We start from the raw sequence: 55,723 nt of genomic DNA, 5'->3' as shown, positions 1-55,723 counted from the left end.
GCCATCCCATTCCTGAAGCGAAAGCAGGACGTTCGTCTTGTTCATCGCCTGAAGGGAGAGGGCCGTCGCAATGGTGCGGTTGACGTAGAACGCCGGCTTCCCAAACGAAAGCGGAGCACCGCCATTCGCCATGGTCGCGGTCTGAATGTTCGTGGCTGTGCGCGGCATTGTCGGCATCTTGTATGTCAGAGCCGTCATCAGCGCGATCAGGTTCGGCGCACTGGTCCCGGTCAGGGTCGACACATCGATGTTTGCGATGCGTCCGAAGTATCGCCAGTCACGAACTGTCAGGCCACAATCCCATTTGTAATGGGTCTGAAGCGCCTGGAACGGATTGCCATTCTCGTCGAGAACCGGAGCATCCGTGGTCACGTCGTTGACCTGAAGTCCGGCAGCCGATCCTTTCGGGAAAATGCCGAAGCCGTTGGTCGGACCCCAGCAGCACAGCCAGATCGATGTGTTCGTGCTGCCCGTTCCGCCGCCATTCATAACGTTGACGGCCGATGCCGCCTTTGCGGTCTGGAGCGTGTTATAGCGCGGCGCAAGGCCGGTGAAGGCACCGAGATCGGCCTGCTCATTGCCGTAGAACAGCGTCCGGGCCATCTGCTGATTCATGCCCTCAATGAAGGCCATGTCCTCGGACAGACGGTATGCGGCACTGTCGCCTTCAAGGCGGGCCAGATCCTTATCGACCAGGGCATATGCTTCCAGCATGCCGCATGTGTCGGTGATCTGCGCGGTCGTGCTCTTGGAGCGCGGCACGCCACCGTAGAGCATGCGCCACGTGGCGGCAGGCAGGCCGCGCCGCACCGTGGTTTTATTGCCAGTTGGCAGATTGCCTTCCTTCCAGAGCATATCCAGAAGGATTTCGTTCGTCTGCGAAAGCAGATTGACGATATCGTCAATGCCCCCGTCAGGACCGCGCCGGCTGGCCCAATCCGCCAGCGTGAGACAGGTGGATGAGAGTAGAGCCACGCTTTACGATCCTTTGCCGTAGAGACGGTTGGCCACATCCTCGAAACTGTTCCCGCGAGACTGCGCTGCGGGTTTTCCGAAGTCAGGCGCGTCAGCGGCGCCCATGGCTTTACCGATGAGGTTGAGTGCGCGGATCACGGCGGGATGATTGCCCGCTCCTGTATCCACCAGCGCTTTTCGGAGATCGTCGCCGCCGAAATTGTCGAGAACGCGCGATGTGTTCTGCATCACGTCCGGCAGGAGCTTCTTGCCATCGGAGAGATCGCGGTCGGCCAGAGATTCGTTCTGCCATCCGACAACGCGGGCGCTCTGTGCCTCAGCCTGCTTTCCGAGCTGATCCTGAAAATACTTCAGGCCGAAGTCGGTGACTTTCTCGAACTGCTTCTGAGTCAGGCCTGCTTCTTTCGCGAGACCTTCATAGCTGCCGAGCGTTTCGGGGTCGGCTGTGAAACCGTCCGGAGCCTTGAACTCATATTTTTCAGGAACGACGGGTTTTTCAGGCGGCGCTTCGGACTGCTCTGTCGAAGTCGTGCCTTCAGCGTTTGCGGCCTGACCGCCCTCTCCAGCGCCCTGACCAGCAGGCTGCGTTACAGCTTCACCGCCAGCAGGCGCGTCTGTCGCGAGCGTTGTTCCGGCATCTGTGGCTTCAGTCGTCGTCACCCGTAAGGCGCTCCGCAAGTATCGAACCTGCGAGGCCTTCGCCTGCGTTTGTTAGTACCGAGTGCAATTCAATACCGACACTTCGCTGACCTTCACGATATGCCGTGCCGAGTGCATCGCCGGGAATGAATGACGCTGCCAGAGGCCCTGTGCCCTGAAGGATGCGAGCCAGCACGCGGCGTCCGCGAGGATCGGAGCACACCCACAGAAGATCGCGTTGCGGACCGGTGGCTTTAGCTTTGCGCCGGCTGCGTTTTTCTTCGACCTGAGCAACGTCGTTCGGATCGTATGTCACTGGCCGAGACCGCTCACGATGGCGCTCAGTGCGTTCTCGCCACCCCCAACATCGGTCTGCGACAGATTTCGGGCTCCCTGAGCGAGATTCATTGCGTTCTCCGCCGCCTGCTGCTGCTGCTGCTGATACGCACGGTCCTGCCGCTTACGGGCGACTTCCTGCGGATCGCGCATGATACGCTGGTCAATGTTCAGAAGATCCCCGTAAATATCGGTCGCCGCATCGAGATCGATATTGTCCATGACGTCAGGTTGCTCGCCGGCAATGCTGCCGACAAACCGGGTGAACTGCTCAATGCCCGTTGTCATCGTTGCACGCTGCGCCTGGGCGAGGACGGAGACGTAGCTGATCTTCACATTCGACAGGCCAAGGCTGGCCGGTCGTTTCGGGAGCAGACCACCGCGCTCCATAATATCCATTGTCGTCTGAATGATCGGATCAAGCGCCTCATTGTGGAAACGCTCCAGAACCGGCCCGAGCGCAAGGAGCTTCTCCTGCTGCCGGACATTAATTTCCGCCGCAGTCCGGGGTTGCACGCCTTCCATGTCCTGCGAGACCATCAGGATCAGATCGTTCTTCAGCGTTTTCTGAATCTGCTGCTGAAAAGCCGCGACACGCTCCTGCAACGGCTGAAGCTGCGGCGTCGTCTGATAGACCGGCCGCAATCCACCGCCGTTGCCAATCTGGTTCAGTCCGGGGATGAAATTCAGGCCGGACGGGACAAGGCTGACCAGACCGCTCTGCATCGAGGCATCGGCCATCATCGGCGGCCGCACGAACTTGTCGACCGCTTCAGCGAGACGGAGCTGCGCGACCTGCAACGATTTCACATCCGGCAGCGCATCTTCGGCCGGTCCGTGTCCGTAAACATCGTTGCTGATGGCGCCCCAGCGAGGCGCGATGAAAGGCTTGCTGCTGTAGCCTTCGACCTTCAGCGCCTTCACGGTCTCGTTGCCGTATTCGTAATAAACGCCGGTGTATGGCATCCCGCGCCATCCGAACGCGCCATGCACCCGCGACGAATTCGGCATGATCGCGTGAACGACCGGCACTTCCATCGTCAGATTGCGGCTGTCCCACAGCGACTGGATGGTGGGCGAGCAGTTGTCATATCCGAACCGTCGCACGAGCTGGTCAACGGTCTGCACATATTCACGGAACAGTGTGTCGACTTCACCGCGCGCATTCTGCGCCAGATAATATTCGCCGGCCGTCAGCGGATAGAACCGGACCACATCTTCGTAATCCTGAAGGATGATCGTCGCACCAGTCCCGAAGCCGGCGATTTCCTCGTAAAGCTGCGCCATGGCGTTGTAGAAATTGCCGGTCGCGAAAACGCGCATCAGCCTGGACTGACACTCAGCCAGCCACAGCTTGATCTGCGGATCGTCATTCAGCCTGTCGTTCGATGTCGCCAGCCTGAACCAGTCGCGCGCCGGACTGGTGATGCCGGCCATCAGAAACGCAGCGAGATTACCGACCGCGATGGTGCCGGTCCGGTCCACGATCTGCGGGCCTTTGACGCGGCCACGGCTGCTCTGGTTCGGGACGTTAAAATACCTGCCTCGCGTCGGCATAATGAAATGCGTGATGTCACGCCATGTCTCCCGCCACGTGTTGCGGGTATTGCGCATCAGGACAAGCCGACGGTCGGCCTCATCGCGCAGTGCGTCTATCGCGTCCTGTGACGGCTTTTTCTGGTCTGGAGTCTGTGATTGCTTTGGCGCTTTCGCCACGTCAGGCGCCAAGCAATGTCTTGGGTGCGTTCGTCGCCGTCTGCGTCAGACCCTGCGAACTGGTCAGCAAGGTGCTGCCGAAGCCGCCAGCGAGCTTTGCCGCATTGACAGTCGAAGCCGCCTGCTGCGCGCCGCTTTCGTTCACGGACTGGCCGGGAGCGGGCGTCGGCGTGGGTGCGGTCAGTTTAGGTGAGGAAAAGAGGCCCATACGCCAGCGGGTGGCGCGGGTTTGTTAGTACCGGGCTATGCCTGCCACGGATCATATGTCGTCTGAACGGATGGCTTCAGGCCCATGCGCTCAAGATAATTCGGCATGACACTCTCAACCTGCGGCAACATTACGCACATGTAACGTGTTGCATCCATAAGATGATCGTTCTTCTTCACGATCTTGCCCTTCTCGTCGCGGCGATACAGCCGATACTCACCGAGCCATGACTGGAGCGTTTTGAACACCTTCAGGCGCCCGGACGACATACGATCCAGCACATCCATGATCCCGGCTTCGACGCCGTTCTGTGCGGGGACGAGGGTCAGCCCGAGGTCGATATAGTTCTGGAAAAGCTGCTGGCCGTCTCGCTGACCACGTCCGCGCGATGCCGGATCGATTGTGCCACGCATCCACGAACCACGCGCACGGATTGCTTCGGCGTGCACGGCCGGCTCAGCCTGCCCGCGGTAGTGCTCGGAGTAGAGATACAGAATGTCGCTGTCCCGGTCGTGCGCTCCGAATATCGCCGCCGTCCGGTTCCAGCCAACATCGAGCGCATAGCCACGCGGCCAGTATGCGGGGAGATCGAACGGCTCACACACGATGTCTGATTCTGCCACGGGATAGATCGCACCGGAGCCAAGCTGCGGAACTCCCTTGGAGCGGGCGTCGCGCTGGTATGGAGGCAGATCACGCAACAGATCCGCCTTCTGCTGCGCGGACAGATGGGGCACATCGTCCCACGTGCATGTCCCGACCCAGCGGCTCACTCATCGCTCTCCGGCATTTTTCCATCCTCAAGAAACGACATTACCACGTCGGACATTCCTTCGAGTGGCGTAAAGGTCAGGATCACCATGCCGTTCGTCGTCATCGTCCGGATCAGAGCTTCGGTGTAAACGTCCAGCGGCGGTTCCTCATCGAGCCATACGAGATCCTGCTCCGTCCCCTCAAACGATCCACGCCCCTGCTGATAGGCCTTCATTCCGAGCACAGACCATCCGCCGGACTGATGACGAACCTGTATGGTATCGGCCAGATCGGCCACGCCCTGCTTCCATGTGATGGCTCCGATATCGTCTCCCGGAACGAGCCCGGTTCCGTCAAGCGTCTTGCTCTGTCCGATACGTTTTACCCTGCCGAACAGCTTGCTCTGAATGATATCGCGTGATGTCTCGTTCGTCTTGCCGGCCGCCCACGCACGTATCGGCTTGTCGAAGCGCCTGCCATCCCACCAGCGCGGATACCGGCCAGTCAGATGGAGCGCCGTTTCATAGCCTCCCATCCCCTCGGTCTTGCCGACGCGGTTTGCCGCCAGCATCAGCCTCTCGCGGTGATCCCGGCCGGCCCTGAAAAATGCGAGGTGCTTTGGATAGAGTTCACGCCGGAGCGGCCCCGAGTCCGGATAATACGTAAACAGCTTGCGACGGCTGCGGCGGTATTCTTTCTCTTCAAGCAGCGCAATGAGTTCGCGCTTCTCTGCTGGCGAGAGGAGGTCAAGATTCAGAGCCACCAGCCTGCCCGATCAGAGCCTTCACGCGGGAATCCAGCTTGTCATCCGGGATTTCAGCCATGGCGATCTCGCCGCTGTGATCAAGCGCAACGCGGTCTCCGTATTGCTTGGGCATCAGTTTGGAGAGAATCCATTTTCGTGCATCGATCCGAACGCGTGCTGCAGATGCGCTATCCGTATCTCTCGCCGTGTCAGCGATGGCTATAATCTCATCCGAATGCTTTTCGAGGCCTCGCGCGCGCGCCTGCGCGTATCTCGCCGCAAAGCCATCATGATCAGTCTGAGCCCAATACCTTACAGCGCCTTCAGACGGCATTCCTTCCAGCCTGCAAATCGTCGCAAGACCTTCTCCATCTTCCAGACGCTCAAGTATTTCTTCGGCGATCTCTGGCGTGTAAAGGCGATGCTTAGGCGCCATCACATACCCCCATCATCATCAACGGCACGCCCACCAGACCGCACCTCGATAAAAAATCCAACACCGCGCTCGCGGCTGATCGAAACCTTATTGCGCCCGGCACATCCGAGAACGCAGATCGTTCCGCGCAGCACGGACGCCTTGTGCCTGAGCGTATTGTCCGGATCGTCCGGCTCATCGTCAGGCTCAGGCCACAACGCCGAGACCATTGCCGTATCCTCCACGATCACGCCCGGTCGCCGCATCAGGCGCTCCATCATGGCAAAGTTCAGAGGATCAAGCCTGATTGCTCCACGTGGCCCTGACAGCTCACGCGTTTCGACATCGAGCGAAAGAGAGCCACATCGCAAAAGGATTATCTCAGACGCCGCGCTCACCCCACCCTCCCACTCCCATACAAATCACTCTCCGCACCGGCCTTTTCACGCCTCGTCGCGTCCAGCGTGTGCCGCCGATATGCCAGCCCCCACATTCCGCGCACCGGTATGGCGCGACGATTTTATCCTTGTCGCGCATGCGGCTGGCTCTGAACTGCGCGTCCTGCTTTCTCGTGAAGCGGATTTTTCCACCGCATGGCGCTGTCTGATCGCTCGTCATGATACCATGCTCCGGTCTGGATTGGTACGGGCAATGTCACCAGGGCTTTGCATTTTCAGCCTCCGAAATTCCCCGGAACCACGTTCTCGGCCCGTCGAACCTCATTTTGACTTCGCCAGTCTCACCGTGCCTGTTTTTCCGAATGAGAACCTCGGCCAGATTTTTTACCTGCTGAAGGCGGTCCTCGTGAGCCTGCTCACGGTCGAGAAAATCACCGTCTGACTCGTGTGGCTTGCGAACAGGCTTTTCATTTTCGAGATAGTATGCCTCGCGGTACACGAACATGATGCTGTCCGCGTCCTGCTCAATCTGCCCCGAGTTCCTCAGATCAGCCATGACAGGCCGCTTATCGTCGCGCTTTTCCACTTCACGACTGAGCTGCTGCAAAACGATCATCGGGACATTCAGGCTTTTGGCTGTGTAGAGAAGCCCCTGACTGATTTCTGTCGTGATTTCGAACTGCCGCGTCGTGTTTTTTACTGACCGCATCAGGTCCAGATAATCCACCACAATAAGACCGAGGCCAGACTTTTGGCGCGCAATACGTCGTGCGGTCGATTGCAGATAGGGAATATTAATTCCGGCCTTCTGTTCGATCTGGACGGCAAGCCTTTTTACGGCACGCTGAGCCTCTATGATTCTGTCCCATTCAGCCTGAGACAGCTTCACGCGCTCCTTCCCATCCCCGTATCTGGCGGCACGGACATACCCACCGCGCCTGATGGCTGATGCGGGGACGCCCGAATAAGCAGAGATCAGCCGCCGCGTCAGGTCCTTCGCCGACATCTCTCCGGAATAGTAGAGAGTCGTTTTCCCGGAAGTGATCGCCGACCGCACGGCCATCCCGAGCGCGAGCCCCGTCTTTCCCATGCCCGGCCTTCCGGCAAGCACATTGAACGTGCCCGGTTCCAAGCCTCCCAGAACGTCGTCAAGGTCATCGTAACCAACGCTCGCGCCCATGATACCGAAATCGGACTGGAACGCCCTCTCCGCGTCTCTGACTGCTGCGTCTGACGCATCTGCCGCCGACCACAGTGTTTTTCCTGCGCTGCCGGCATTGAGGGCGATCAGTCCGCTCTCGAGCGTATGGAGGATCTCGCCCGTCTCTTCGCCGGCGGGATTAAACGCTGCGGCGCTGGCCTCCGCTGTGAGGGAGATAATCTTCCGCTTCGTCCACGCATCTCGTATGGCCAGAGCATAGTCCTGCACATTGAGAACACCGACTGTCGCATTGAGCAGAGCGGCAAAGCACTGCACGCCGCCCACCGGATCGAGTTCGCTCGCCCCGACCAGATCGCCGCGCAGTGTAACCGGATCCGCGAGTTGCCCGGAAATGATCCGCTTTCCGCAAAGATCGAAAATCCAGCCATACGCCGGGACACTGAACATATCCCCGGAAACGATGCCGGAAACCATGTCGTAGGCCCGGTTCTGCGTCAGAATTGCGCCGAGGAGCGCCTGCTCGGCCTCCGTCGCCGACGGCATCTGGCGAAGAGCCGTCTGATCGGCGAAATCAGGCTGCAACATTGGATTTCTCAATCGTAAGCGCCCACTCGTCGAGGCTCAGCCTCTCACCCGGAGGCACGCCCGCCTCGCGCAGATCATTGCAATATCGGCGATAGGCGTTTTTCGTTTCTTCGGAATACGATCGTGGACTGCCCTCCTCGCGAATAGCGTCAATCTCCACATTTTCGCAGTGCCACGCAAAAGCCTCTGAAACAGGGTTTTCGAAATATTTCAGAGGCTTTCCGGTTCCTGATCTGCTCGTGATGCGCTCGACGGTTTCGATGATGAGCCGCTCAGCGGTGTTGAGGTCGATGCCCTGGTTCACCGCGTCTGCAAGCCATTGTCGGGCAAAGCCGAGAACCGACCGACCAGGCATCCGGGACGGTTTGTCCGATCCGGCTATGCGCTCGCATCTGACACCGAGCCTCATCCATCGGCTGTCGATTTCGGCTTTGAGGCGCTCGGAGGGTCGCTGTCCGGTTCTGGCTTCCGAAGACCCCGGCGTCGGTTGCGCCGGCGCGTGCGCGTGCTGCTGCTTAGCTGATGGTTCTTTGGGGGTTATTGAGGGATTGTCGGCATCTCGTGCCGGTCCCCCTGCATTTAATGCCGGTTCACCGGCATCTGGTGCCGGTCTGTCGGCATCTCGTGCCGCCTTGTCCTGGCATTTAATGCCGCCTGACCGGCATCTGGTGCCGGTATCATGACCGTCTTGAAATCCATTTTCCAGGTTAAGACGATAGCATTTTGACTTATGATTTGTTTCAACTGGCGATATCAGATCAGCCTCGATGAGGCTTTGAATTGAGGATCTGATAGAACGGTCTTTCAGTCCCGTCTTGTCTGATATCGTCGAAACCGACGGCCACGCTTTCATCGACTCATTGGCGCAGTCAGCCAAGGCGAGAAGAACAAGACGCTGGGTCGCAGGAGCATTTTGCCGGAAGGCCCACCGGATCGCTTCTATGCTCATCGCACGGGCTCCATAATAGAACTCCACAAACGCCAGATACGGTCCATCATGTGATCTGTATCTCCGTGCTCGCCGGCTATTTCATTGACATCATTGGACAGATAGACCCACCGCGAGAACGCGACTGCCATTCTCTGGCGTGCGATCCAGAACTCGGCTCTCGCAGCCTGCTCGCCTCCCTTCTCCAGCATGCCTTCAATAATCGGATCGATGCTGGCTGGCGCATGAGGATTGTTATGATCAGGCCCGGGGAACTGAACGACTGTCATGCCTCGATCTCCTCAATCAGGAATTCTGTGCGCTGCTCTGACCTGCGACACTTCACGGGCTCGACGATCAGATTGATATGCTTCGGACTGTCATCCACGATCAGACCGATCCCATATTTATTCCGGACCTTCCCATTTGCCTGAGCGGCCGGCGTCGTCAGAACGTCAAGCGCGTCCTTCACACCGCCATACAGGTTGTCATAATCTGGAAGCCCGCATGAAAACCGCGTCACAGTGACACGGGCTTTCTGCATCGGCTCTGCTGGCCGATCAGGACCGAGTATGGCTATGATCTGCCGTGCAAGCGCGATCTTCGCTTTGCTGCGCTGGCGGAAGTGCTTGCGAAGCTGGGTGTTGAGCAGCGGCGTAGGCTCTGGAAGGGTGAAATGGATCACGCGCATGATACGCACTCCACCCTGCGACCGGCCTGACGAGCGCCCCGCATCATCCGTCCGACACAGGACGGACACCTGTCGGCGGTGCCTTTCCTAAGGTGTGAGGCGATGACCGGAGCAGTAAATCCGCAGCCACACTCTGTCATGACGTAAGCGTGCCCCCGGCTCTTCATCCCGGCCGGGGCATCGATGACAGACAGAACACGCCGGTCTCCGTATGTCCGCCCGACCATTTCTTCTGTTTCACGCCGGTAGCGATCTCTTCTCGAGCACGACTGGCACGACAGCGCCTTCCCGCTGATGAGAAATTTCTCGTAAACGATCCCAACATCTCCGCACTCGCATCTTACGAAGTAGCGCATCATGTAATTTACCGGGGGCGCCACGCCGATGACCTTCCGCTTTCCGAAAGTCTGTCCGCGAAGATCGGGGTTTCTACGTTTCCCGCTCATCGGTCACATTCCGATCGCGTGCATACCTTCGCCCCTTCTTTGACCGGGAAGCACATCGGGCGAACGACATACCCGAGCGCATTGATGACGGCTTCTGTCGGTTCGCGTTTATTGTTCAGGATTTCGCATACGGTCGAAACACAGATGCCATGTTTCTGAGCCCACGCGGACTGACCGCCGGAGCCTGCGACATCGTAGCGCAGAACCTTTCGCATAGAGTCGAAAGAAATCGGGCTGTTCATTTCCCCACCTCATTCCGCTTTACGATGAGCGCAGCACGATAACTGCGAAGAACGAACTCGATACCGTTCGGGAAAACAGCAATCAGAACCCAACCGAACCGATAGATTTTCGGTGGTCCTGCATGGGTGCCAAAACCGCACCATCCGAAGTCAATCCCGTATCCTTTTGGCATTTTCCCTCCTCAACGAGCCGGAAAATCTCGTCTCTCAGCTCGTCACATTCCTGCATGAGCCGGATCAGCTCCGCGCCGCGCGGGGCATTCGTGCCGTCCAGCCAGTTCTGAACCGTGCGCGGTGTCGTTCCGACCGCTCGCGCCAGCAGCTTCGAGGCGTATTTCAGCGGTCCGTATTTCCGCTTGAGCACGCCTGTTACGGTTTCGGCATAGATCGAGGCGTCAACGGCGCTCATTCGACCACTCCGAAAATCTCGGTAAATCTGTGACCTGTTTTTCCACATTGATGCGCTCCATTCTCGGTTTTGCGAGAACACGAGACGGAGAAACAAAACATGGAGGTGCAGCGCCCTGACGACGCAAAGGCAGACGGATCCTCTGCAAAGGACCGTCTGCCGGTTTTATCAAGACAGATCGTCACGCTCGCCCAGGCATGGGCGGCCATGTATCCAACGGCCTGCGCTGACACGCGGCGGATGCTGGTTTTCATGGTCGAAGCGGAGATCATGGGGAATTCCGGATGACGTCAGTCAGAAACGACTGCGATGTCCGGGCGGTATTTCGCAAGCGAACCGCCCCAGATAGCGCCGTATGTGACGGGATGGCCGGCAGGCTTTCCGACCATATGAACTCGCTTCCCGCCAAGGCTGGAGCCGCGAGCCTGCTTTTCCTTCGTCAGCTTCCAGTAGGCAGGCTGGTCATGCGCCGAATTCTTCTTCTTCGTCACTCACTTCTTCCTTTTGAAACAATACAGCGCCCGCGCACCGTCCTGCACGATCCTCAGATCAATCGTTCTGAGCGCGCGCTGCGTGTCGATGTCGGTTTTCGTAACCGGGCTGCCGTCTTTTCTGCGGTGCAGCGAAACCCATTCACCGCCAGTAAGTGCACCGGCGACCGTGTAACCGGCGGGCACTTTCACCGTGCCATCCCCTGCAGCGTAAGGGACCATGCCGCGCAGACCGCGATGGCAATCGAGCACCACACGGTCATCCCGCCGGCGCAGATAAACGCAGCCTTCATCATGGCCGCTCTCCTGTGATGTGGTTTATTGTGTGGATCGTCGCCGCGTTTCCGCTCGGCGTGCTCGCCGGCAGGATCATCGGACGAATGGGGGAGTGACGGGTCATCGCGCGTCCTCCGTTGTGGGTGTGGCGCGCGCGAACAGGTCAGGTCGAAGTTCTTCGCGCGGGATGCCCGTTGCGGCCTCGACAGCAGAAACCCTCTGCGGAGGAATCTTTTTCCACGAGTAAATTGAGGGGGACTTTATGCCTAAAGCCCTTGCGAGGGCATTGACGCCACCCACTGCCTCCGCCGCCCGCTTGATAATATCGTGTTTCATGCAGCGGATGATAGGCATTGCCTAGCGTAAAAGCAATAGGCAAATGCTAGGCGACGATAGGAACTACCTAACGCATTATCGCCTTATGGAATCATGGCCAGTACGCCTGAAACGGCTTCGAACAGCAACCCGGATGTCACAAGCAAAGGTGGCGCAGGAATTGGGTATATCTGCGCCTTCCGTTGCTCAGTGGGAGATTGGCCGCTCCAAACCTTCCTTAGACCGGCTTCCAGTTCTGGCTGATCTATACGGCGTTAGCCTCGAAGAAATTTGCGGCACTGATTTAGGGACTCCCGATGCTGTGATGCGCGTCGTCATCGATGACGCGGAAAGAAGCCCTCGACCGATCAGCTCTGATTTTTCTGGTGATGGCCCGTATTCTGAGAGCGAGGTCGCAATCATTGAATTGTGGAGAACTCTGTCTCCTGACATGCGTGACCGGCTCCTCAGCCTCATTGAGGCAATTTCTCGTGACGCTGCATAAATCCCCCATATCGCTCCCCGTCTCACTATTTGGAGACTGTATCCTAAATGAGAACTTAACGGGAACAGAAAATATCCGGATGGGGGTTATGCGGGGATTTTTGTTGCGGTGATGTGGGGACGAATGCGCTTACGGAAGGGCGCTTCCTGCGTATATGTAATACAAATTTGACAGAGATTCTGATATTATGGACGACATGGCTACCACATTCCTGAGCATTAATTACGATGGTCCTGCCCTTAGTGGTGGCGAGATGGCCGTTGAGGATCTTGCGCCCGCGTTGCTGGCTATGGGAAAGCTTTTTGAGGAAGCTAACCGAGTCATCAATGGAGACAAGTCGAACCTTTCAGTTCGTGTGAAGGCTGGCTTTATTAAAGGCTCCTTTGAGGCAGAGCTCCATCTTATACAAGGCTGGATTGAATATGCCCGAGATATTCTTGTTGGGCCAAATGCAACAGCCCTGGCCGCCCTATGTGCGTTTCTTGGGATAAGTGGCAAAGATGTAATTGGTCTTTTTAAATTACTAAAGCTTTCAAAAGGACGTCAGGCAAGAAAAGCTCGGGTTTTAGAGGACGGGAATGTAGAGCTTGAATTTCCGAATGATTCAGGCGAGCCTATAAAAATAGTGGCTCCAAGAGAAACGGTGCAATTGTTTCGAGACGTTAAAGTTCGTAAGGCTGCGGCTTTAGCTGTTAAGCCACTAGAAAAGGATGGCATTGATACGATTTCTGTTAGAGATTCTTCTTGTGACAAGGCTAGCGCTATTGCGGTTGTTAATAAAGACGACCTCGCTTCCTTTCGGCCACCTGAAAACTCAGACAGCCTAATTATAAGTACGCCTTCAACAATCGCATTTTCTATAGTCAACCTATCATTCAATGAAGACGGCAAGTGGAAACTCAGTGATGGGCAAAATTTAGTATGGGCATCTATTGAAGATGAGGATTTTATTCAGGCAGTAGATAGAAATGAAGTGGCATTCACTAAAGGTGATATCTTACTGTGTGATGTTATCGTTCAGCAGTGGCAAACAGACAGTGGCCTTAAAACCGAAACGCGGATTGTGAAGGTTAAAGAGCATCGTCATCCGACGTCCCGCCAGATCGATCTGCCGTTCGGATAAGTCCTCACAAAATACTGGCTCACCTCATCCCGCCCACCCGGCGGGATTTTTTTTGTCTATCGCGATAGGCATTGCCTATTGACATGCTTAGTAGGCAATGCCTAGTATCACCCCATCAACAGCGCCCCGGCGCAGGAGGATGGGATGAGCAACGCATTAAAACTGAACCAGGCATATACGGAACTGCGCGCGCTACGCGTGGTCGGTGAGGGCATTGAGGGCCTGATAGAGAGCATCAACCGCGCACAGACGTCGTGTTCTCGCCAGATGGTCGATGTCCTTCCGGAAGTGGACGAACTGCCGGTCCAGCTCGATACGACGCTTGGAGTGGTGAAGGCGCGCATCTCCACCATCGAAGACACGATCGACAGCATCCACGCGGACGATCAGCGCGAGCACAACCGCGCTCACCGGGAGATCGCAGCATGATCGGGCGACGGGTTATACTGCTCCCGACCGGTATTTACCCGAAAGCTGATGCAATGTCGGCAGGGCGTTTGGGACTGATCACAGGGAGATGCCTGAACGGAGAACCGGAAATCCTCCTGGACAACGGGAATGTCGTTTCGTGGCCGTCTGATCGGCTGGAGTTTGAGGCGATCGATAACGTCATCCACGTGCAGTTCAGGAGGGCGGTATGAGAATGGCCCTCACATGCCTGGGCGCACTGATTGCGATTGAGGCAGGTATCTGCGCGGTTTTTCTAGAAGCCGTGTCGCAACTCTGATTCCACCGCGCTTCCGGGGCTTCGGTCCCGGTTACGTGGCCGAATTGGCCGAGTATTTCTCTGAGGAGAACCAAAATGGACAGTGATGACTTCGACAATCTTCTTTCCGATGCCGGACGGTTTGATTCGGTTTCTGTTGAGAGGCCGCGCATTGCATACGATTTTCTGCGCGATATCAGACGGGAAAATGCTGATATCGGCGAATGGACAGTAAATCAGCTTATTGAGCAGTTTGAAGACGCTGGCTTCTAAGTAATTCTCCAAGGAGAACAATAATGCCCCATTCAAACGGAATGGCGTTCAATCCTGCGCTCGCGGGTGATCCGGGATACGTGCGCGCGTTCTTTCCGCCGTCCAAGCAGCGTGACCAGAAGATTGTAGCGGGTGTGGTGGCTCGTCTTGAATCAGCGGCACGGTTCGCACGCGAGCAACTGGCGACGCTGGACGACACGTCAGCGCGGCTGAAGGTTCATGACGTGATCGAGAACATTGAAGCGTGCGCCGAGGAAATGCGCGAGGATGCCGAGACGATTGGCGCTCGCCGGCCGGAGGATCAGTGATGCTCAACAACATGGAAATCCTCACCCGCGCCATCCGCACCCGCGACGATAAGAAGTGTGAAGAAGTGCTGGAGAACATGCGCGAGGAGTATCTGTTCATGCACGGATCGCTGCGCGCGGCGAACATGCGGATCAGCGATCTTGGCCGGGAAATCCGGCGTGTGACAGAGCGCGAGAACCGGTCCGTGTTCGTTATCGCATACGAGCGGACGGGCGATGCTCTCGTGCATGGCGTGAAGGCAGCGCGCGTGCTGCTGGCGGCGGCGTTCTCGGCTGCGAGCGCCTGGCTGGAGGTTGAAGCGGTGCCGCGTAATCCGGCGATTGGGGGCGAGTGATGCCAACGCTGCTGGAAACAATAAACGAGATACACAGGGACTATGTGAAGCAGACTGTGGATCAGTGGATGTCTGTCGTCGCTCTGGCCCGGTCTGATGAGAACAGGGCGGATCAGGAGGCTATCGAGGCCGTCCCGGCTCTGGAGGCTATCGAAAAAGCGGCGAAGGCAGCGCGAGAACTACTCCGTGGCAGGATTGCTGCGGACATGCTGCAGAACGGCGTCACAGGTTACCAGTCGCGGCACTACGAAGCCGATCTGGCGCGGTCGGCGATCAAGGCAATCGTTACTGATGAGGCGAAACTTAGAAAACAGTGTCCTGAGTTCTTTGAGCGTCAGCTGCCAAAACTAAAGCGCGCTGAACTGACTGACGCCCTGAAGCAGGGTCAGACGATACCAGGCGCGACACTGAGCAATGGCGGCGAGCCGCACATTGTGGTGCGCGCGAGAAAGGATTTGGCACGATGAGCAATGCTCTTACAGCAGCAGGCGGCTTCTCAATTGATGGGATGCAGGGCGCCATGCAGCTCGCAAAGGCAATGTCAGCTGCAAAGATGGTCCCTCAGCATCTTCAGGGAAGCCCAGGTGACTGCCTGATGGTAATTGAACAGGCGATGCGGTGGCAGATGTCCCCGTTCGCGGTGGCGCAGGCGACGGCCGTTGTCCGCGGCAAGATGACGTTCGAGGGAAAACTTATAGCGGCCGCTGTGCAGACGAGTGGTGTCCTTGAAGGTCGGCTGAACTATGAGTTCGCCGGATCTGGCGATAATCGAAAGATTACGGTTATCGGGCATATCCGAGGCGAGAAAAGCCCTCGCACTGTCGATGTGGTTTTGAAGGATGCCAAAACAGACAATCAGTGGTGGACGAAAACGCCAGATCAGATGTTGTCGTACCACGGCGCCAGAGTTTGGGCACGCAGGCACGTTCCGGAGGTAATGCTCGGAGTGTATGCGCCAGAAGAATTTGATTCAGCCCCTCCGCATCATGAGACAGTTGACGTCACTCCAGCGCAGACGCGCACAATACAGCAGGACAGGCCAGTAGATCACCTCGCCGTCTGGACTACGCGGCTCGAGAGCTGCCGTGATGCTGAGTGCTGTGACCGGCAATATGCGCTTTGGGACGAGACGATCCAGAAAGCCGAGGCTGCAGGCAGGCCAATCGCTTCCGATGTCGCGCAAGCCGTATTCGATATGATTGCTGATAAGCGCGGATCATTTCCGCAGACAGTTGTTCATGACGATCTTGCGGAGATCCCGGCATGACCAACCCCATTAAAACCCCCGCCGGATATTTCGTGCAGTTGCCGCTTACAGAGGAGAGGCGGCAGGCACATTATAACGGTGGTGAGATTCTTCCTATAGAAGATGCTATCCGCGCAATCGGCACCCCGGTCGCGGATGATGTGCCAGTTGTCACGACCCTTGGGACAGTTCGAGACCCCGTGCCATGCGTCCGCCAGTCCGACCATCTTGCGGCTCTCGTGAAAGCCCGCGCTGAGAACGAACGGTTGCGGGGCGCGCTTGTAAACCTCGTGAAGAGCGCTGAAAGAGTGAATTCACGTGGTGCTGTCACAGGAAATCAGTGGGTTTCTTTTCCTTTCAATATCTCTCGTGCCAAATATGTCCTGAACGCGGAGCCGACGCCATGACACCGGGAAGTATTCAATATTTCGAGTATTGGACACAGGACGTGAGAAAAGACGGCGTCCCGTTTCCAAAATTTGCGGAGTGGTTCGGTGACGACGAAAAAAGCATGCGCGAATGCACCGAAATCTGCCGCCGCTATACCATAGAACTCCGTTACTGGTCGGACGATATGCCCGCATCAATGATGGAAGAAAGCGAAGCACTCGAAGCAAAACATCTCAACCAGATTGGACGCCCGTCATATCACGGCAAAGACGGGTGGAGGATGGTGGGCGCATTCGACACAGAAGACGGTGAAATATGCCTCCTGTATTCGCGGCCCATTCAGCAAGAGGGGCTAGCACCATGACCCCGACACCAGAAATGAACACGGAGCCGCCCCCATGACCCACGCAAACGGCTGGCCGGATAAAGAGCGGCCGGGGTATCCCAAAGATCCCGGTATGTCAGGGTGGCATTGGTTAAAGCAGAAGGAAGGAAATCAACACTCGTTCCCTGTTCTTTGGATGCAGATCAGGCTTAGCGAAAATTTTCCATACGAATGGCTATGGGTGTTTGGATCCGATGATTACTGGCAAGGAAAGGAAGTCGCGAAGTATCACACATATCTTGGCTCGTGCCCCACACCCGACGAACTCACCGCCCTCCTGCGCGCCGAACGCGAGCGTTGCGCGAAGGTGTGTGAAGCTGAGAAACTTCCTGATTTTTCTATGCCGGAGCAATGGCACAATAACGGGTGCAAGCACAGCGCAAGCGCCATCCGCAGCCTCCCGGACGAACCGCCGTGCACGCGTTCCTAACGTTCGCGCTCACCTTCGTTTCGGCATATGGGATCGCGATGCTGAACGACTGGCAAAAGAGAAATCCGATTACTGATGAAGACAGGGAGGCGATGTATGTCTGGTAAGAGGACGCGGGAAGAGCAGGTTCGGGAACTTCGAGGTGAGTTAATCTGGGGGCACGGTGGAATATCATCACTTCCCGTAGCAGAGGCACATATCACTGAAGCCGAACAGCGCGGCCGCGAACTGGAGCGGGCGGAGAGAGCGAAGGATACGGAGCGGCTGGACTGGCTTGCCCGACAGTTCAAAACCGGAATGGTCTACATGAACGGGGATTGCATATTCGCGCCAAACCATCGTGTTAACGCCCTCAAGGGACGCAATTTCAACGATGCAATCGACGCAGCGATGAAGGAGATCGGCGATGCGTGAACCGACGCCGGAGATGATCGAGGCCGGAGCAGCCGCTGCCCATGGTGAAAGCGACTGGCATCGGGCAGCGGATTTCACGAAAGTCAGACACAGGGACTACGTTGCGCCGGTAATAAAAGCCGCCCTGGCCGCAGCCCCGTCACCGTGGCGGCCGATTGCTGAGGCGAAAGACAGAGATGTCCCAAATGCTCTTCTGTGCATTGCAGGAGAACCTGACGTGTTCCTCGGAAGTAGCCGAAACGGCGTCTGGTGCGACGAGCTTGATATGGTCGAGCCCACGCACTTCATGGAAATCCCCGCGCCGCCGGAGAGCGCCGATGAGTGATGACGCAGAAGAAATGCCGAACAATGTCGTCAGTATCGGCGAATATCTGTTTGAGAAGCGAAACACCTCTTACGGAAGAATTGCCGGTATCGGCGGGGAGGAAAACTGCACTCATCCCGCTCTTCTTCTTGATTCAAACGGTGATGTGGTCACATGCAAGGATTGCGGAAAACAGGTGTCCGCTTTCTGGGCTCTCCATAGGTGTCTGGATGAATACAGAAAGCGGTGGAACGATGTCGTTCATGCCAAACGCCAGCAGCGTGAGCGCGAGATAAAGACGCTTCGCCTGAAGTCCGCACAAACTATAGAGAAAGCATGGCGCAGGCGCGGAACAGTGCCGACGTGCCCACATTGCGACCGGGGGATTTTTCCGACTGATAGGTTTGGGGCGGTTGGGAAGGCTCTTGAAATCGAAGCACGCGAGAAAGATCCGCAGGATAAGTGGAGTCAGGTTGCCTCATGTGAGGTTGTGCGTGCCTTTGAAAAGGCGGCAGCCGATGAGTGACGCCATCACGCCACGAGGCCTGCCAGCCAGAGAGGCGGCGAGATACATTGGCATATCTGAAAGCCTGTTCCGGGACAGGGTCGCGAGTGAAATAGCGCCGTTCCGGATTGGCTCACGCTGTCTGTGGGATCGAAAGCAGCTTGATCTGTGGCTGGATCGGCGGTCGGGGATCATATCAGTCACGGCGGACACACATAAAAGCCGGTCAGGACTGGACGAGCTTCTGGGCACCTGATGAATGGTTTCCGTCAGAGTAAAATACCTCCAGCGGCATCGTGGCCGTGATGGGAAGGTGCGATTTTATTTCAGGCACCCAAAACTGCCCAGGCAGGCACTTCCCGACATAAACGATAAGGATTTCTGGCCGGCATATCAGAACGCCATGGCGCAGATCGTGGAAGATGCACCGAAGCCAATACGTGGGTCAGGAACATTCGGTCGTCTTTGCGAGGAATGGCTGAAGACGAATGCGTTTCTATCCCTGAAACCTTCGACCCGAAAAGGATACCGCAACAATCTTCTCAGGATGATGTGCGCCGAATTCTCAACTTTCCCTGTCGCAGAATTCGAGCCGAAACACATCAGAGCAATTCTGGCGCAGTTTGCAGACCGACCGGCATCAGGAAACCGATGGCTTCGTATGTTTGGCATATTGTTCAGGTTCGCAATCGAGCGGGACATGAGGCAGACCGACCCGACGAGAGATGTGCGGCGTCTGAAAGAAAAAGCGGACGGAGCGCGGCCGTGGACAGAAGAAGAAATAGCGCAGTTTCAGTCGCGCTGGCCTGTCGGGTCACGACCCCGGACAGCGATTGCGCTTCTCCTTCACACGGGGCAGCGGCGTTCAGACGTTGTGAAAATGGGTCCGGGCAGCATTCACGACGGTATGATTGCAATCACGCAGGAGAAAACCGGTGTCAGCCTTCTGGTGCCGATTCTTCCGGATCTCGCGGAAGCTCTGGCAGCGGTCATGCACGTGAAAGCATATTTTCTCGAAACGCAGCCGGGACGGAAACCGTCATCCGATTCGCTCGGCAATCTCATGCGGGACTGGACTGCGCAGGCGGGATTGCCCGAGGGGTTATCCGCGCATGGCCTGAGAAAGACATCCGCGCGAAGGCTGGCCGAAGCCGGATGTACACCACATCAAATCGCTGCGATCACAGGTCATAAAACCCTGTCGGAGGTTGTGAGGTACACACGGTCTGTCGATCAGAAGAGACTCGCGAGGCAGGCAATGGCTCTGCTGTCGGCTGTAAAACCGGGTTCAGGAGATTGTAAAACCACCGCTAAAAATGGCTGATTTTCGCCATTTTTCAGTCCTTGTGGAGGTCCGGGCGGGAATCGAACCCACATACGCGGATTTGCAGTCCGCTGCATCACCATTCTGCCACCGGACCCCGAACGGGGTTGCGCTATATCCACCAGCAAGGCATCGCTGGTCAAGCCGCTGATCGCGCATCCCTTACCGGGATGCCGCTTGACGGCCACGATCAGGGTGAGATTTCTGATCACGGACAGGAAAGCGGGCCGCCACCCGCACAGATAAAGACAGAGAGGTTCCGGAGCGCGCTGATGAGCCAGACACAACAGCAGACAGCAGAATCCAGCCGCATCCCCACCCCCGGGATCACCGCTCCGGCCAGCAGCGCCTCCGACAGCGCATTCGATGAAATCCGCCAGCACATGGTCGACGACCAGGTGCGCCCCGTCGAAGTCAGCGACCCGCGCATCATCCTCGCCATGCGCACCCTGCCGCGCGAACGCGCCATCCCCGCCGCCGAACGCGACTTCGCATACGCCGACCGCACCCTGCCGCTCGGCGACGGCCGCTGGCTGATGCAGCCCATGACCACCGCCCGCCTCGTCCAGAGCGCCCGGATCGCAGCCGGCGAGCGCGTCCTCGTCGTCGCCGCCGGAACAGGCTACCTCGCCTCGATCGTCGCCTCCCTCGAAGCCCACGTCATCGCGCTCGAATCGGACGCGGAGCTCGTCCGCCAGGGCCACGCCTACACAGATCAGGTCACGCCCGGCGTCATCTGGCGCCAGGGCCCTCTGGCGGACGGCGCCCCGGAAAACGCACCCTTCGACGTCATCCTCTTCGACGGCGCCATCCGGAACATTCCCGCCTTCTGCATCGCCCAGCTCGCCGCCGGCGGACGCGTCGCCGGCATGCTCAACAAAGCCGGAATCTGCTCCGCCTTCATCGCCGAACCCGACCGGACCGGTCAGGCCGACAGCACCACCAACACCTTCGAAGGCTGGGCCACGCGCCTCAGCTTCGACGCCCCCGCCCCCCTGATCGGCGAACTCCTCCCGGCCCCGGCCTTCGCATTCTGACCTGATCCGGAACGAATCCTCCGCCTGCAAATCCGGCGTTTACAGGTTTTGCAGCGACAGGCGCATTTTCAGGGCTCTGCCCCGAACCCCGCAAAGGGACGCAGTCCCTTTGATCCCGGTTTACTGAGCATAAAAAGATGAAGGGCGCGGCGCGGCTGCGGATGACGACCCGTTCCGGCGCAAAGGGGAGAGCCCGGCTCTGTCTTCCGTTCACAAAATACACGGCCGCCGGATTTTTTGCATGCTGGCAATGCGCTGTTAAGGTCGGCGGTGGAAAATCACTCCCGAGCATGGCATAAGCCCGGACCGGGACGCCTGCGTGACGCGGATCGGGTAGCGGAGAGAATTTAGATGAGATATTCCTGTGGCTTAGGGTTGGGACTTGCAGCCTTGCTGTACAGCTCAACGGCTCTGGCCCAGAAATATGACGGCAGCGGCGAGCCCAGCTTCATTCCGCATACGTTGCAGGAAGCGCTCTCCTCAGCCTATCTGACCAACCCGACCCTGCAGCAGGAACGCGCCACCCTCCGCTCGACGGATGAAAGCGTCCCGACCGCCCTCGCCGGCTGGCGCCCGCAGATCCAGGGCACCTTCGCCCCCAGCTATTACAAGGGCACCAACAACTACCGCGGCAATGATGACGTCCCCGGCACCGGCTATTACCGCCGTTACAGCACACTCGGTTACCAGGCCCAGGTCCAGATCACCCAGCCGATATACAGCGGCGGCAAAACGACCGCCGCAACCCACCAGGCCGTCAATCAGGTCATGGCCGAGCGCGCCAAGCTGATCTCGACCGAGCAGCAGGTCTTCACCGACGTCGTGAACGCCTACGTCCAGGTCATCGAGGACGAGCAGCTCCTCCAGCTCAACATCAACAACGAACACGTGCTCGAAGAGCAGCTCCGCGCCACCAACGAACGCTTCCACGTCGGTGAAATCACCCGGACGGACGTCGCCCAGGCCCAGTCGGCCTACGCCAGCGCCAAAGCGACACGACAGCAGTCGGAAGGAACCCTGCAGACCGCGCAGGCCACCTATATGCAGGTCGTCGGCATGGCGCCCCCGCCCAATCTCGTGCCGCCGCAGCCGCTTCTCCTGCCGGTGAAATCGGAAGCCCAGGCCGTCGCCATGGCGGTCAAAAACAATCCGGACGTCATCAGCGCGCTCTTCACCGAAGCCGCGCAGAAAGACGCCGTCGGCGTGGCCATGGCCGCCCTCATGCCGACACTCAGCGTCACCGGCGCCTACCTGAAATCAGTCAACCAGGAACTGAACAATCAGGTCAACGAAGACAAATACGCCACACTGAACCTCTCCGTGCCGATCTATCAGGGCGGCTCCGAATACTCGGCCATCCGGCAGGCAAAGCAGCAGGCTCTCGCCTCACGCCACGCCGTCGACATCCAGCGCCGCACCGCCGCGCAGGCCGCCGCGTCCAACTGGCAGAAACTGGTCTCGTACAAAGCCGCCATCGAAAGCAACCGCGCCGCGATCCAGGCCGGCACCATCGCCCTCGACGGCGTGGAACGGCAGGCCATCGTCGGCACAAGCACCACACTCGAAGTCCTGCAGCAGCAGAGCACCCTGCTCCAGGCTCAGGTGGCGCTGGTCCAGAGCCTCAGCAACATGGTCACCGCCTCCTACGCCGTCGCCTCGGCCATCGGACGCCTGACCGCCGTCGATCTGCACCTCAGCGTGCCTCTGTATAACGAGCAGGCCTACTACAACGCTGTCAAAGACAGGTTGTGGGGTATCAGCGATTACGCGGTCGATCAGCCAGGCCGCTGAACCGACGGTGCAGAAAGGTCACGAGATGACAGAAAACAGCGATATAAAACCCGAAGACGGTTCAATAGAAACGGTCCTGTCCTCGATCCGGCGCATCCTGAAGGAAGGCAAGGAGGCAAAGCCCGCCGCCGCTCCGGCCGCTCCTCCCGTCACCCCGCCAACCGCACAGCCGGCAGCCGCACAGCCCACAGCCACACAGGCAGCCGTCCCGGCCCCCGTCCAGGACAGGCTCGTCGAAGAGAACATGGACGATCCCGAAGACGACGAGGACAGCGTCCTCGTGCTGGACTCGTCCATGATGGCCACCGACGACGAAGACGAACATCCTGAAGAACCGCACGCGGAAGAGCCGCATCCGGAAGCTGGCCACGGGAACGCTGCCCATGCGGCAGAGAGCCACATGGAGAACGCGCGCCCTGAGCACGACCATGCCGGGGACGCTCACGCAGCAGCTCATCACGCGGAAGAGGAAGAAGACGAACCCTTCCTCGATGAGCACGAGTTCCATGAGGCGGAAGCCGCCCGTCAGAAGCACGAAGCCGAACACGGCACGACAGCAGCCGGAGACGCCCCTCCGCTGGTGCTCGACGCAGCCGCTCCGGCCCCGCACCATGACGCCACACCGGCGCTTCCCGCTGCCGCTGCCGCTGCCGCTGCCGCCCCAGCCGTCACGGCCCCCCCGGCGATTTCAGCGCCGGCGCCGGTGATCACCGCGCCGGAAACCGCCTCCGCCAGCCATGCGGGGGCTGTTGAAACCGTTCAGACTCCGTTACAAGAGACTGCACACACACCCGGAACGCCCGCCCGTAAAAAGTGGAGCGTCCCGACAACACTTTCAGGGGTAACGATGAGCGAAGACAGGGACGCGTCGGAAACGCAGAACTATCCCGCCGGATATACTGCCGGGGGAGCAGCGTCCGACACCGACGCACCGGCCCCCGTTCAGATTCCGCTGGACAAGCAGACCATTGGCGCTACGGAACATTCCTTTGGTGCCCTGCAGCAGATGCTGCGCCGTAAACAGTCCGTCGAACACAGGGAGAGAAGAGTGGCTATCACGCGTGGTGGAAACCTGACCATCGAAGACATCGTCCGCGACGAAGTGCGCGCATTCCTCAAGGAATGGCTGGATCAGCATCTGTCCGGCATCGTCCAGCAGGCCGTTCAGAAAGAGATCGAGCGTCTCAGCGACCGGTAATCCCCGGCAGGAACCGGCTCTCCCCGCAACGGCTGATCCGCCAGGATTGCCTGTTCCGAATTCCCGGCTCCTGTGCGAAAAAGCGATACTGAAAAACGCGGCGCTGCGTTCAGCGCCGCGTTTTCCGTTTATGATCCCATTCCGATCAGAACAGGGCGGTTAAGACAGGCGATGCTCAGCAAGACGTTTCAGGCAACCGAAACAGAACCCCGGCTCTACAGCCTCTGGGAAACCGAAGGCAGCTTTGCAGCCAGCCCGCAGAGCCCGGGCGCGCCCTACACCATCATGATCCCGCCGCCCAACGTCACCGGCACGCTCCATATGGGCCACGCCCTGACCATGACGCTGCAGGATACCCTCATCCGCTGGCGCCGTATGCAGGGCCGCGACACCCTCTGGCAGCCCGGAACCGACCATGCCGGCATCGCCACCCAGCTCGTCGTCGAACGCAGGCTGGCCACCGAAGGCACCACCCGCCAGCAGCTCGGACGCTCCACCTTCCTCGAGCGCGTCTGGGAATGGAAAGCCGAGTCCGGAAACGGCATCACAAAGCAGCTCCGCCGCCTCGGCTCCTCGCTCGACTGGTCGCGCGAGCGTTTCACCATGGATGAAGGCCTCTCCCGCGCCGTCCGCGAAGTCTTCGTCACCCTATTCCGCGAAAACCTGATCTATCGCGACCGCCGACTGGTCAACTGGGACCCGCATTTCCGCACCGCCATCTCCGACCTCGAAGTCGAGAATAAGGAAACCCGCGGCCACCTCTGGCACATCCGCTACCCCGTCGCGGACACCGAAGACCAGTTCATCACCGTCGCCACCACCCGCCCGGAAACCATGCTCGGCGACACCGCCGTCGCCGTGCATCCGGATGACGAGCGCTACACCGCCCTCATCGGCAGATCCGTCATCCTGCCCCTGACCGGCCGCCGCATCCCCGTCATCGCCGACACCTATTCCGACCCGGAAAAAGGCACCGGCGCCGTCAAAATCACCCCGGCCCACGACTTCAACGATTTCGAGGTCGGCAAACGTCACAACCTGCCGATGATCTCCGTGCTGGATGAGGCCGCCGCCATCACCCTCACCGAGATCGCAGACGACCTGCACAGCATTGAGACCGTCGCCGATCCCGCCTTCACCCGCACGCTCGAAGGCCAGTCCCGCGAAGACGCCCGCAAAGCCATCGTCGCCGAACTCGACCGCCTCGGCTTCCTCGTCGAAGTCGAAGCCCACACCAATCAGGTCCCCCACGCCGAACGCGGCGGCGCCGTCGTCGAGCCGCGCCTGACCACCCAGTGGTACTGCGACGCCGCTACCCTCGCCGGCCCGGCCATCGAAGCCGTGGAAAAAGGCGACGTCACCTTCGTCCCGAAGCAGTGGGAAAACACCTTCTTCGCCTGGATGCGCGACATCCAGCCCTGGTGCATCTCCCGCCAGCTCTGGTGGGGCCACCAGATCCCCGCCTGGTACGCCCCGGACGGCACCGTCTTCGTCGCCTTCGACGAGGACGACGCCCAGGCCCAGGCCACCGCGCATTTCGGCGAAAAAACAGAACTCACCCGGGACGAGGACGTTCTCGACACCTGGTTCTCCTCCGCCCTCTGGCCGTTCTCCACCCTCGGCTGGCCCGACAAAACGCCGGAGCTGGACCGCTACTACCCCACCGACGTCCTCGTCACCGGCTTCGACATCATCTTCTTCTGGGTCGCCCGCATGATGATGATGGGCCTGCATTTCATGAAAGACGTGCCCTTCCGCACCGTCTTCATCCACGGCCTCGTCCGCGACGAACGCGGCCAGAAAATGTCGAAGAGCAAAGGCAACGGCATCGATCCGCTCGACCTGCTCGACACATACGGCGCCGACGCCACGCGCTTCACCATCTGTGCCCTCACCGGCGTCGGCCGCGATCTGAAATTCGGACCGAAACGCGTCGAGGACCACCGCGCCTTCGTCACCAAACTCTGGAACGCCGCCCGCTTCGCGGAAATGAACGGCGTGAAACCGGCCCCGGATTTCGCTCCGGCAAAAGCGGAAAACCCGCTCAGCCGCTGGATCATTCACGAAACGAACCTCGCCGTCACCGAAGCCACGAAAGCCCTTGAAGCCTTCCGTTTCGACGAATACGCCGGCGCCTGCTACCGCTTCGTCTGGAACCGCTTCTGCGACTGGTATCTGGAACTCTCCAAACCCGTCTTCTCCGGCGAGGACGCAAAGGCCGCCGAAGAACTCCGTGCCGTCACCGCCTGGGTGCTCGACACCATCCTGCGCCTGCTCCAGCCCGTCATGCCTTTCGTGACCGACACACTCTGGCAGGAATTCGGTTTCGGACCGGAAGGCAAACTCATGACCGCCGCCTGGCCGCAGCCCGTCACGGTTGCCGGCGCGGAAGACGCCGTCGCGGAAATCGACTGGCTGACACGCTTCATTTCCGAAATCCGTACCGTCCGCTCGGAAATGAACGTGCCCCCGTCCCGCCTCGCCCCCGTCCTTCTGAAAGATGCCTTGCCCGTCACCCTCGACCGCGCGAAACGCTGGGCCGAAACCATCGGCCGCATGGCCCGCGTTTCGGAAGTCGAAGCCCTCACCGGCGATGTTCCCCACGGCTCCGCCCAGACCGTCGTGGACGAAGCCACCCTCGTCCTGCCGCTCGCGGATCTCATCGATCTCAATGCCGAGCGCGCGCGTCTGAACAAAGAACTCGATAAGGCAGAAGCCGAAATCGCGAAAACCGAAAAGAAACTCGGCAACCCTGACTTCATCGCCCGCGGCAAACCGGAAGTCGTCGAGGAAACCCGCGAACGCCTCACCACCCAGACCGGCGAACGCGACCGCCTCAAAGCCGCCCTCGCTCGCCTGGGATAAAAAACCAGGAACCCGCCAGAGGCCGCAGCCCCCCGGACGCCATGTTGTATTTAACGTTCGGGCTCAAAGGGACTGCGTCCCTTTGCGGGGCTCGGGGCAGCGCCCCGAAAACCTTCCTTTCCTGACGCGGCACCATTTCAGGGCTCTGCCCTGAACCCGCCAAAGGCCGGCGGCCTTTGGAAACCGATTTGTAAAAATCGCGGTCATCATCCGGCATGCACCCCATCTCATCACAAAACGGGAACAGCCTGCGGACATACCAGCGTCTCCACGGTCAGATATTGCTGTTAAGAACGTTTCGCAATAAAACGCGCAATGCGTCCGGACGCCCCGTTCACACGCACAATCCGCAGGCCGTCCCATAAGGAAACAGCGCATGGTGAAAGAGTCAGAGCCTGTTCTGGACGTCTACCTGCGCCATTGCCCGAAATTCGTGGACGTGGCGGCCTCGATCACCGGATGCCGCACACGGGCCGAAGACATCGTGCAGGACGCCTTTCTCAAAGTCACGGCCGCCCGTCAGCAGAACATCACAATCGAACGACCTTTCGCCTACCTCATGCAGGTCGTCCGCCGACTGGCCATCGACGGCCTTCGTGGTGCAAAAATACGCAAAGCCGAGGACATCGCCGATATCGCGATCCGGCATCTTCTCAGCGATCCGCTCACTCCCGAAGCCTATGCCGGAGACCGGGAAGAGCTCGCCCTGATCGAACAGACCCTGGCCTCCCTGCCCGAACGCACGCGCCTCGCCTTCGAAATGAAACGGTTCGGCGGCTATAAACTTCGGGAAATCGCGGCGGAACTCGATATTTCCATCGTAAGGGCAGCGCAGCTGGTGAACGAGGCCATGACAGCCTGCCAGGCAGCGCTCGACGAAACCGCCCCAAAAACTGACCGGCCAGAAACAATGGCCTTTAAAATCTTCCCCGAACAACGTCTTTACCATCAGACTGCCTTCCCCTCGCAGGAGAGCAGCCCGAAAGGATGGAACAGTCCGTGGCACGCATGACAGACAGACAGGCGCAGCCACCGGAAAGCCTCGCCACAGAGGCAAATCAGTGGGCGATCCGTCTGACCGATGACCCCGACGATCAGACCCTGCGGCAGGAATTTTCCGCATGGCACGCCCGCTCCCCCGCGCACGCGGAAGCATGGACCACCGCCCTCCGGATCTGGTCTCTGACAGGCGCCATCGGCCCCGAACTCCTCCCCACATCCGCCAGACAAAGTCCGCCAGCCACCCGCCCGGACAAAACACGCCACCGGATCATCCGTCCGATAACCGCCATCCCCGTCACCGCCGCACTCTGCTGCGCCGCCTGGCTGCTCTTCCCCACCCTCAGAATTGCCATGCTGGCCGATTACACCACTTCCACCGGCCAGAACCGCACCGTCACGCTGGCCGATGGCAGCAGCATCACCCTGGGCGGAAAATCCGCCATCGCCGTCAGCTACACAGCCACCCGGCGCAACGTCACCCTCCTGACCGGAGAAGCCTTTTTCCAGATCCGGCATGACACGACACGTCCCTTCCGCGTCAGCGCAGGAGAACTCCGCGCCCGCGACATCGGCACCCGTTTCGACATCCGCATGGACCGCGCGGAAATCCGCCTCGGCGTTCAGGACGGAAAAGTCGGCATGTCCCTCAGCGGAACAAACGCCCCGCCCGAACTCCTCATGCAGGCCGGCGATGAGGTCCAGGTTGACCGACAGACCGGAAAGATCACACAGAACACCGTCGCCCCCGATGCCGTCGGCTCCTGGCGCAGCGGAACGCTCATGGTCGAAAATGAAACCATCGGCCGCGTCATCGACACCCTGAGCCGTTACTATCCCGGCTTTATCGTCAGATATGACAGCGCCCTGAACACCCGCCACGTCGGCGGCCTCTACGACCTGAACAATATCCCCGCCGCCCTCCAGGCCGTCGTGCTGCCCGCCGGGGACCATGTCCGCGAAATCGCCGGCCATATCCTGCTCATAACGCCTGCGAAAACACCGGCAGGGCACTAAACACGCCCTGCCCCGGAAATATGCCGAAAAATAATTTCGACGCCGCCCTTAAAAACCGGTCAGCCTGCCCGTCCTCGTTTCAAATGCGATGCATTCTTAACTCCGAGGAAGCCAGACATTGAAGCCGGCCGCCATCCTTCCCGTGTCCCCGATCACGAAAACCCCCGTCCCGCAACAGCACCGGCGCACCGGCAGCCCGGCCTCCCTCGCAACACGCTCTGCCCTGTGCGCGGCCCTGATCGGCACCGGTCTTGCTCCCCTTGCCGCCTCAGCCCGGACCGATGAAACCACAGCAGCGCAATCTGCTGCTGTAACCTACAACATTCCGGCCCAGCCCCTCGGACAGGCCCTCGCAACCTTCGGAAAACAGTCCGGACTCCAGATCACCTACGATCCCGCCCTGATCTCCGGCAAAACATCCCGTCCCGTCTCAGGAACCATGACCCGGCAGGCCGCCCTGCAGCAGCTCCTGTCCGCCACGGATCTGAATTTCCGTTACGCAGGCGGCAACACCATCGTTCTCGGAAAAAAGCCCGTCACTTCGAGCATCACGCTCGGTCCGGTACGTGTCGGCGGCAATGCAGTCGTCCAGAACCCCACGGGACCAGGCGTCGGATACGTCGCCGAAAACACCATGGCAGGCACGAAGACCAGCACGCCAATCATGGAAATTCCTAATTCCATCTATGTCGTTACGAAACAGCAGATGGTCGACCAGCAGCCTCAGACTCTTCAGGAAGCGCTGCGTTATGTCGCCGGTGTCCGTACCGAGAACGCCGGTACATTCGGCAGCGGATCAGCCAGTACATCAGGCTCCATTCTGCAACGCGGCTTTACCTCAAAACAATTCGTTGACGGACTGATGACAAACTCTGCCAGCGCCGGAGAAACCGCCTTCATCGAACGGATCGACGTCGTAAATGGTCCTGCTTCCGTCATGTACGGACAGGTCAATCCAGGTGGTATGCTCGGCATGAGCCTCAAAAAACCGACCGACACACCGTTTCACCAGGTGTCGCTGGGCTTCGGCAACTGGGGTCGTTACGAACTGACTGCCGATACCAGCGACAAGATCACGAAATCAGGCAATCTCCGCTACCGCGTCGCCGCCATCGGCGTCACCCAGGGCACGCAGACCGATCACGTTTTCTACCACCGTACCGGTGTTCTGCCTTCCATCACCTGGGATATCGATCCCCGAACATCCCTTTCCCTGCTCGGCATGTATATGTACACCCCAGGCAATGGCGTCGGACTGGAATACCCGCTCATAGGCACCATGCTCCCTTACAACGGCAGGCGTATTCCCAGAAGCACCTTCCTCGGCCTGCGAAACGCAAATACCGAGGGGCAGAAAGATGCCATGTTCGAATACCAGTTTTCTCACAAATTCAGTAAATACATCAGTTTCAGTCAGGTATTCCGCTGGGAACAGAGCAACGACAACAGCAACAATTTTTATTATGACGGCGTCGCCAGTCCCGGTCAGATCTATATCTCGCCCTGGTGGACAAAAAGTCGCTATACGACAACCGGGCTGGACTCACGCCTTTCCGGAGATTTCAGTACCGGCCCGTTGAAACACACCTGGGTCGTCGGCTCCGACTTCCGTGAGTTCGACTGGAATTTCCAGTCCATGTCCGATAATTCCGCAAGTGACGTCATTCTGGACATCTTTAACCCTGTTTCGAATTTCACTCCCTGCTACAGCACCAGAGCAGGCTCCGGCTGCGATGCCTCAACCTCCCTCTCACGCTTCAATTACTTTCAGGAAGGCGTCTACTTCCAGGATCAGATCAAATGGAAAGGCCTGTCCATCCTGCTCGGCGGTCGACAGGACTGGGTCAATTACCACGGAAAATACACCAATTATTCAGTGACGAACGCCCTGGGCACAACCACCAGCAAAGCCGGAGCCAGCCGCGATATCCCACGCCCCCAGAACGCCTTCACCTGGCGCGCCGGACTCGTTTACAACTTCGATTTCGGTCTCGCGCCCTATTTCAGCTACGCCACATCCTTCATCCCGCAAAGCGCGACAGACTGGCAGGGAAAACCCTTTGCGCCTCTGACCGGACAGCAGCTTGAGGCCGGGCTGAAATACAAAGTTCCGCACCGGAATATCATCATTACAGCCTCAGCTTTTCACATCGATGAGAATCATTATCTGATCACTGATGCAGTGCACAGCGGTTACCAGGACGACGGCGGACGCGTCCGGTCACAGGGCTTCGAAGTCGCAGCGAACGCCAACATTACCAGAGACCTCAGGGTGGTGGCGTCCTACAGTTTTACCGATCTCAGATATGCGAAAACAGACAAGACCTCGAAGAGATACGATCCTTACACAGATTCGAGCTATGGCAGCGCCATCTCCCAGAGCGGCATGTCCGTACCTTACGTTCCGAAAAACATGTTCTCAGTCTTCGCCGATTACACGATCCCTTTTCGTCGTCTGCGTGGCTTCGGCATCAATGGCGGCATGAGATACACCGGCACCACTTACGGCGACAGTGTCGAATCCTTTAAAAACCCAGCCTATCTCCTGTTCGATATCGGCGCACATTACGATTTCGGAGCGGCCCTCCCTTCCCTGAAAGGCCTGAAAGCCCAGCTCAGCGTGTCCAATCTGACCAATAAATACTACACCGTGGCGTGCAGCACCTGGGCCTGTAACCTGGGGCAGGGAAGAAAGGTCTACGGCAACCTGACTTACAACTGGTAATGACCGGAAAAGCGTGAACATTCCGGTTCTGAAAGTATCTTTCAAAACCAGAAATCACGCTGACCGGCGGGAGACACAGCCCGCTCCCTCACCCCGCCACACAGCGCCCGACATGCTGCTCAATCACCGCCGCCGCCCGCTCAGGCGCCAGATCGGAAACATCCAGCACAAGTCCAGAGGGCGACAGCGGCCTCCGTATCCGCGCCTCAGCCATCATATTCCGTAAAACACCCGCATCAGTCAGCTTCTTTCCGACCCGATCCGCACTCCCGACACGCCGCATCATCTCATCAGCCCGCGCTTCCAGAACAACCGGAACCAGCGGAACATCCCGCGCCGCCGCCAGTTCCACCACATGCCGCCACGCCTCCTCTTCCCGCGGCGCCCCTTCACACAGAGCATTGGTCATCACAAACGCCTCACTCCCCGGCCGACGCGCCAGAGCCCCATAAGCCGCCCGCCGAACCTGCTCATACACAACCCATCGTTCCGGATCATCCAGCCCGCAACAGACAATGCCAACGTCATGCAAAAGATGATTGTGAATGAAACGGGCGCCCATCCGCCGCGCCAGCGCCTCCCCGATCGTGCGCTTCCCAACCCCCGGCCAGCCATTCAGATGCACAATCACCATTTTCCAACCCCGCCCGCCCCGAAAACCCTCATGCCTGGCCTCCCCACCCCAAACCCCTTATACCTTCCCCGAAACGAACGAGCCCACCGTATTTCAGGGAAAACACACCGCAATGAGCCACAGACGGTCAGCCCAGACACACCGCAAAACCACGCGGACGCTCACCACACTCACCACCTGCCTCGCGCTGACCACAGCCCTCGCCACCGCGCGCGCCGCCCAGCCCGACCCGCTCCTCGTCCAGACCGGCAACGACATCCCCGCCCATGTCAGCTACCCCACCGACCGCCGCGACTACATCAAACGCGTCGAAATGATCCCCATGCGCGACGGCGTGAAGCTCTACACCGTCATCGTCATCCCGAAGAACGCGAAAAACGCCCCCATCCTCCTCACCCGAACTCCCTACAACGCGAAACAACGCGCGAACCGCACCCCCGACGCACTGACCATGCGCAACCTCCTGCCCCAGGGCGACGACATCTTCGTCGATGGTGGCTACATCCGCGTCTTCCAGGACATTCGCGGCAAATACGGCTCCGAAGGCGACTACGTCATGACCCGCCCCCCGCGCGGCCCCCTCAACCCCACCAACACCGATGAAACCACCGACGCCTGGGACACCATCGAGTGGCTCACGAAACACGTGCCGGAATCAAACGGCCGCGTCGGCATGACCGGATCGTCCTACGAAGGCTTCACCGTCGTCATGGCCCTGCTCGACCCGCACCCGGCCCTGAAAGTCGCCTCCCCCGAAAGCCCCATGGTCGACGGATGGATGGGCGATGACTGGTTCCATTACGGCGCCTTCCGCCTCAGCAGCCTCGATTACTTCCCCGCCCAGATGTCCGTCCGCGGCGAAGGCGACGAAATCCCCCGCACCGACCGTGACGACTACACCAACTTCCTCCGCGCCGGCTCCGCCGAAGACTTCGCCCGCCAGGCCGGCCTCGACCAGCTTCCCTTCTGGCAGCGCATGCTCGCGCACCCCGCCTGGGACGCGTTCTGGCAGGGACAGGCCCTCGACCACTTCATCGCCAACAAAAAACCCACCGTCCCCATGCTCTGGGAACAGGGACTCTGGGACCAGGAAGACATGTGGGGCGCCATCCACTCCTGGCAGGCCCTCCAGGACAAATTCCCCGGCGCCGTCCCCAACACGCTCGTCATGGGTCCCTGGCGCCACAGCGGCGTCAATTACAACGGCTCAACCCTCGGCCCCCTCGCCTTCGAAGGCGACACCGCCGAACAATATCGCCGCGACGTCTTCCGTCCCTTCTTCGACCAGTATCTGAAACCCGGCGCGCCCGCCGTCTCCATGCCCGCCGCCATCATCTACAACACCGGCCTCCAGCACTGGGACCGCTACGCAAAATGGCCCCTCGCCTGCGAAAAAAACTGCGCCGCGCCGCTGAAACCGATCTATCTCGACAACCATAACGGTCTCAGCTTCACCCGCCCCGCAACCGACGCCGCGGATTCCTACATCTCCGACCCGGCCCACCCCGTTCCCTTCCTGCACCGCCCCTTCGCCTTCAGCGAAAGCAACCGCTGGAAGCCCTGGCTCGTCCAGGATCAGCGCGAGGCCGAATCCCGTCCCGACGTGCTGACCTACGAAACCGCCCCTCTCACCGAGCCCGTCACCGTCAGCGGCGTCCCCGTCGCCGACCTCTACGCCGCCACCACCGGCACCGACGCAGACTGGGTCGTCAAACTCATTGACGTGAACCTGCCCACAACAGCAGACACCCCCGATATGGGCGGCTACGAACTGCCCGTCTCCATGGACATTTTCCGCGGCCGCTATCGCAAAAGCTTCGAACAGCCCTCACCCATCCCGGCAAACAGCACCGAACACTACCGCTTCACCCTGCCCGCCGTGAACCACGTCTTCGCAAAGGGCCACCGGATCATGATCCAGATCCAGTCCTCCTGGTTCCCGCTCTACGACCGCAACCCGCAGCGCTACGTCGAAAACATCTTCAAGGCGCAACCCGCCGACTACATCAAAGCCACCCAGAGCATCCATCACGGCGGCGCGGCAGCAACCTCCATTCTCCTGCCCGTCGTTCCGGCTATAAGTCACTGAGTCACAAAGGGGGCTCTGCCCCTTTAAAACCCCGGCAAAGGTCTCAGACCTTTGCAAACCATTTTGTTAAACCGATCAGGATGCAGGGAGCCGCGCTCCCTGCCGGGTCCCATGGCAGCACCCTGGAAATCCCCTTATCATAAAGCAGCTTTTCATCGTTTCTCCCAAACCGGCGAGAAAACGAAGTCCCTCCATAAGAGCACTGCGCGGTAAATCTTTGATAAAAAACAACGATTTTCAGGCACCGCCTTTTCAAAAAGATGGCACTTTTCAAAGCTTATCAAAAAATCTTCCGAAGAATTATTCTACACATTAATATTTTAAAAATAAGGAAACATTCTTTTTCTGAAGAAAAAGAAACAAAAAGACTTTAACCTGTTTATTATCAGCCATTCACCCAGGATAATTTTTAAAAATCAAAAGTTTTTTGGTTCTTTTTTTCAAAAAAGAACAGAAGCGCCTCACTCTTTTTTCTGACTATATTGCATAAGACATTACATAGTTTGCAAATACAGACACAATGACTTTTAGGACTATACCCCAAACCCACAAAGAGCCACAGTCCCTTTGATCCCACCGTGTTAAATCAAAAGAGACAAAGGGAATATCGTGCGCAGCACACCCTCGAGTCACACTCTATCCGGGTGCACGGCAGATCATGCCCGCGAAACTTCCTTTAAATTATAAAGAAGTTTTTGGTGAATCTTTTTTCAAAAAGCTTCAGAAGATGCCGCCTTTTTGAAAAACGGCGGCACCCAAAAACTTTTACTGTTTTTGTCAAAGGTTTGTCGTGAGATGCTTTTTGCAGACTGGCTGAGGCAGGCAGCTGAGCGGGAGGCAAAAGGAATTTGAAACAGTCTCTTAAATAAACCGACGCAAAGAGATCAATATCCATCAGGATATAGTGTAAACCAAAAAAAACCCACATTAAACAGCAATATCTGTCAGAAACACATCAAATAACACCCTGCATTCCGCACCATTCCCGCCACAAAACCTCAGACACAGAACAAACAGACAAAACATTTACCAGACCCGATTGCCAGACCGCGCAAATCCCTGCCTCATTAACCAGTTATCCACCTTACAATGCCATATACCTCACTCACCCCAACCTTCCATCCGGAAACATCCGATTTCCCCTATGCAAAAGCCTGTGATCCACCCGTCCACCATCACCACCGGATCAGACAGCCGACCAGTCTGAGGAAAGATTCATGCTCAGACAGCTACGCGCCTCGCGGGAAGGCAGCGTCTCAGTCATCGCGCCTATCGCAGCACTCACCATGCTCATCGGCATCGCAACCTCCGCCAACCTCGCCGTCGTCGTCAACACACACACCCAGCTTCAGAACTTCGCCGACGCCGCCTCGCTGAAAGCCGCTCAGGCCGCAAATGACAGCCTGGTGACACAGGCCTCCACCTCACCCGCGGAAGCCCTGCAGACAGCCCAGGCCGCCGCCGAAACCTCCGTCGCAACCAACGCCGCCGCCGCCGGCATCACCACCCTGCCCGGCATCTCGGTCTCCTACGCCAGCCAGACACAATATTCCGGAAGCGTAACCGTAACCCTGACCAGCACCCCGAAATTCTTCCTGCCAAATCTGGTCCCCGGCCTCTCAGGCCCCGTCACCGTCACTTCCACCGCCAGCATGACCGCCACAAACTCATATATTCAGGTCATCTTCCTCGTGGATGTCTCAAACTCCATGACCGTCGGCGGAAGCACAGCCGCCATCCAGGCCCTGGAAAACACCAACAGCCAGTGCGCCTTCGCCTGCCACGATCCCAACGCTTATTATTACAGCGCCAACGGCGTGAGCTGCACCACCTCCCTCAGTCCCCAGACCTACTCCCGCAAAGGAAAACCCGTCTGCGACATGCGCGCCTACGCCCAGGCCAACGGGATCGAACTGAAAATCGACTACGTCAAACAAGCCATGCAGACCTTCACGTCCCAGCTCAATGATTACGCCGCCAGCAACAACACCTATATCTCGGTCGGCATCAGCACCTTCGGAACGAATGTCATCCAGTCCCTCGCCCCAACAACCGATATCGCAGCCGCCATCACAGCCGCGTCAGCCGTGGACGTCGAAAACGCCACTCAGTACTTCAATTCACACAACAGCTCTTCCTACAGACCACTCGATTACGCGGACTATAACGGCGGATATACCAAAACGACCGACGCCCTGAACTATACCGCAAGTCAGCTGACCAATGTCGGAGACGGCAGTTCCGCCACAAAAAGGAAAACATACATCATCTTCCTCTCAGACGGCGCCGAAGACGTGTACGACGCCACCTACCCGCCCTATTACCACAACATCGACGTCACCTACACAAACGCCTGCACCACCCTCAAGAACATGGGCGTCCAGCTTTTCTCAATCTGGGTCCCCTATTATTCCGTTCCCGGCAACAGCCTCTTCGACACCTACGTCGCCCCCGTCACCGGCACCGGCTCAGGCACCATGCAGGGCTCCATGCAGAGCTGCGCCTCAAAATCAGACGATTACTTCCAGGCCGATGACGGCGCCGGTATTCAGAGCGCCTTTTCATCAGCCCTCAACATGATCATCAACGACAGCTCCCTGCGCATTTCAAAATAACACCTCGCCCGGAACCCCGCCTCAGACCCGTCAGAGGTCACACATCTCCGCAAGACCTCTGTGCTGTAAAATGCCGAACCTGAAATCGAACAGAAGCTTCCCGCGTTTCATTCAAAGCCCCGGCAGGCAGGGTCTCCGACAGAAAAGCAGGACGGACCACAAAGCCTCCGGTCCAGATCAGCGTTCCGGGCGATCCCCGATACGGGAGGCGCTGTTTTCCGATCCGGAGCCTGATGAGACCAGGGCCACGCCCCCCCAAAGGGACGCAGTCCCTTTGATCCCGGTTTGTTAAATTAGAATCTGTGATCCCTTTCGGTGCAGCGCAGAACCCTGCTTTGTCTCCTGTTTCCAAAAGACATAAACGCCTGTTTTTCTGCGCCCCTGTCATCCGCTCACCTCAGAAACCACGCCACAACAAACCTTTGACAGAAAAACAATAAAAGTTTTTGGGTGCCGCCTTTTTTCAAAAAGGCGGCGTTCTCTGAAGCTTTTTGAAAAAAGCTTCACCAAAAACTTCTTTATGATTTAGCAGGATACGGCTTGAGCAGGTTTCTGAAACAGGCTCTGAAAACAATCCCGGCCACAAAGAGCCACGCCCTCCACCGCCCCGGCTCTTGACCCCACCCCGCCAAACCCCCAGCTTCCGGAAAGCCCCATCCTCCCGACGGGGCCTGAGCCACCCCTCACCAGACGAGCCCCGCCATGACCACCACACCAGCCCCCAGAACCGAAACCGCCATCCTCGGCGCCGGCTGCTTCTGGTGCGTCGAAGCCGTCTACCTCACCATCAGAGGCGTCCTCTCCGTCCGCTCCGGCTACGCCGGCGGCCACACCGAACACCCCACCTACGAACAGGTCTGCACCGGCGCCACCGGCCACGCCGAAGTCGTCGAAGTCACCTTCGACCCCGCGATCATCTCCTACGCGCAGCTCCTGCGGATCTTCTTCACCCTCCACAATCCCACAACCCTCAACCGCCAGGGCAACGACATCGGCACCCAGTACCGCTCCGTCATCTTCTTCACCGACGAAGCCCAGCACAAAACCGCTCTCGAAATCCGCGACGAAATCGAAAAATCAGACCTCTGGGACGCCCCTCTCGTCACACAGATCGAACCCCTCACCACCTTCTGGCCCGCCGAAGCGAAACACGAGGACTACCTCGCCCGAAACCCCGGCAACCCATACTGCCAGGCCGTCGTCGCCCCGAAAGTCCTGAAAATGCGGAAAGTCTTCGCTGAACTGCAGAAATAATCGCAGCAGCCCCAGGATACCATGGCGAATTATAAAGAAGTTTCTGGTGAAGCTTTTTTCAAAAAGCTTCAGAGAACGCCGCCTTTTTGAAAAAAGGCGGCACCCAAAAACTTTTACTGTTTTTTACTAAAGATTTGTCGCAAGTGCTCTCTGGGCCTGCTGAAGCAAACCGGTGTCCAGAGGTCCGCGACCTCTGGCGGGTTTCAGGGCAGAGCCCTGACCTGCAATAAACCCGGAAGCTCCGGAAAACCCCGGAGCCAGATCACGCCGCCGTCCGCGCCGTCACCCCAAGACGATACCCCGCGCCCTGAAGCACCTTGATCGCCTCTTCGGAATACTTACCGACCAGCGGCGTCACATCCCCCGGCGCACACCAGAACCCCAGCGTCACCAGAATATTCGCCGGCTTCGGCGCAAAACCAACCGACGGCGCCGGGTCCTTCAGAACCTTATCGTCATGCTCCGTCAGCCCCAGCAGCAGCGCCCGCGCCTTGTCGAGATCGTCATTGTAATCAATCAGCAGACTGACCGAACCCAGAAGCCGGTCTGACTCCGAACTGTTGATCACAATGTTGTTCGATAACGTCCCGTTGGGAACATAAATAATCTCATTATTCGCATCGAGCAGAACAGTCCGGAACATCTCGATCGACGTCACAGTCCCCGAACTGCCACCCGCCGTAATCGAATCCCCTACCTTGAACGGACGGAACAGCAGAATCAGAACACCACCAGCAAAATTCGCCAGACTGCCCTGCAACGCCATGCCAACCGCCAGACCGGCCGCACCCAGAACCGCAACAAAGGACGTCGTCGCAATCCCGACCATCGAGGCCACACTGATCAGCAGCAGAGCCTTCAGAAACAGCCCCACAACACTCAGCAGAAACCCGCGCAGCGTCGGCTCGATATGACTCGCCGCCATCATCCGGCCCATCGCCCGCGTCACCGCGTTGACGATCTTCCAGCCAACGAAAAGAACAATAAGAGCCAGAACAAACTGACTCACATACCCCAGAATAACCGGCAATAACCCGTTCATCTGCTCCCAGATCGAATGAACCTGCTTTTCCATAAACCCCTCTGAATCATCTCCCGCGCCCGGCACAAACCGGCCGCCATTTCCCGACATGGTAAGATAATTCAGCGCCCCCCGTCACCACCCGGACCCCGCAGGACCATTTTCAGGGCTCCGCCCCAAACCCCGCCAGAGGCCACAAATCTCCGGACACCATTGTGGCGAATGGACTCAAAACCCGCGAGGAAGCCCTGCGCACCATGAAGGAAATCACCCCAACCTCACCCGATCCCCCTTCGAACGCACCAGCGACGACGCACGAGCGGATTCCCCGACACCGTGAAACAAAAAAACTGGCTTCTTCTTGCGGAAGTCGGAAAACCCATCACCGCCACCATCCACAATTTCTCCAGAGCCGTCGGGAAACCCGGACGGGTTATCGTCGAACGCTATAGCTCGCAAACCCTACAACAGCATGATGCCTGCCTGCACGAAAGTCATCATATCCGAAGACATGCAAAACAATCTTCGCCTGTTCCACATGGCCATCATAAGAGCCCCATTTCTACCGGATTTCGAAGGACAAGGCCGCTTTCGACTCTTCTCGGTTATTTCGAGATTGGGATCATTGTCTGAAACCGGACATTGTGCGGCAGAATTTTTTCGATTATACTCGCAGGAGTAATATCCGCAATAACACTTGTCTTGTGTGAATATTATACATTACATTACTTTAAAATACCGGAAATAAAGAGTATTTATGTCGGTTAATAACGAAGAAAAATATGCAAGACAATCTGTATGTATCAGCTTTTGGAACTTCTTAGTAGCAGTCATTAGTCTTATTGGCGTATTTTTTGGAACTATATTTGCTTATCAGGCAATGGAAGCAACGCGTATTCAAGCTGATGATGCGACGTTAACAATGCGCATGAACACAAGGCCATGGCTGTCAGCATCATACAAATTAAAATCCGTTATTTTGGGGATGAAGATTGATGGAGACGATAGTATGAGGTTTCGCGGAAGACTGGAGGTTAGTCGGGACGTTACTATTAGTAATAATGGAAATGTCCCTGCAGTTAATGTTTCTGTAATTTCCAGAATTTATCCAGATGAAATTTTTGGAAAAATTATGAACCCAATTGATGAAGAAAAAGCGCTCTGCCGTAGTGCAGACAGAGAAGCCACAAAAGTCGGCTTTGCCGTTTTCCCCGGTAAAGATTACGTTGATGCAATGGAAGATAGTATGTTTCCAGAAGATTTTGAGAAAACACTTCCTAGTAGATCATTTATGTTTATGCATATAGTTTACTGCATTAGGTATGAATTTGCATCATTCGTCGGGCATACAGGCTTCGAAATGGTTATTATTCCCAATTCAGGAGTCAATACCCCTATGTTTCTGGATGGAAATACCTTAGATCATACCCAGTTTCGCGGCCAGGGACCTAATAATATTCCAAGCTATGTTGATTAATACCATTGATAAAAACAAATAATCGAAATAATAAGGCAATTGCTAATTAATAATAGTATTTTTTATTTATTATAATAAAATTTTTTATTATATTTTTCAAATAATATACGAATATTAATTCGAATTTCTCAATTTTGTTTAGGAAAAATTAGTTTCTACATCATCATATCATTTTGATTTGAGTAAGAAATTTTTGTATTTCCCATCGATTTCGCCTATTGGCTGTGGGTTCATTATTAGCTGTGCTATCCAGCATACCAAACCGTCCACTTTCCCGCCCTCACCACTTCCCCCTTGCACCCCCTGTCCCCACCCCCAAAACCCGTTCCATATCCGAACTAAAAACGTCCAGAACCTTCTGGAATCCGCCCCCCGTCCCAACCCCCGTCAACACCCCGCACAAAAACAAATCCCACCCTCGCCCGGCAGAGACACCCACCCTCGCCAGTCACCTCAGCAACGCCTGACCACCCGCAACCCCGCACACCACCTCACCCCGGCCACCCCGAACCACCCCCCGACACCATCAGCAGAAACCCCCGAAACAATCCGTGATCCCCGACCGCAAAACACCCCCACCCTTCTGGAAAACCAGACCCCCGAAAGGAACCCGTCCCCCTTCCTTTCCCCCCGCCGCCCGCCGCTGTATGGTGCCCGCCCCTTGAACCCGTAACCGGAGCCCGTGCCCGCAATGTCCCCGGCGTCAGCCAGTCCAGCACAGAAGCCCCTCTCGTTTCAGGATCTCATCCTGACCCTCCACCGCTTCTGGTCGGAACGAGGTTGCGCCATCCTCCAGCCCTACGACACAGAAGTCGGGGCCGGCACGCTCTCCCCGCACACCACCCTGCGCGCCCTGGGCGACACCCCCTGGAAAGCCGCCTACGTGCAGCCCTGCCGCCGCCCGTCGGATGGCCGCTACGGCGAAAACCCCAATCGCCTCCAGCATTATTACCAGTATCAGGTGCTGCTCAAACCCACGCCCGAGGACAGCCAGCAGCTCCTGCTCGACAGCTACCGCGCCATCGGCATCGACCCGGACCTGCACGACATCCGCTTCGTCGAGGATGACTGGGAAAACCCCACAATCGGCGCCTGGGGCCTGGGCTGGGAAGTCTGGTGCGACGGCATGGAGGTCACCCAGTTCACCTATTTCCAGCAGGTCGGCGGCATCCCCGTCTCCGTTCCCTCCACGGAACTGACCTACGGCCTGGAGCGCCTGGCCATGTACGTGCAGGGCAAAGAGAATGTGTACGAGCTCGACTTCAACAATGACGGTCTGAAATACGGAGACGTCTTCCTCCGCGCCGAGCAGGACTACTCCCGCCACAATTTCGAACTCGCCAACACCGACATGCTCCACCGGCACTTCATCGACGCCGAGAAAGAGTCCGTCGCCCTGGCCGAAGCCGGCGTCGCCCAGCCCGCCTACGACCAGTGCCTGAAAGCCAGCCACCTCTTCAACCTGCTCGACGCCCGAGGCGTCATCAGCGTCAGCGAGCGCGCCTCCTATATCGGCCGCGTCCGCAACCTCGCGAAACTCTGCTGCGAAACCTGGCTCGCAAAAGACCCCGGCAGCGCCCCGACCACCGCAAAGAGCGAGGGCTGAACCATGGCTGAACTCCTCCTCGAACTCTTCTCCGAAGAAATCCCCGCCCGCATGCAGCAGCCCGCCGGCGAGGAACTCGCCCGCCAGCTCGGCAAAACCCTGGCGGCCCTGAAGATCGAAGGCATCACCACCTTCACCGGCCCGCGACGCATCGCCGCAATCTGCCAGGTCGCAACGGAAGTCCCGGCCGAGACCGTCTCCGAGCGCGGCCCCCGTGAAACCGCCCCGGAAAAGGCCCTTGAAGGCTTTCTCCGCAAGCACGGCGCCACGAAAGCCGACGTCGCGCTGGAAAACGGCTTCTGGGTCCTCACCCGCAACACCCCGGCCATCAGCGCCGAAGCATACATCGCCGAACGCCTCCCCACCCTGCTCCGCCAGTTCTCCTGGCCGAAATCCATGCGCTGGGGCACCGGCAGCATTTTCACCTGGGTCCGTCCCCTGCGCCGCATCCTCTGCACGCTTGGCGGCACCGTGGTCCCGTTCTCCCTCGCCACCGACGAAGGCGGCATCCCCGATAACGGCCATAACCTGACCAGCGGCGACTTCACCGAAGGCCACCGCTTCTGGCCGCAAGGCGCCACAAAGCCCGAGCCCTTCCAGGCCCGCACCGCCACCGAATGGCAGGACGGTCTCCGCGCCCGCCGCGTCCTCACCGACGCCACCGAACGCCGGGAGGTCATCGTCAGAGGCATCAACCAGCTTGCGGAAGAAGAAGGCCTCGCCATCGTCACCGATCCCGGTCTGGTCGAGGAAGTCGCCGGTCTGGTCGAATGGCCCGTCCCCCTGCTCGGCCGCATCGACGACACCTTCATGGAACTCCCCGCCGAGGTCATGCAGGTCTCCATGCGCGTCAATCAGCGCTACTTCGCCCTGCGTCACACCGATGGCAGTCCCGCCCCGCGCTTCGCCTTCATCGCCAATATCGAGCCGACCGACGGCGGCGCCCAGGTCATCGCCGGCAACGAGCGCGTCCTCCGCGCCCGCTTCGCCGACGCCCGCCATTTCTGGGATCTCGACCGCAGACAGACGCTCGAATCCCGCGTCAAAGGCCTCGACGCCGTCACCTTCCACGCCGATCTCGGCAGCCAGGGCGACCGCGTAAAACGCCTCGTCCGTCTCGCCGAAATCATCGCCCCCATGATCGGCGCAGACCCGCAGCACGCTTCCCGCGCCGCCCTGCTGGCCAAAGCCGACCTCTCCACCGGCATGGTCGGCGAATTCCCCGAGCTCCAGGGCATCATGGGCGGCTATTACGCCCGCCACGACCGGGAGGCGGACGACGTCTGCACCGCCATCGCCGAGCACTACCAGCCGCGCGGCCCGTCCGACGAAACCCCGACCGCCCCGGTCTCCGTCGCCGTCGCCCTGGCCGACCGCTTCGACATGCTCGCCGGCTTCTTCGCCGCCGGCGCCAGACCCACCGGCTCCGGCGACCCCTATGGTCTCCGCCGCGCGGCACTCGGCATCATCAGCCTGATCCGCACCAATGGCCTCAGGCTCGATCTTGTCGCCCTGTTCGTCAGAGCGTCGGAAGCCCTGCCCGAAGCCCTCCGCAACGCCCCGGATCTGGACCTGCTGCCCGGCTTCATCGCCGAGCGCCTCCGCGTCCAGCTCCGCAGCGAAGGCAAACGGCACGACATCCTCGCCGCCATCTCCGCCGGCAATTACGACACCGACATCACCCGCCTCCTCGCCCGCACGGACGCCCTGGCCGACATGCTCGCGACGGAAGACGGCAAAAACCTCCTCGTCGCCACGAAACGCGCCACCAACATCCTTCGCATCGAGGACAAAAAGGACGGCCCGCACGAAGGCACACCCGACCCGGCGCTCTACACCCAGCCCGAGGAAATCGCGCTGGCCGACGCTCTGAAAACCGTCATCCCGCAGGTCGAAACCGCCATCAAAGAAGAACGCTTCACCGACGCCATGCGCGAGGCCGCCAGCCTCCGCCCGGCGCTTGACACGTTCTTTGAAGGCGTGATCGTCAACGCCGAAGACGCGCAGATTCGCGGCAACCGCCTGAAACTGCTGTCCGAACTGGTACGGATGACCCGGCTTATCGCCGATTTCAGCCAGATCGACGGGTAACGGTTTCAGGGGCTCCGCCCCTGAAGCTCCGGCAAAGGCCCCGGACCTTTGCAAACCATTTTGCAGGCCCGGCAGAAATCCCGGAAAGGACGCGGCACAGACACGGTATGCAACCATGCAACGAAAACCCTCCCTGTGTGTGACAGGACAGAGTAAAGACATCCGGTTTCGGCAAATTATGGGAACGCTTTCTTGACCTCCGCAGACCTGACCTCCCCAGACCTGGCCTCCGCGGTCCTGACCTCCGCAGGCACCGCCACAAAGACATCCGGTCTCAGGGCACTCGACAACACCCTGCCGCAGGCCATCTCTTCCGCCTGCGAGTGGCTGATCGGCCAGCAGAAGCCGGACGGACACTGGGTCGGCGCCGTCGAATCCAATGCCTGCATGGAAGCTCAGTGGTGCCTGGCCCTGTGGTTCATCGATCTCGAAGATCATCCGCTCCGTCCCCGTCTCGGCAAGGCCCTGCTCGAAATGCAGCGCGAAGACGGCTCCTGGAGCGTCTATTTCGGCGCCGGACACGGTGACATCAACACAACCGTCGAGGCCTACGCCGCCCTGCGTTCCCTGGGATATGCCGCAGACCTGCCGGCCCTGAGCAGAGCCGCGGACTGGATTCTCAGCAAAGGCGGCCTGAAGAACGTCCGCGTCTTCACACGGTACTGGCTCGCCCTGATCGGCGAATGGCCCTGGCAGAAAACCCCCTGCCTCCCGCCCGAAATCATCTGGTTCCCCGACCGGTTCACCTTCTCGATCTACAATTTCGCGCAGTGGGCACGCGCCACCATGATGCCCCTGACCATCCTTTCCGCCCGTCGTCCCGCCCGCCCGCTCCGCCCGCAGGACCGGCTGGACGCGCTCTTCCCCGACGGCCGGGAAAACTTCGATTACGAACTCCCCGCCAAAGCCGGAGAAGACCTCTGGGGCAAATTCTTCCGCTCCGCCGATCGCGGTCTGCACTCTCTCCAGTCTCTGCCTATCCGGCGCTTCGCCCCGCGTGAAGCCGCCATCCGCCATGTGATCGAATGGATCATCCGCCATCAGGACGCCGATGGCGGGTGGGGCGGCATTCAGCCCCCGTGGATCTACAGCCTGATGGCTCTCCATGTGGAAGGCTATCAGATCTATCATCCGGTCATGGCAAAGGCCCTCGACTGCCTGAACGACCCCGGCTGGCGCCGCGACGAAGGGGACGCCACCTGGATTCAGGCCACCAACAGCCCGGTCTGGGACACCATGCTCGCTATCATGGCCCTGCATGACGCCGACGCCGAAGAGCTTCACTCCCCGGAAATGGAAAAAGCCCTGGGCTGGCTGCTCGACCGTCAGATCCGCGTAAAGGGCGACTGGTCGGTCAAACTTCCTGACACCGAACCCGGCGGATGGGCCTTCGAATACGCCAACGACAAATATCCGGACACAGACGACACCGCCGTCGCCCTGATCGCCCTCGCCTCCTGTCGCCACCGCCCGAAATGGCAGCAGCGCGATATCGAGGGTGCCCTCACCCGTGGCGTCAACTGGCTGATCGCCATGCAGAGCAGCTGCGGCGGCTGGGGAGCCTTCGACAAGGACAACAACAAGAGCATCCTGACAAAAATCCCCTTCTGTGACTTCGGTGAGGCTCTCGACCCTCCTTCCGTGGACGTCACCGCCCATGTACTGGAAGCCTTCGGCCTGCTGGGCATTTCCCGCAACCATGACTCGGTTCAGCGCGCTCTCGCCTGGGTCCGCAGGGAACAGGAACCCGAAGGCCCCTGGTTCGGCCGCTGGGGTGTCAATTACCTCTATGGAACCGGCGCCGTCCTCCCCGCTCTCGCCGCCATCGGCGAGGACATGACCCAGCCTTACATTGACAAAGCCTGTGAATGGCTGATTTCCTGCCAGCAGGAGGACGGCGGATGGGGCGAAAGCTGCGCCTCCTACATGGACATCAGATCCGTCGGTCGTGGCAAAACCACAGCCTCTCAGACCGCCTGGGCCCTGATGGGTCTGATCGCCGTCAACCGTCCTCAGGATCACAGAGCCATCACGGATGGCTGCCGCTTCCTGATTGATCAGCAGCAGAACAACGGCAGCTGGAAAGAACTCGAATTTACCGGCACAGGCTTCCCCGGCTACGGCGTCGGCCAGACCATCCGGCTGGACGACCCCATGCTGTCGAAACGTCTGCTTCAGGGCGCCGAACTTTCACGCGCCTTCATGCTGCGCTACGATCTCTACCGGCAGTATTTCCCGATCATGGCCCTCAGCCGCGCCTCGCGTCTGCAGAGAGCCGGAAATTAACGACGAAAGGCCGATCCACACTCATTCCTGGCCACATTCCGTTAAAACAGATCCGGCCTCCCGATATCTCTGTCGGGTCCGGTGTGCCCGGGTCTTTCCACACCGGCCGCAATACGACCCCGGAACCTCACCCGTCCCTCACGCATTCTGTCCCGATAATCCCGGCGCTCAGCCGCCGGTCAGCAACAGGGACCAAGCATGATTAACAGCACTCAGCGCTTTGCCGGTAAACGCGTCTTCGTCAGTGGCGGCAGCCAGGGCATTGGCGAAGCCATCTCCCTCGCCTTTGCCCGTGAAGGAGCCCGCGTCGCCATCAATGGCCGCAAGAAAGACAAGCTCGACGAACTTCTCCCCAGACTCCCGAAAGTCGAAGCCGGCCCACACATCGAATGTGTCGCCGACGTTTCGCAGGAAAATGCCGTTATCGAGGCCTTAGACAAAACCTTCCGGGAACTGAACGGGCTGGACGTTCTCATCTGCAATGCCGGCATTCAGGTCCAGTCCCCGTCGGAATCGCTGTCTCTCGCCGATTTCGAAAAAGTCCTCAGCGTCAACGTCACCGGTGTCATGCTCTGCACTCGTGAAGTCCTCAGACGCTGGGTGAAGGACGGCACAAAAGGCAGCATCGTCATCAACAGCTCTGTCCACCAGATCATCCCCAAACCCGGCTTCCTCGGCTACTCCGCCAGCAAAGGCGCCATCGGAAATATGGTCCGCACCTGGGCGCTCGAATACGCCTCCCGTGGCATCCGTGTGAATGCCGTCGCTCCCGGCGCCATCGTCACTCCCATAAACGATGCCTGGGTAAAAGATCCGAAAAAATACAAGGCTGTCTCGGAACATATCCCCATGCGCCGCCCAGGCGAATCCGACGAGATCGCCGAACCCACCCTCTTCCTCGCTTCCGATCAGGCATCCTACGTCACCGGCCAGACCCTCTATATAGACGGCGGCATGACCCTGTACGCCGATTTCGAAAAAAACTGGACATCATAGGCATAGGCTCAGGGCTCATTCTTTGAGGCAGAAGGTGACGCTTGAAGCGATGTGGATTGCTGACATGAAGCTATGAGCATACGGCCGCAGGTGATGACAACACGTCGCCAGTCTTTGAGCTTTGCGAAGATGTTTTCGGTCAGGTGGCGTTTTTATACAGATGACAGTTGTAAGGCGGCTTTGAGTTCCGGTTCTTCTTCGGCGAAATACAGGCCGTGATGTTCCGTTCTGCAAGCAGCTGCCTGATCCGGTTGCTGTCATTAGCCTCTGTCTCCGATGACTTCCTGTATTTCTTCCAGCAAAATATCGGCCCCTCTGAAGTCACTGATCTGCCCTGCGGCCAGATGAAGGAAGACGGGATGACCCTGACCATTACACACGGCATAAAGCTTGAGTTCAGTCCGCCTTTTGTCATGCGATATGGCGGGGAAAAGCCCCTTCTGAGCAGGAAGGCGATGTCCGGTATGCCTTGAGGTATGTCGCATCAATCATAAGGCGCTCGACCGGCCTGCCTGTTCTGTCAGCGCGCCGAAAATCTGGTCAAAAACACCAGGACGGCTTCTGCGGATGAAACGATTGTACAAAATCCTGTTTGAACCATACGCTTTTGGGGTGTCTTTCCGCTGAAGTCCGTTACGGATCATATAAACAATCCCCCTCAGAACACGCCTGTCGTGCACGCGCGGCACGCCATGCGCCATTGGGCAAAACAGCCTGATCAACTCCATCTGGCGCCCGGACAGCAGAAACACGTCACTTACAGACTTGGCTCCCTGCAAAGCCGTGAACCACCAATTGCGGTTCAGTTCAATAAATTAAGGCAATCTGCGCCAGGTCTGACGACGACGAAGTCTCCCCTCACCGCATCCCGGGTGATACACATCGGGAGTGAACATGATCGATTCTCCCATTGCCTCATCTGGCATCCCTGCCAGTGCCCCGACCTCCTCTCAGAACGGTGAAACCATTCTGGGGGTTTCACTTCGTGCGCCTCCGGCCAATGTGGATGCCGAACAGGCCCTCCTCGGCGCCCTGCTCACCAACAACCGCGCTTATGATCGCGTCTCGGACTTTCTCACCGGCGCGCATTTCGCCAGCGGCGTGAACGGCGCGATCTTCGACGCCATTGCAAAACGCATCGAAGGCGGTCAGCTCGCCGACCCGGTCACATTGCGCGCCACACTTGAACACTCAGGCGTACTCGATGAAGTCGGCGGCATGACCTATCTCGGCCGTCTGCTTACCTCCACAGTCGGGATCATAAATGCTGGCGATTATGGTCGCGCCATCCATGACGCCTGGCTCCGCCGCCAGCTCATCGATATCGGCGAAACCATGGTCAACAATGCTTTTGGCGGAGTTGACCTCGACGGCCAGGACCAGATTGCCGCAGGTGAGGAACAGCTTTTCCGCCTCGCCACAGATAAGGGGCAGGATGGTGGCTTCACCACCTTCGACCGGGCTCTCTTCAGCGCCATCGAAACGGCCGAAAAAGCCTTCAGCAATGAGGGCGATGTCTCAGGCCTTACCTCAGGCCTGCGCGATTTCGACAAAAAAACCGGCGGCCTTCATCCTTCCGATCTGCTCATTCTCGCCGGTCGTCCTGCCATGGGCAAAACTGCGCTTGCCACCAAAATCGCTTTCTCCGCTTCCCGTGCTCTGCTGCATAAAGCTCAGGAACAGGGTGAAGGCGTCCAGCCCGAGGGCACCGTCGCGATCTTCTCTCTCGAAATGTCCGCTGAGCAGCTCGCCACCCGTATTCTCTCCGAACAGGCAGAAGTCTCCGGTGAGCGCATCCGCCGGGGCGATATCGGCCAGAAGGAATTCGACCGCTTCGTCCGTGTCAGCCGCGAACTGAGTCAGCTTCCGCTGGTCATCGACGATACTCCGGCCATCTCTCTGTCCGCCATGCGTACACGCTGCCGTCGCCTCAAGCGCACCAAAGGTCTCAGCCTGGTCGTGGTCGATTACCTCCAGCTGATGCGTCCTGCCGTCGGCACCCGCCCCGACAGCCGCGTGCTCGAAATCTCCATGATCACCCAGGGCCTGAAAGCCATCGCCAAGGAGCTGGAAGTCCCTGTTATCGCGCTCTCCCAGCTCTCGCGTCAGGTTGAAAGCCGCGAGGACAAACGCCCGATGCTGTCCGATCTGCGTGAGTCCGGCTCCATTGAGCAGGACGCCGATGCCGTCATGTTCGTCTATCGCGACGAGTACTATCTTCAGCAGCGCGAGCCCAAAGAGACCGCCTTCGATTCCTCAGAGAAATACCAGGCTGCCCTTGATGACTGGCGCCGTAAGATGGAACTCGTTCACAACAAGGCCGAACTGATCCTCGAAAAACAGCGTCATGGCCCCACAGGAGTCGTTCATCTCTTCTTCGAAGGCGAGTTCACCCGTTTCGCCGACCTCGATACGATGCATGAAGACTACCACCGCTGACCAGCGAGGAAGCCATCCCCGAAGAACAGCAAGGCTCGAAAATCCGTCCTTCCGGACCTGGTTTCCGGCATTTCGCGGAAGAACAGCCATGTGACTCCTGCTCTACCCGACCCGGGTCCTTTTCCGCATGGTGCCTCCACCCCAAAAGGTCACGCGCGTCGGGGCCAGAACAAAGGATGACGACCCCTGCTTCACCATCTGGACCACCTCCTGCAACATTATGGCTATGGTGTGATCACTCTGATCGTCATGGCCGAAAGCATGGGGCTCCCGGTTCCCGCTGAAGCCTGCATCATCACGGCCTCCCTCTACACGCTGAAGACACATCATCTGGAGATCCAGTGGGTCGCCGTGGCGGCCATAGCAGGGGCGGTTATCGGTGATAATTTCGGCTACCTGATCGGACGCAGGGTTGGCTTGCCGCTGCTGCGGAAATACGGCGGTAAAATAGGACTGACCGCCGACCGGCTGATCCTCGGGCAATATCTCTTTCACCACCATGGCAGCGCAATCGTCTTCTGCGGACGCTTCGTCTCGGTGATGCGCGTCTTCGTGGCTCTCCTGGCCGGAGCCTGCGAGATGCGCTGGCCCCGTTTCATGCTGTTTAACGCCATGGGGGGCACCTGCTGGGCCGGAGGCTACGCGTTCGGTGTCTATATGCTTGGACGTAAGATCTCACAGGTTTCAGGGCCGGCTGGTATTGCGATGGGCGTCGCCGCCGCCGCCTGCATGGTCGGCACAGGCCTCTTTCTGAAAAAGAATGAAAAGCAGCTGACGGAAAAAGCCCTCAGGGAAGCCAGAGACGGTCAGCTTCCCGCCTCCTGAAAGCCGACTCTCCGTATCATCGGAGAGCGGGATCGTTACGGCAACAGACTGCTTCACAAGGGCCGGAAGCACGCTAATCTGCTGGCAGACACAACAGGATCTGCCTGATGACCCCGATGCCAGCACCCGGAACCCCTTCACGCAGGAGCCTCCGCTTCGGCATCTTTCAGCAGGTCTGCATCGCTACCGTTCTCGGTCTTATCCTCGGACTGGCCAGCCCGGCGCTGGCAGCCGAAACAGGCTGGGCAACAGACCTTTTCCTGCATCTTATCATCATGGCTGTCGGGCCGCTGCTGTTCTGCATCATTGTCACTGGCATCACCGGTGCCGGCTCACTCAGAACAGTTGGCCGGCTCGGTATCCGTGCCCTGATCTATTTCGAGGCGATGACCACGCTGGTTCTGCTTCTTTCCGTGGGAGCGGCTCTGCTCATTCGTCCCGGTGCCGGTATGAACCTCACCACAACGGCCTCGGATTCCCGGACCGTCGCGTCTTATGCCGGCAATGCTCATCTTCTGCACAGTCAGGGGCTGACAGGCTTCCTGCTCTCTCTGGTCCCTCACTCGCCCGCTTCCGCCTTCGCTGAGGGCAACATCCTTCAGATCCTCTTCTTCGCCATTCTGTTCGGCTGCTGCCTCAGTCAGATCGGCCCGGCAGGCGCACCCGTCGTGCGGCTGGTGGAAAGCCTGTCCGTCCTGTTTTCACAGATGATGAAATACATCATCGCCGTCGCTCCGCTGGGCGTGTTCGGTGCTGTGGCGACCACGACCTCACGCTACGGTCCTGAGGCCATCATCCGTCTTGGCGCTTTCACACTGCTCTACTTTGTGGCGATCGTCGCTTTCGTCGTCATCATTCTGGGGAGCTGCCTCGCCGCCTGCGGTATCAGACCGCTGAAATTCCTGCGCTATTTCCGCGAGGAACTGCTTATCGTCGCCGCCACGACCAGTTCGGACGCCGTGCTTCCGAGCATCATGACCAGGCTGGAAACCCTTGGTGTTTCCCGGCAGGTCGTCGGCCTCGTCGTCCCGGCAGGCTATTCCTTCAATCTCGATGCTCTCTCCATTTACCTCGGATTTGCTGTCGTCTTTCTGGCCCAGGTGACCGGAACGCATCTGACGTGGACCCAGATGATCACGATGCTGCTTACCGCCCTCGTCACCTCCAAAGGCGCCCATGGCGTTCCTGGCATCGCGATTGTCGTTCTCGCCGCGACCCTGGCCGCCATTCCGTCAATTCCCGTTGCAAGCCTCGTTCTGCTGCTCGCCGTGGACTGGTTCATCGGCATTGCCCGCGCAGTCGGCAATCTCGCAGGCAACTGTGTCGCTCCCGTCGTCATCGCCGCATGGGAGGGGCAGCTCGATCGGGAGCGTGCCGCCGAGGTCCTCGGCTACGCTTCCCGCCCCGGGGATCAGACCGCGTAAGCGCACCCGGTGGCTTTTCCGGAGATGTCGCCGGGATGACTCTGACGGCTCCGGCGCCCGGCAAGGGAGTGCGGCTTCTCTGAGCCTGATTTGCCCGTGGGAAAACCGGTTTTCCGGTCCCGGTTCTCCAGATGGGGTGGGGGTGTTTCGCGGGCAGATCACGGATTGTTTCAGCGGTGGTGCGGAGGCGGTATGGCGGGAGGCCGGGGATCAGGAAGAGCGGAGATGTGGCTGGCGGCGGCGGGGCATGAGCGAGAGGTCCTTGCTGTGATGATCCGGCACTCTGTCTGTCTCTGCGGCACTGCGGGGAGTTTATTTTTCCGGACAGGGATTGTCAGGCGATGGGGACGACCGGGATTCCAGAAGGTTATGGACGTTTTTGATTCGGTTTCGGAATGGTTTTTTCGGGGCGAAAGATGGGTGGGTTGGACAGGAATGCAGGATAGTGGCTATCGGGCTGATATCCAAAAAAATTACCTTGCAGACAGAGACTGCTTCAAAAACCTGCCCGTGAAACCTTCGGTCAATTATGAAGAGTTTTGGGTGCCGCCTTTTTTCAAAAAGGCGCTGTCTTCTGAATCTTTTTGAAAAAAGCTTCACCAAAAACTTTTATTTTTCAAAAACTTATCTCTAAGTCCCTCTCTCACGCCTGAAGTGAACAGGGGGGCTCAAAAAACTATAACATTATCAGTGTATTATAAGAATTTTGTGTATTTGATGCTTTTGAAACAGTCTGGCTGAGTCAGCCAGACGGGCTGAACTCAAACAACATAACATCATCAGTTTGTTATGAAAATTTTTGGCATTTAAGGCTTTTGGAACGGTCTCTTATAATCGGACTGCCGAAGATGTAATCTGACTTTACTATAACGTTTCGAAATACCGGATGATCCGAAAAACCTCTTAGAGCAGGCCAGAAATTACGAACCCGGCATGGAGCTGGTAATCTGCTGAGACGATCGCAATGCCGCACAGGATGCGGCAGACAGGCGCATGCAGCCAGTATTCGATTGAAAACAGGACATAGTGTGCCGGCACCCTGATAAGGGTATCGATCAGATCGGACACGACAGTCAGCGCAGAAAGGAGAAGATCCATTTTCTCCTGCAAAGGAGGAAATCCTCGTACGCGGTGTAGTCGCTGAAAGATTCAGGAAACAGAAAAGCGCTCAGAGGATCAGGAACAGACAGGTTTCGAACGTCCGGACAGGCAGTTCGATCAGCCACAATTCTCACCGCCGGAAATGCATCAGGGTCAGAAGAAGCGTCAGCGTTCGGCCATTATGAACCGGACAGATCCGCGTCCGGTTCGGATGTCGGATAATGTGCAGGCCCGATGGAGAGACGTGTCACACTCCGACCAGCCACCATTCCTGTAATTATATGAACGTGCCCGAACATATCAGGGGAGGTCAGCGTATGCAAAACCATGACAACCACTCTCTTCGTCAGAGTTCGCTGACCTGTTTCTGGTCATGGGGCAGCATTGACGACTTCCAGACCGTCCTGACCAAAAAAAGCGAGACCGGCACCGATCATGGCCTGTCCGTTGGTCACGAACAAATCGTGCGGCGACGCTTCGGCGAGCGCCTTCAGCCACGCAGGTGAAAAAATCCTGTCCCACTTCTGCTGTAATTCCGCTGCGTTATGAACCATCATATACCGCCCGGCATCTGTATTGACCCGTAGCGGAAAAGCGACGAACCGGGCCGCATCCGCATGTCGGCCGGAAATGGCTGCGTTATAAAATCCCTTCACCTGAAATTCGAATTTCGCATCATCTTCTTCCGTTATTTCGGAATATCGATGTCCTGGCACATAAGGCCCGGCACTTTCGGCAGACAGTCTGACAGGAATGGTGCGTCCATTGCCGGTCCATGTGCCTTCGAGACCCGTGCTGTTCTCCGGCGTGACCGAAGCGGATTTATTGTCGACGTAATGCAGCACAAAGAGACCGCCCCCTGGTTCGGTCAGGCGCAGATCCGTGCCTGCTGTCCCGGTCAGCGGGATATCCTTCAGATATTTCCGATAGTAATAATGACTGCCTTCAGCGATCCTGCTGCCTGAAACGCTCAGTGTCATACCGATCGGCAGTTCGCCGACCACTCCGGCATAATCATTGAATTCACGTGTCGCGGCGGCATATACGCGGTCTGACGCCGTTACTGTCAGCCCTGAGAGAAGTATTGCCGTAATTCTCAGCAGATTTCGGCTCATTACGCTCACCCCGATTTTCATGATTTCAGAATTTCGTCACAGAAGTGGCAAAAAGGCGTTTCAGGTCCGCAGGCGTTGTCATCTTCTCCAATGCCATATCGATCCGCCTGTATGTTCGCCCGTATGTTCCCGGGGCGGTATAACGAGGAGAGCAGGCAGAAGACTGAAGGAGCAGCATATTATGCGCCTTTCTTTCTCAGGATCGGCAGCACCGCAAACAGCGCGCAGGCAAAAGCTGCAAAATAAGGCAGCCCATGTTTCGTGAGATCCATGGCCAGCCCGGTCGCACCGGGGCCGATAAACGCGCCCACTCCCCAGGCGATGGATATGACTGAATACACAGAGACCAGATCACCCCCGCGAAACCGGCTGCCGATGACGCCCATCATGACAGTATAAATGCCGACAAATACACCACCCCACAGGAACAGCAGCCCGTAAGCCAGAGAGGGATACCCGATAACAGCCGGCCATATGAGCGCACCAATGGCTGAGGCGACCGACAGGCCGATGACCAGACGTCGCGGATTAAGCCGGTCCGCGGCCCAGCCTATCGGAATCTGCAGAACGATCGCGCCAAACAGCAATACGGAGAGCAGGAGTGTCGCGCCATGCTCGGTCCAGCCCGCCTGCATGGCGTAAAGCGGAAGAAATGACGAACCCGATGTCTCCAGCGCGGCATTCAGCAGGGTCGCGCCGATCGCAACAGGCGCGAGCGCCAGGTAGCGCGTCATACCCGGATGTGTCGGTTTCCCGAGCACAGGCGAGCGCATCCAGGGCATCGCCACGGACAGGAGCGCGACAAGCGCAATCCCGCCACCGGTCAGATAGGGCACCAGACCATGCGGCCCTGTGAGGGTGAGAATGACCGGTCCCAGCGCAAAGCCGAGTGACAGCGCAGCCGTATAGATCGCCAGCGTCGTTGTCCGGCTCCTGTCGTCACTGATATGGCTGAGCCAGGTTTCGGACATGACCAGCATCGTCTCTGACGCGGCCCCGAGTGCAAAGCGCAATGGAAACCAGAGCCAGATCGACGCGGATTTCTCACACTTGAGGCAATTTCGGGTCATTTTGTAGAATTCAGTCATCCCACAGGAGCCCGATCTGGAATATTGACGATATTCTGCTTCTGGCGGCGGG

General features: G+C 58.5%; 62 protein-coding genes, 1 tRNA gene and 1 pseudogene (1 of these 64 cut by a window edge). 36 read left to right on the top strand and 28 right to left on the bottom strand.

Annotated elements, in window-relative coordinates:
- The 18 genes and pseudogenes from GOB93_RS14320 to GOB93_RS14245 form a co-directional block, all read right to left on the bottom strand.
- On the bottom strand, positions 1 to 975 hold the 5' portion of the coding sequence (locus GOB93_RS14320) for a major capsid protein (RefSeq protein ID WP_173584188.1). Its footprint begins 78 nt before the window's first position; only the first 975 of its 1,053 coding nucleotides appear in the window; its start codon is at positions 973 to 975; the stop codon falls past the left edge of the window.
- Positions 976 to 978: 3 nt separating this feature from the next.
- On the bottom strand, positions 979 to 1,635 hold the full coding sequence (locus GOB93_RS14315; protein ID WP_173584187.1) for a hypothetical protein: 657 nt from the start codon (positions 1,633 to 1,635) through the stop codon (positions 979 to 981).
- Positions 1,622 to 1,930, bottom strand: coding sequence for a Bbp19 family protein (locus GOB93_RS14310; protein ID WP_173584186.1), 309 nt, complete (start codon positions 1,928 to 1,930; stop codon positions 1,622 to 1,624). Before GOB93_RS14310 ends, GOB93_RS14315 begins: the two co-directional genes overlap by 14 nt.
- Positions 1,927 to 3,678, bottom strand: a complete 1,752-nt coding sequence (locus GOB93_RS14305) for a portal protein (RefSeq protein ID WP_173584185.1) — start codon at positions 3,676 to 3,678, stop codon at positions 1,927 to 1,929. Before GOB93_RS14305 ends, GOB93_RS14310 begins: the two co-directional genes overlap by 4 nt.
- Positions 3,668 to 3,874, bottom strand: a complete 207-nt coding sequence (locus GOB93_RS14300) for a hypothetical protein (RefSeq protein ID WP_173584184.1) — start codon at positions 3,872 to 3,874, stop codon at positions 3,668 to 3,670. Before GOB93_RS14300 ends, GOB93_RS14305 begins: the two co-directional genes overlap by 11 nt.
- Positions 3,875 to 3,909: 35 nt before the next feature.
- Positions 3,910 to 4,647 (bottom strand): phage terminase large subunit family protein, encoded by a 738-nt coding sequence (locus GOB93_RS14295; RefSeq protein WP_173584183.1) that lies wholly within the window; start codon positions 4,645 to 4,647, stop codon positions 3,910 to 3,912.
- On the bottom strand, positions 4,644 to 5,390 hold the full coding sequence (locus tag GOB93_RS14290) for a terminase large subunit domain-containing protein (protein ID WP_198912703.1): 747 nt from the start codon (positions 5,388 to 5,390) through the stop codon (positions 4,644 to 4,646). Before GOB93_RS14290 ends, GOB93_RS14295 begins: the two co-directional genes overlap by 4 nt.
- Positions 5,374 to 5,808: a terminase small subunit-like protein gene (locus tag GOB93_RS14285; RefSeq protein ID WP_173584182.1), complete on the bottom strand. Its 435-nt coding sequence runs from the start codon at positions 5,806 to 5,808 to the stop codon at positions 5,374 to 5,376. The genes GOB93_RS14290 and GOB93_RS14285 overlap by 17 nt, the downstream gene beginning before the upstream one ends.
- Positions 5,808 to 6,185, bottom strand: coding sequence for a winged helix-turn-helix domain-containing protein (locus GOB93_RS14280; RefSeq protein ID WP_173584181.1), 378 nt, complete (start codon positions 6,183 to 6,185; stop codon positions 5,808 to 5,810). Before GOB93_RS14280 ends, GOB93_RS14285 begins: the two co-directional genes overlap by 1 nt.
- Positions 6,169 to 6,405 (bottom strand): hypothetical protein, encoded by a 237-nt coding sequence (locus GOB93_RS14275; RefSeq protein ID WP_173584180.1) that lies wholly within the window; start codon positions 6,403 to 6,405, stop codon positions 6,169 to 6,171. The genes GOB93_RS14280 and GOB93_RS14275 overlap by 17 nt, the downstream gene beginning before the upstream one ends.
- A gap of 36 nt (positions 6,406 to 6,441) precedes the next feature.
- Positions 6,442 to 7,932, bottom strand: coding sequence for a replicative DNA helicase (locus GOB93_RS14270; protein WP_173584179.1), 1,491 nt, complete (start codon positions 7,930 to 7,932; stop codon positions 6,442 to 6,444).
- Positions 7,919 to 8,287 carry a hypothetical protein gene (locus GOB93_RS21620; RefSeq protein ID WP_242010792.1) on the bottom strand — a complete coding sequence of 123 codons (369 nt, stop codon included), beginning with the start codon at positions 8,285 to 8,287 and terminating at the stop codon, positions 7,919 to 7,921. Before GOB93_RS21620 ends, GOB93_RS14270 begins: the two co-directional genes overlap by 14 nt.
- A gap of 408 nt (positions 8,288 to 8,695) precedes the next feature.
- Positions 8,696 to 8,881: pseudogene (locus GOB93_RS22265) on the bottom strand (helix-turn-helix domain-containing protein); the annotation flags it as partial.
- On the bottom strand, positions 8,878 to 9,150 hold the full coding sequence (locus tag GOB93_RS14260) for a hypothetical protein (protein WP_173584177.1): 273 nt from the start codon (positions 9,148 to 9,150) through the stop codon (positions 8,878 to 8,880). The gene GOB93_RS14260 and the pseudogene GOB93_RS22265, both read right to left, overlap by 4 nt.
- Positions 9,147 to 9,551, bottom strand: a complete 405-nt coding sequence (locus GOB93_RS14255; RefSeq protein ID WP_173584176.1) for a hypothetical protein — start codon at positions 9,549 to 9,551, stop codon at positions 9,147 to 9,149. The genes GOB93_RS14260 and GOB93_RS14255 overlap by 4 nt, the downstream gene beginning before the upstream one ends.
- The gene (locus tag GOB93_RS14250) at positions 9,542 to 9,997 is read right to left on the bottom strand and encodes a hypothetical protein (RefSeq protein ID WP_173584175.1); all 456 of its coding nucleotides are present in this window, start codon (positions 9,995 to 9,997) and stop codon (positions 9,542 to 9,544) included. Before GOB93_RS14250 ends, GOB93_RS14255 begins: the two co-directional genes overlap by 10 nt.
- A complete protein-coding gene (locus GOB93_RS21255; RefSeq protein WP_206752616.1) occupies positions 9,994 to 10,239 on the bottom strand; it encodes a hypothetical protein in 246 nt (81 codons plus the stop codon). Before GOB93_RS21255 ends, GOB93_RS14250 begins: the two co-directional genes overlap by 4 nt.
- An 82-nt stretch (positions 10,240 to 10,321) precedes the next feature.
- Positions 10,322 to 10,648: a helix-turn-helix domain-containing protein gene (locus GOB93_RS14245; RefSeq protein ID WP_173584174.1), complete on the bottom strand. Its 327-nt coding sequence runs from the start codon at positions 10,646 to 10,648 to the stop codon at positions 10,322 to 10,324.
- 99 nt (positions 10,649 to 10,747) lie between these two features.
- On the opposite strand from GOB93_RS14245, the gene GOB93_RS14240 reads away from it, so the two are divergent.
- Positions 10,748 to 10,936, top strand: a complete 189-nt coding sequence (locus tag GOB93_RS14240; protein WP_173584173.1) for a hypothetical protein — start codon at positions 10,748 to 10,750, stop codon at positions 10,934 to 10,936.
- 2 nt (positions 10,937 to 10,938) lie between these two features.
- Here the strand turns inward: GOB93_RS14240 and GOB93_RS14235 are convergent, their stop codons facing one another.
- The 3 genes from GOB93_RS14235 to GOB93_RS22260 all read right to left on the bottom strand — a co-directional run bounded on the left by GOB93_RS14235 (position 10,939) and on the right by GOB93_RS22260 (position 11,751).
- Positions 10,939 to 11,139 (bottom strand): hypothetical protein, encoded by a 201-nt coding sequence (locus GOB93_RS14235; RefSeq protein ID WP_173584172.1) that lies wholly within the window; start codon positions 11,137 to 11,139, stop codon positions 10,939 to 10,941.
- Positions 11,140 to 11,331, bottom strand: a complete 192-nt coding sequence (locus GOB93_RS14230; protein ID WP_173584171.1) for a hypothetical protein — start codon at positions 11,329 to 11,331, stop codon at positions 11,140 to 11,142.
- A gap of 204 nt (positions 11,332 to 11,535) precedes the next feature.
- Positions 11,536 to 11,751: a transcriptional regulator gene (locus GOB93_RS22260; protein ID WP_173584170.1), complete on the bottom strand. Its 216-nt coding sequence runs from the start codon at positions 11,749 to 11,751 to the stop codon at positions 11,536 to 11,538.
- Positions 11,752 to 11,884: 133 nt separating this feature from the next.
- On the opposite strand from GOB93_RS22260, the gene GOB93_RS14220 reads away from it, so the two are divergent.
- The 16 genes from GOB93_RS14220 (at position 11,885) to GOB93_RS14145 (ending at position 19,978) form a co-directional block, all read left to right on the top strand.
- Complete coding sequence (locus GOB93_RS14220; RefSeq protein WP_242010791.1) at positions 11,885 to 12,235, top strand: helix-turn-helix domain-containing protein; 351 nt, start codon at positions 11,885 to 11,887, stop codon at positions 12,233 to 12,235.
- A gap of 187 nt (positions 12,236 to 12,422) precedes the next feature.
- A complete protein-coding gene (locus GOB93_RS14215) occupies positions 12,423 to 13,358 on the top strand; it encodes a hypothetical protein (protein WP_173584169.1) in 936 nt (311 codons plus the stop codon).
- 144 nt (positions 13,359 to 13,502) lie between these two features.
- A complete protein-coding gene (locus GOB93_RS14210) occupies positions 13,503 to 13,787 on the top strand; it encodes a hypothetical protein (RefSeq protein ID WP_173584168.1) in 285 nt (94 codons plus the stop codon).
- A 373-nt stretch (positions 13,788 to 14,160) separates the two neighbouring features.
- A complete protein-coding gene (locus GOB93_RS14205) occupies positions 14,161 to 14,337 on the top strand; it encodes a hypothetical protein (RefSeq protein ID WP_173584167.1) in 177 nt (58 codons plus the stop codon).
- Between the two features lie 23 nt (positions 14,338 to 14,360).
- Positions 14,361 to 14,645: a hypothetical protein gene (locus GOB93_RS14200; RefSeq protein ID WP_173584166.1), complete on the top strand. Its 285-nt coding sequence runs from the start codon at positions 14,361 to 14,363 to the stop codon at positions 14,643 to 14,645.
- Positions 14,645 to 14,980: a hypothetical protein gene (locus tag GOB93_RS14195; protein ID WP_173584165.1), complete on the top strand. Its 336-nt coding sequence runs from the start codon at positions 14,645 to 14,647 to the stop codon at positions 14,978 to 14,980. The genes GOB93_RS14200 and GOB93_RS14195 overlap by 1 nt, the downstream gene beginning before the upstream one ends.
- Positions 14,980 to 15,447 (top strand): siphovirus Gp157 family protein, encoded by a 468-nt coding sequence (locus tag GOB93_RS14190; protein ID WP_173584164.1) that lies wholly within the window; start codon positions 14,980 to 14,982, stop codon positions 15,445 to 15,447. The genes GOB93_RS14195 and GOB93_RS14190 overlap by 1 nt, the downstream gene beginning before the upstream one ends.
- On the top strand, positions 15,444 to 16,247 hold the full coding sequence (locus tag GOB93_RS14185) for a recombinase family protein (RefSeq protein WP_173584163.1): 804 nt from the start codon (positions 15,444 to 15,446) through the stop codon (positions 16,245 to 16,247). The genes GOB93_RS14190 and GOB93_RS14185 overlap by 4 nt, the downstream gene beginning before the upstream one ends.
- Positions 16,244 to 16,633 (top strand): hypothetical protein, encoded by a 390-nt coding sequence (locus tag GOB93_RS14180; RefSeq protein ID WP_173584162.1) that lies wholly within the window; start codon positions 16,244 to 16,246, stop codon positions 16,631 to 16,633. The genes GOB93_RS14185 and GOB93_RS14180 overlap by 4 nt, the downstream gene beginning before the upstream one ends.
- Positions 16,630 to 16,980, top strand: a complete 351-nt coding sequence (locus tag GOB93_RS14175) for a hypothetical protein (RefSeq protein WP_173584161.1) — start codon at positions 16,630 to 16,632, stop codon at positions 16,978 to 16,980. Before GOB93_RS14180 ends, GOB93_RS14175 begins: the two co-directional genes overlap by 4 nt.
- A gap of 34 nt (positions 16,981 to 17,014) precedes the next feature.
- Positions 17,015 to 17,431: a hypothetical protein gene (locus GOB93_RS14170; RefSeq protein ID WP_173584160.1), complete on the top strand. Its 417-nt coding sequence runs from the start codon at positions 17,015 to 17,017 to the stop codon at positions 17,429 to 17,431.
- 96 nt (positions 17,432 to 17,527) lie between these two features.
- Positions 17,528 to 17,845: a hypothetical protein gene (locus GOB93_RS14165; RefSeq protein ID WP_173584159.1), complete on the top strand. Its 318-nt coding sequence runs from the start codon at positions 17,528 to 17,530 to the stop codon at positions 17,843 to 17,845.
- Entirely contained in the window at positions 17,838 to 18,170 is a 333-nt protein-coding gene (locus tag GOB93_RS14160) for a hypothetical protein (protein WP_173584158.1), read from the top strand. The genes GOB93_RS14165 and GOB93_RS14160 overlap by 8 nt, the downstream gene beginning before the upstream one ends.
- On the top strand, positions 18,163 to 18,675 hold the full coding sequence (locus GOB93_RS14155; protein WP_173584157.1) for a hypothetical protein: 513 nt from the start codon (positions 18,163 to 18,165) through the stop codon (positions 18,673 to 18,675). The genes GOB93_RS14160 and GOB93_RS14155 overlap by 8 nt, the downstream gene beginning before the upstream one ends.
- Positions 18,668 to 18,910: a helix-turn-helix transcriptional regulator gene (locus GOB93_RS14150; protein WP_173584156.1), complete on the top strand. Its 243-nt coding sequence runs from the start codon at positions 18,668 to 18,670 to the stop codon at positions 18,908 to 18,910. The genes GOB93_RS14155 and GOB93_RS14150 overlap by 8 nt, the downstream gene beginning before the upstream one ends.
- 147 nt (positions 18,911 to 19,057) lie before the next feature.
- On the top strand, positions 19,058 to 19,978 hold the full coding sequence (locus GOB93_RS14145; RefSeq protein WP_173584155.1) for a tyrosine-type recombinase/integrase: 921 nt from the start codon (positions 19,058 to 19,060) through the stop codon (positions 19,976 to 19,978).
- Positions 19,979 to 20,001: 23 nt separating this feature from the next.
- Here GOB93_RS14145 and GOB93_RS14140 read toward each other — a convergent pair.
- Positions 20,002 to 20,075 (bottom strand) — tRNA-Cys (locus tag GOB93_RS14140).
- A 175-nt stretch (positions 20,076 to 20,250) separates the two neighbouring features.
- On the opposite strand from GOB93_RS14140, the gene GOB93_RS14135 reads away from it, so the two are divergent.
- The 7 genes from GOB93_RS14135 to GOB93_RS14105 all read left to right on the top strand — a co-directional run bounded on the left by GOB93_RS14135 (position 20,251) and on the right by GOB93_RS14105 (position 31,610).
- The gene (locus GOB93_RS14135; protein ID WP_173584154.1) at positions 20,251 to 21,015 is read left to right on the top strand and encodes a protein-L-isoaspartate O-methyltransferase family protein; all 765 of its coding nucleotides are present in this window, start codon (positions 20,251 to 20,253) and stop codon (positions 21,013 to 21,015) included.
- Positions 21,016 to 21,366: 351 nt separating this feature from the next.
- Positions 21,367 to 22,806, top strand: a complete 1,440-nt coding sequence (locus tag GOB93_RS14130; protein ID WP_173584153.1) for a TolC family outer membrane protein — start codon at positions 21,367 to 21,369, stop codon at positions 22,804 to 22,806.
- Positions 22,807 to 22,831: 25 nt separating this feature from the next.
- Positions 22,832 to 24,004, top strand: coding sequence for a DUF2497 domain-containing protein (locus GOB93_RS21615; RefSeq protein ID WP_242010790.1), 1,173 nt, complete (start codon positions 22,832 to 22,834; stop codon positions 24,002 to 24,004).
- Positions 24,005 to 24,175: 171 nt separating this feature from the next.
- Complete coding sequence (locus GOB93_RS14120) at positions 24,176 to 26,869, top strand: valine--tRNA ligase (protein WP_173584152.1); 2,694 nt, start codon at positions 24,176 to 24,178, stop codon at positions 26,867 to 26,869.
- Between the two features lie 376 nt (positions 26,870 to 27,245).
- Positions 27,246 to 27,881, top strand: coding sequence for a sigma-70 family RNA polymerase sigma factor (locus GOB93_RS14115; protein WP_173584151.1), 636 nt, complete (start codon positions 27,246 to 27,248; stop codon positions 27,879 to 27,881).
- Positions 27,878 to 28,885, top strand: coding sequence for a FecR family protein (locus GOB93_RS14110; RefSeq protein ID WP_242010798.1), 1,008 nt, complete (start codon positions 27,878 to 27,880; stop codon positions 28,883 to 28,885). Before GOB93_RS14115 ends, GOB93_RS14110 begins: the two co-directional genes overlap by 4 nt.
- 118 nt (positions 28,886 to 29,003) lie before the next feature.
- Positions 29,004 to 31,610 (top strand): TonB-dependent siderophore receptor, encoded by a 2,607-nt coding sequence (locus GOB93_RS14105; protein WP_173584149.1) that lies wholly within the window; start codon positions 29,004 to 29,006, stop codon positions 31,608 to 31,610.
- Between the two features lie 88 nt (positions 31,611 to 31,698).
- Here GOB93_RS14105 and GOB93_RS14100 read toward each other — a convergent pair whose 3' ends face one another.
- The gene (locus tag GOB93_RS14100; RefSeq protein ID WP_173584148.1) at positions 31,699 to 32,244 is read right to left on the bottom strand and encodes a DEAD/DEAH box helicase family protein; all 546 of its coding nucleotides are present in this window, start codon (positions 32,242 to 32,244) and stop codon (positions 31,699 to 31,701) included.
- A 112-nt stretch (positions 32,245 to 32,356) separates the two neighbouring features.
- On the opposite strand from GOB93_RS14100, the gene GOB93_RS14095 reads away from it, so the two are divergent.
- The 3 genes from GOB93_RS14095 to msrA all read left to right on the top strand — a co-directional run bounded on the left by GOB93_RS14095 (position 32,357) and on the right by msrA (position 38,202).
- Positions 32,357 to 34,333, top strand: a complete 1,977-nt coding sequence (locus GOB93_RS14095; RefSeq protein ID WP_173584147.1) for a CocE/NonD family hydrolase — start codon at positions 32,357 to 32,359, stop codon at positions 34,331 to 34,333.
- A 1,217-nt stretch (positions 34,334 to 35,550) separates the two neighbouring features.
- Positions 35,551 to 36,948 carry a pilus assembly protein gene (locus GOB93_RS14090; RefSeq protein ID WP_173584146.1) on the top strand — a complete coding sequence of 466 codons (1,398 nt, stop codon included), beginning with the start codon at positions 35,551 to 35,553 and terminating at the stop codon, positions 36,946 to 36,948.
- 702 nt (positions 36,949 to 37,650) lie between these two features.
- Positions 37,651 to 38,202 (top strand): peptide-methionine (S)-S-oxide reductase MsrA, encoded by a 552-nt coding sequence (msrA, locus tag GOB93_RS14085; protein WP_173584145.1) that lies wholly within the window; start codon positions 37,651 to 37,653, stop codon positions 38,200 to 38,202.
- 262 nt (positions 38,203 to 38,464) lie between these two features.
- Here the strand turns inward: msrA and GOB93_RS14080 are convergent, their stop codons facing one another.
- On the bottom strand, positions 38,465 to 39,277 hold the full coding sequence (locus GOB93_RS14080; protein WP_173584144.1) for a mechanosensitive ion channel family protein: 813 nt from the start codon (positions 39,275 to 39,277) through the stop codon (positions 38,465 to 38,467).
- Between the two features lie 703 nt (positions 39,278 to 39,980).
- Here GOB93_RS14080 and GOB93_RS14075 point away from each other — a divergent pair.
- From GOB93_RS14075 to GOB93_RS14055, 5 genes are all read left to right on the top strand, one after another.
- Positions 39,981 to 40,700, top strand: coding sequence for a hypothetical protein (locus GOB93_RS14075; protein WP_173584143.1), 720 nt, complete (start codon positions 39,981 to 39,983; stop codon positions 40,698 to 40,700).
- A 691-nt stretch (positions 40,701 to 41,391) separates the two neighbouring features.
- The gene (locus GOB93_RS14070) at positions 41,392 to 42,306 is read left to right on the top strand and encodes a glycine--tRNA ligase subunit alpha (RefSeq protein ID WP_173584142.1); all 915 of its coding nucleotides are present in this window, start codon (positions 41,392 to 41,394) and stop codon (positions 42,304 to 42,306) included.
- 3 nt (positions 42,307 to 42,309) lie between these two features.
- Positions 42,310 to 44,397 (top strand): glycine--tRNA ligase subunit beta, encoded by a 2,088-nt coding sequence (gene glyS / locus GOB93_RS14065; protein ID WP_173584141.1) that lies wholly within the window; start codon positions 42,310 to 42,312, stop codon positions 44,395 to 44,397.
- Positions 44,398 to 44,691: 294 nt separating this feature from the next.
- Positions 44,692 to 46,683: a squalene--hopene cyclase gene (gene shc, locus GOB93_RS14060; protein WP_408742404.1), complete on the top strand. Its 1,992-nt coding sequence runs from the start codon at positions 44,692 to 44,694 to the stop codon at positions 46,681 to 46,683.
- 198 nt (positions 46,684 to 46,881) lie between these two features.
- Positions 46,882 to 47,679 (top strand): glucose 1-dehydrogenase, encoded by a 798-nt coding sequence (locus tag GOB93_RS14055; RefSeq protein ID WP_173584140.1) that lies wholly within the window; start codon positions 46,882 to 46,884, stop codon positions 47,677 to 47,679.
- Between the two features lie 488 nt (positions 47,680 to 48,167).
- Here GOB93_RS14055 and GOB93_RS21185 read toward each other — a convergent pair whose 3' ends face one another.
- Positions 48,168 to 48,380, bottom strand: coding sequence for a transposase (locus tag GOB93_RS21185; RefSeq protein ID WP_242010797.1), 213 nt, complete (start codon positions 48,378 to 48,380; stop codon positions 48,168 to 48,170).
- Positions 48,381 to 48,573: 193 nt separating this feature from the next.
- Between GOB93_RS21185 and GOB93_RS14045 the strand changes: the two genes are divergently transcribed.
- From GOB93_RS14045 to GOB93_RS14030, 4 genes are all read left to right on the top strand, one after another.
- Complete coding sequence (locus tag GOB93_RS14045; protein ID WP_173584139.1) at positions 48,574 to 50,118, top strand: replicative DNA helicase; 1,545 nt, start codon at positions 48,574 to 48,576, stop codon at positions 50,116 to 50,118.
- A 231-nt stretch (positions 50,119 to 50,349) separates the two neighbouring features.
- Positions 50,350 to 50,943 (top strand): DedA family protein, encoded by a 594-nt coding sequence (locus GOB93_RS14040; protein WP_338422384.1) that lies wholly within the window; start codon positions 50,350 to 50,352, stop codon positions 50,941 to 50,943.
- Between the two features lie 107 nt (positions 50,944 to 51,050).
- Positions 51,051 to 52,367, top strand: a complete 1,317-nt coding sequence (locus GOB93_RS14035) for a cation:dicarboxylate symporter family transporter (protein WP_173584138.1) — start codon at positions 51,051 to 51,053, stop codon at positions 52,365 to 52,367.
- A gap of 225 nt (positions 52,368 to 52,592) precedes the next feature.
- Complete coding sequence (locus GOB93_RS14030) at positions 52,593 to 52,955, top strand: hypothetical protein (RefSeq protein ID WP_173584137.1); 363 nt, start codon at positions 52,593 to 52,595, stop codon at positions 52,953 to 52,955.
- Positions 52,956 to 53,270: 315 nt separating this feature from the next.
- On the opposite strand, the gene GOB93_RS21610 is transcribed toward GOB93_RS14030, so the two are convergent.
- From GOB93_RS21610 to GOB93_RS14015, 3 genes are all read right to left on the bottom strand, one after another.
- On the bottom strand, positions 53,271 to 53,465 hold the full coding sequence (locus GOB93_RS21610) for a hypothetical protein (RefSeq protein ID WP_242010789.1): 195 nt from the start codon (positions 53,463 to 53,465) through the stop codon (positions 53,271 to 53,273).
- A gap of 374 nt (positions 53,466 to 53,839) precedes the next feature.
- On the bottom strand, positions 53,840 to 54,583 hold the full coding sequence (locus tag GOB93_RS14020; protein WP_242010788.1) for a hypothetical protein: 744 nt from the start codon (positions 54,581 to 54,583) through the stop codon (positions 53,840 to 53,842).
- Positions 54,584 to 54,762: 179 nt separating this feature from the next.
- A complete protein-coding gene (locus GOB93_RS14015; protein WP_173584136.1) occupies positions 54,763 to 55,653 on the bottom strand; it encodes an MFS transporter in 891 nt (296 codons plus the stop codon).
- Positions 55,654 to 55,723 lie beyond the last annotated feature (70 nt).

Origin of the sequence: Acetobacter musti, assembly GCF_011516835.1 — a bacterium.
GTDB lineage: Bacteria > Pseudomonadota > Alphaproteobacteria > Acetobacterales > Acetobacteraceae > Acetobacter > Acetobacter musti.
This window is presented reverse-complemented; position numbering and strand designations above follow the sequence as displayed.

Bases quoted from the DNA above. Each gene is read 5' to 3' on its own strand.
- GOB93_RS14070 (WP_173584142.1), top strand. From the start codon at position 41,392: ATGTCCCCGGCGTCAGCCAGTCCAGCACAGAAGCCCCTCTCGTTTCAG.
- GOB93_RS14260 (WP_173584177.1), bottom strand. From the start codon at position 9,150: ATGACAGTCGTTCAGTTCCCCGGGCCTGATCATAACAATCCTCATGCG.
- GOB93_RS21615 (WP_242010790.1), top strand. From the start codon at position 22,832: ATGACAGAAAACAGCGATATAAAACCCGAAGACGGTTCAATAGAAACG.
- GOB93_RS14210 (WP_173584168.1), top strand. From the start codon at position 13,503: ATGAGCAACGCATTAAAACTGAACCAGGCATATACGGAACTGCGCGCG.
- GOB93_RS14170 (WP_173584160.1), top strand. From the start codon at position 17,015: ATGACCCACGCAAACGGCTGGCCGGATAAAGAGCGGCCGGGGTATCCC.
- GOB93_RS14020 (WP_242010788.1), bottom strand. From the start codon at position 54,583: ATGAGCCGAAATCTGCTGAGAATTACGGCAATACTTCTCTCAGGGCTG.
- GOB93_RS14250 (WP_173584175.1), bottom strand. From the start codon at position 9,997: ATGAGCGGGAAACGTAGAAACCCCGATCTTCGCGGACAGACTTTCGGA.
- GOB93_RS14090 (WP_173584146.1), top strand. From the start codon at position 35,551: ATGCTCAGACAGCTACGCGCCTCGCGGGAAGGCAGCGTCTCAGTCATC.
- GOB93_RS14130 (WP_173584153.1), top strand. From the start codon at position 21,367: ATGAGATATTCCTGTGGCTTAGGGTTGGGACTTGCAGCCTTGCTGTAC.
- GOB93_RS14195 (WP_173584165.1), top strand. From the start codon at position 14,645: ATGCTCAACAACATGGAAATCCTCACCCGCGCCATCCGCACCCGCGAC.
- GOB93_RS14215 (WP_173584169.1), top strand. From the start codon at position 12,423: ATGGACGACATGGCTACCACATTCCTGAGCATTAATTACGATGGTCCT.
- GOB93_RS14185 (WP_173584163.1), top strand. From the start codon at position 15,444: ATGAGCAATGCTCTTACAGCAGCAGGCGGCTTCTCAATTGATGGGATG.
- msrA (WP_173584145.1), top strand. From the start codon at position 37,651: ATGACCACCACACCAGCCCCCAGAACCGAAACCGCCATCCTCGGCGCC.
- GOB93_RS14100 (WP_173584148.1), bottom strand. From the start codon at position 32,244: ATGGTGATTGTGCATCTGAATGGCTGGCCGGGGGTTGGGAAGCGCACG.
- GOB93_RS14285 (WP_173584182.1), bottom strand. From the start codon at position 5,808: ATGGCGCCTAAGCATCGCCTTTACACGCCAGAGATCGCCGAAGAAATA.
- GOB93_RS14245 (WP_173584174.1), bottom strand. From the start codon at position 10,648: ATGAGCGCCGTTGACGCCTCGATCTATGCCGAAACCGTAACAGGCGTG.
- GOB93_RS14275 (WP_173584180.1), bottom strand. From the start codon at position 6,405: ATGACGAGCGATCAGACAGCGCCATGCGGTGGAAAAATCCGCTTCACG.
- GOB93_RS14110 (WP_242010798.1), top strand. From the start codon at position 27,878: ATGACAGACAGACAGGCGCAGCCACCGGAAAGCCTCGCCACAGAGGCA.
- GOB93_RS14015 (WP_173584136.1), bottom strand. From the start codon at position 55,653: ATGACCCGAAATTGCCTCAAGTGTGAGAAATCCGCGTCGATCTGGCTC.
- GOB93_RS14120 (WP_173584152.1), top strand. From the start codon at position 24,176: ATGCTCAGCAAGACGTTTCAGGCAACCGAAACAGAACCCCGGCTCTAC.
- GOB93_RS14045 (WP_173584139.1), top strand. From the start codon at position 48,574: ATGATCGATTCTCCCATTGCCTCATCTGGCATCCCTGCCAGTGCCCCG.
- GOB93_RS14145 (WP_173584155.1), top strand. From the start codon at position 19,058: ATGGCGCAGATCGTGGAAGATGCACCGAAGCCAATACGTGGGTCAGGA.
- GOB93_RS21255 (WP_206752616.1), bottom strand. From the start codon at position 10,239: ATGAACAGCCCGATTTCTTTCGACTCTATGCGAAAGGTTCTGCGCTAC.
- GOB93_RS21620 (WP_242010792.1), bottom strand. From the start codon at position 8,287: ATGCCTGGTCGGTCGGTTCTCGGCTTTGCCCGACAATGGCTTGCAGAC.
- GOB93_RS14055 (WP_173584140.1), top strand. From the start codon at position 46,882: ATGATTAACAGCACTCAGCGCTTTGCCGGTAAACGCGTCTTCGTCAGT.
- GOB93_RS14220 (WP_242010791.1), top strand. From the start codon at position 11,885: ATGTCACAAGCAAAGGTGGCGCAGGAATTGGGTATATCTGCGCCTTCC.
- GOB93_RS14300 (WP_173584184.1), bottom strand. From the start codon at position 3,874: ATGGGCCTCTTTTCCTCACCTAAACTGACCGCACCCACGCCGACGCCC.
- GOB93_RS14095 (WP_173584147.1), top strand. From the start codon at position 32,357: ATGAGCCACAGACGGTCAGCCCAGACACACCGCAAAACCACGCGGACG.
- GOB93_RS14030 (WP_173584137.1), top strand. From the start codon at position 52,593: ATGTGGCTGGCGGCGGCGGGGCATGAGCGAGAGGTCCTTGCTGTGATG.
- GOB93_RS21185 (WP_242010797.1), bottom strand. From the start codon at position 48,380: ATGGCGCATGGCGTGCCGCGCGTGCACGACAGGCGTGTTCTGAGGGGG.
- GOB93_RS14165 (WP_173584159.1), top strand. From the start codon at position 17,528: ATGTCTGGTAAGAGGACGCGGGAAGAGCAGGTTCGGGAACTTCGAGGT.
- GOB93_RS14255 (WP_173584176.1), bottom strand. From the start codon at position 9,551: ATGCGCGTGATCCATTTCACCCTTCCAGAGCCTACGCCGCTGCTCAAC.
- GOB93_RS14180 (WP_173584162.1), top strand. From the start codon at position 16,244: ATGACCAACCCCATTAAAACCCCCGCCGGATATTTCGTGCAGTTGCCG.
- GOB93_RS14075 (WP_173584143.1), top strand. From the start codon at position 39,981: ATGTCGGTTAATAACGAAGAAAAATATGCAAGACAATCTGTATGTATC.
- GOB93_RS14270 (WP_173584179.1), bottom strand. From the start codon at position 7,932: ATGTTGCAGCCTGATTTCGCCGATCAGACGGCTCTTCGCCAGATGCCG.
- GOB93_RS14205 (WP_173584167.1), top strand. From the start codon at position 14,161: ATGGACAGTGATGACTTCGACAATCTTCTTTCCGATGCCGGACGGTTT.
- GOB93_RS22260 (WP_173584170.1), bottom strand. From the start codon at position 11,751: ATGAAACACGATATTATCAAGCGGGCGGCGGAGGCAGTGGGTGGCGTC.
- glyS (WP_173584141.1), top strand. From the start codon at position 42,310: ATGGCTGAACTCCTCCTCGAACTCTTCTCCGAAGAAATCCCCGCCCGC.
- GOB93_RS14240 (WP_173584173.1), top strand. From the start codon at position 10,748: ATGGAGGTGCAGCGCCCTGACGACGCAAAGGCAGACGGATCCTCTGCA.
- GOB93_RS14155 (WP_173584157.1), top strand. From the start codon at position 18,163: ATGAGTGATGACGCAGAAGAAATGCCGAACAATGTCGTCAGTATCGGC.
- GOB93_RS14135 (WP_173584154.1), top strand. From the start codon at position 20,251: ATGAGCCAGACACAACAGCAGACAGCAGAATCCAGCCGCATCCCCACC.
- GOB93_RS14160 (WP_173584158.1), top strand. From the start codon at position 17,838: ATGCGTGAACCGACGCCGGAGATGATCGAGGCCGGAGCAGCCGCTGCC.
- GOB93_RS14175 (WP_173584161.1), top strand. From the start codon at position 16,630: ATGACACCGGGAAGTATTCAATATTTCGAGTATTGGACACAGGACGTG.
- GOB93_RS14190 (WP_173584164.1), top strand. From the start codon at position 14,980: ATGCCAACGCTGCTGGAAACAATAAACGAGATACACAGGGACTATGTG.
- GOB93_RS14080 (WP_173584144.1), bottom strand. From the start codon at position 39,277: ATGGAAAAGCAGGTTCATTCGATCTGGGAGCAGATGAACGGGTTATTG.
- GOB93_RS14150 (WP_173584156.1), top strand. From the start codon at position 18,668: ATGAGTGACGCCATCACGCCACGAGGCCTGCCAGCCAGAGAGGCGGCG.
- GOB93_RS21610 (WP_242010789.1), bottom strand. From the start codon at position 53,465: ATGGATCTTCTCCTTTCTGCGCTGACTGTCGTGTCCGATCTGATCGAT.
- GOB93_RS14115 (WP_173584151.1), top strand. From the start codon at position 27,246: ATGGTGAAAGAGTCAGAGCCTGTTCTGGACGTCTACCTGCGCCATTGC.
- GOB93_RS14035 (WP_173584138.1), top strand. From the start codon at position 51,051: ATGACCCCGATGCCAGCACCCGGAACCCCTTCACGCAGGAGCCTCCGC.
- GOB93_RS14200 (WP_173584166.1), top strand. From the start codon at position 14,361: ATGCCCCATTCAAACGGAATGGCGTTCAATCCTGCGCTCGCGGGTGAT.